The 57,671-nt window shown below is 74.2% G+C and carries 43 protein-coding genes and 3 pseudogenes (1 of these 46 running past the window's edge); 26 read left to right on the top strand and 20 right to left on the bottom strand.

Annotated elements, in window-relative coordinates:
- Together ACFYWQ_RS26475 and ACFYWQ_RS26470 are read right to left on the bottom strand one after the other, a co-directional pair.
- On the bottom strand, positions 1 to 1,546 hold the 5' portion of the coding sequence (locus ACFYWQ_RS26475) for an AAA family ATPase (RefSeq protein ID WP_389519506.1). 320 nt of this gene lie to the left of the window's left edge; only the first 1,546 of its 1,866 coding nucleotides appear in the window; the start codon lies at positions 1,544 to 1,546; the stop codon falls past the left edge of the window.
- Positions 1,547 to 2,037: 491 nt separating this feature from the next.
- Positions 2,038 to 2,610 (bottom strand): uridine kinase, encoded by a 573-nt coding sequence (locus tag ACFYWQ_RS26470; RefSeq protein WP_389520065.1) that lies wholly within the window; start codon positions 2,608 to 2,610, stop codon positions 2,038 to 2,040.
- 440 nt (positions 2,611 to 3,050) lie between these two features.
- On the opposite strand from ACFYWQ_RS26470, the gene ACFYWQ_RS26465 reads away from it, so the two are divergent.
- From ACFYWQ_RS26465 to ACFYWQ_RS26450, 4 genes are all read left to right on the top strand, one after another.
- Entirely contained in the window at positions 3,051 to 4,568 is a 1,518-nt protein-coding gene (locus tag ACFYWQ_RS26465; protein ID WP_389519504.1) for a peptidase C39 family protein, read from the top strand.
- A gap of 118 nt (positions 4,569 to 4,686) precedes the next feature.
- The gene (locus ACFYWQ_RS26460; protein ID WP_389519502.1) at positions 4,687 to 4,827 is read left to right on the top strand and encodes an SCO1431 family membrane protein; all 141 of its coding nucleotides are present in this window, start codon (positions 4,687 to 4,689) and stop codon (positions 4,825 to 4,827) included.
- A gap of 95 nt (positions 4,828 to 4,922) precedes the next feature.
- Positions 4,923 to 5,582, top strand: a complete 660-nt coding sequence (locus tag ACFYWQ_RS26455) for a TetR/AcrR family transcriptional regulator (protein WP_389519500.1) — start codon at positions 4,923 to 4,925, stop codon at positions 5,580 to 5,582.
- Between the two features lie 313 nt (positions 5,583 to 5,895).
- Positions 5,896 to 7,068 carry an acyl-CoA dehydrogenase family protein gene (locus ACFYWQ_RS26450; RefSeq protein WP_389519498.1) on the top strand — a complete coding sequence of 391 codons (1,173 nt, stop codon included), beginning with the start codon at positions 5,896 to 5,898 and terminating at the stop codon, positions 7,066 to 7,068.
- 472 nt (positions 7,069 to 7,540) lie between these two features.
- Here ACFYWQ_RS26450 and ACFYWQ_RS26445 read toward each other — a convergent pair whose 3' ends face one another.
- Positions 7,541 to 7,999, bottom strand: coding sequence for a hypothetical protein (locus tag ACFYWQ_RS26445; protein WP_389519496.1), 459 nt, complete (start codon positions 7,997 to 7,999; stop codon positions 7,541 to 7,543).
- Between the two features lie 264 nt (positions 8,000 to 8,263).
- On the opposite strand from ACFYWQ_RS26445, the gene ACFYWQ_RS26440 reads away from it, so the two are divergent.
- The 4 genes and pseudogenes from ACFYWQ_RS26440 to fxsA all read left to right on the top strand — a co-directional run bounded on the left by ACFYWQ_RS26440 (position 8,264) and on the right by fxsA (position 12,673).
- A complete protein-coding gene (locus ACFYWQ_RS26440; protein WP_385067172.1) occupies positions 8,264 to 8,704 on the top strand; it encodes an Lrp/AsnC family transcriptional regulator in 441 nt (146 codons plus the stop codon).
- Between the two features lie 46 nt (positions 8,705 to 8,750).
- Positions 8,751 to 10,364: an amidohydrolase gene (locus ACFYWQ_RS26435; RefSeq protein WP_389519494.1), complete on the top strand. Its 1,614-nt coding sequence runs from the start codon at positions 8,751 to 8,753 to the stop codon at positions 10,362 to 10,364.
- A 583-nt stretch (positions 10,365 to 10,947) separates the two neighbouring features.
- Positions 10,948 to 11,725 (top strand): annotated as a pseudogene (locus ACFYWQ_RS26430) (polyprenol monophosphomannose synthase); the annotation flags it as partial.
- 378 nt (positions 11,726 to 12,103) lie between these two features.
- Entirely contained in the window at positions 12,104 to 12,673 is a 570-nt protein-coding gene (gene fxsA / locus ACFYWQ_RS26425; RefSeq protein ID WP_389519492.1) for an FxsA family membrane protein, read from the top strand.
- Positions 12,674 to 12,892: 219 nt separating this feature from the next.
- On the opposite strand, the gene ACFYWQ_RS26420 is transcribed toward fxsA, so the two are convergent.
- From ACFYWQ_RS26420 to ACFYWQ_RS26405, 4 genes are all read right to left on the bottom strand, one after another.
- Positions 12,893 to 13,267, bottom strand: a complete 375-nt coding sequence (locus ACFYWQ_RS26420) for an RNA polymerase-binding protein RbpA (protein ID WP_010357981.1) — start codon at positions 13,265 to 13,267, stop codon at positions 12,893 to 12,895.
- A gap of 278 nt (positions 13,268 to 13,545) precedes the next feature.
- Positions 13,546 to 14,889 (bottom strand): MFS transporter, encoded by a 1,344-nt coding sequence (locus tag ACFYWQ_RS26415; protein WP_389519490.1) that lies wholly within the window; start codon positions 14,887 to 14,889, stop codon positions 13,546 to 13,548.
- A 64-nt stretch (positions 14,890 to 14,953) separates the two neighbouring features.
- The gene (locus ACFYWQ_RS26410; RefSeq protein WP_389519488.1) at positions 14,954 to 15,721 is read right to left on the bottom strand and encodes a glycerophosphodiester phosphodiesterase; all 768 of its coding nucleotides are present in this window, start codon (positions 15,719 to 15,721) and stop codon (positions 14,954 to 14,956) included.
- A complete protein-coding gene (locus ACFYWQ_RS26405) occupies positions 15,718 to 16,380 on the bottom strand; it encodes a YitT family protein (protein ID WP_389519486.1) in 663 nt (220 codons plus the stop codon). The genes ACFYWQ_RS26410 and ACFYWQ_RS26405 overlap by 4 nt, the downstream gene beginning before the upstream one ends.
- Positions 16,381 to 16,478: 98 nt before the next feature.
- Here ACFYWQ_RS26405 and ACFYWQ_RS26400 point away from each other — a divergent pair, with 98 nt between their 5' ends.
- On the top strand, positions 16,479 to 17,996 hold the full coding sequence (locus ACFYWQ_RS26400; RefSeq protein WP_389519484.1) for a PLP-dependent aminotransferase family protein: 1,518 nt from the start codon (positions 16,479 to 16,481) through the stop codon (positions 17,994 to 17,996).
- Between the two features lie 105 nt (positions 17,997 to 18,101).
- On the opposite strand, the gene ACFYWQ_RS26395 is transcribed toward ACFYWQ_RS26400, so the two are convergent.
- Positions 18,102 to 19,670 (bottom strand): hypothetical protein, encoded by a 1,569-nt coding sequence (locus ACFYWQ_RS26395; RefSeq protein ID WP_389519482.1) that lies wholly within the window; start codon positions 19,668 to 19,670, stop codon positions 18,102 to 18,104.
- A gap of 92 nt (positions 19,671 to 19,762) precedes the next feature.
- Positions 19,763 to 19,957: a hypothetical protein gene (locus ACFYWQ_RS26390; protein WP_385067198.1), complete on the bottom strand. Its 195-nt coding sequence runs from the start codon at positions 19,955 to 19,957 to the stop codon at positions 19,763 to 19,765.
- Between the two features lie 262 nt (positions 19,958 to 20,219).
- Here ACFYWQ_RS26390 and ACFYWQ_RS26385 point away from each other — a divergent pair, with 262 nt between their 5' ends.
- The 5 genes and pseudogenes from ACFYWQ_RS26385 to ACFYWQ_RS26365 all read left to right on the top strand — a co-directional run bounded on the left by ACFYWQ_RS26385 (position 20,220) and on the right by ACFYWQ_RS26365 (position 26,065).
- On the top strand, positions 20,220 to 20,612 hold the full coding sequence (locus tag ACFYWQ_RS26385) for an ankyrin repeat domain-containing protein (protein WP_389519480.1): 393 nt from the start codon (positions 20,220 to 20,222) through the stop codon (positions 20,610 to 20,612).
- A gap of 334 nt (positions 20,613 to 20,946) precedes the next feature.
- On the top strand, positions 20,947 to 22,368 hold the full coding sequence (locus tag ACFYWQ_RS26380) for a HEAT repeat domain-containing protein (protein ID WP_389519478.1): 1,422 nt from the start codon (positions 20,947 to 20,949) through the stop codon (positions 22,366 to 22,368).
- Positions 22,369 to 22,536: 168 nt separating this feature from the next.
- A complete protein-coding gene (locus ACFYWQ_RS26375) occupies positions 22,537 to 23,664 on the top strand; it encodes a glycosyltransferase family 4 protein (RefSeq protein WP_389519476.1) in 1,128 nt (375 codons plus the stop codon).
- Positions 23,661 to 24,806 (top strand): annotated as a pseudogene (locus tag ACFYWQ_RS26370) (glycosyltransferase); the annotation flags it as partial. The gene ACFYWQ_RS26375 and the pseudogene ACFYWQ_RS26370, both read left to right, overlap by 4 nt.
- Before the next feature lie 380 nt (positions 24,807 to 25,186).
- On the top strand, positions 25,187 to 26,065 hold the full coding sequence (locus tag ACFYWQ_RS26365) for an SGNH/GDSL hydrolase family protein (RefSeq protein WP_389519474.1): 879 nt from the start codon (positions 25,187 to 25,189) through the stop codon (positions 26,063 to 26,065).
- 196 nt (positions 26,066 to 26,261) lie between these two features.
- On the opposite strand, the gene ACFYWQ_RS26360 is transcribed toward ACFYWQ_RS26365, so the two are convergent.
- From ACFYWQ_RS26360 to ACFYWQ_RS26340, 5 genes are read right to left on the bottom strand one after another with little or no spacing between them, the layout of a single operon-like run.
- A complete protein-coding gene (locus ACFYWQ_RS26360) occupies positions 26,262 to 27,131 on the bottom strand; it encodes a biotin-dependent carboxyltransferase family protein (protein WP_389519472.1) in 870 nt (289 codons plus the stop codon).
- Positions 27,128 to 27,790: an allophanate hydrolase subunit 1 gene (locus ACFYWQ_RS26355; RefSeq protein WP_389519470.1), complete on the bottom strand. Its 663-nt coding sequence runs from the start codon at positions 27,788 to 27,790 to the stop codon at positions 27,128 to 27,130. Before ACFYWQ_RS26355 ends, ACFYWQ_RS26360 begins: the two co-directional genes overlap by 4 nt.
- Positions 27,787 to 28,545, bottom strand: a complete 759-nt coding sequence (locus ACFYWQ_RS26350; RefSeq protein WP_389519468.1) for a LamB/YcsF family protein — start codon at positions 28,543 to 28,545, stop codon at positions 27,787 to 27,789. The genes ACFYWQ_RS26355 and ACFYWQ_RS26350 overlap by 4 nt, the downstream gene beginning before the upstream one ends.
- Before the next feature lie 18 nt (positions 28,546 to 28,563).
- Entirely contained in the window at positions 28,564 to 29,394 is an 831-nt protein-coding gene (locus ACFYWQ_RS26345) for a putative hydro-lyase (protein WP_389519466.1), read from the bottom strand.
- Entirely contained in the window at positions 29,391 to 30,707 is a 1,317-nt protein-coding gene (locus tag ACFYWQ_RS26340) for an MFS transporter (RefSeq protein ID WP_389519464.1), read from the bottom strand. The genes ACFYWQ_RS26345 and ACFYWQ_RS26340 overlap by 4 nt, the downstream gene beginning before the upstream one ends.
- Positions 30,708 to 30,943: 236 nt before the next feature.
- Between ACFYWQ_RS26340 and ACFYWQ_RS26335 the strand changes: the two genes are divergently transcribed.
- The 5 genes from ACFYWQ_RS26335 (at position 30,944) to ACFYWQ_RS26315 (ending at position 38,998) form a co-directional block, all read left to right on the top strand.
- Positions 30,944 to 31,651, top strand: a complete 708-nt coding sequence (locus ACFYWQ_RS26335) for a GntR family transcriptional regulator (RefSeq protein ID WP_389519462.1) — start codon at positions 30,944 to 30,946, stop codon at positions 31,649 to 31,651.
- Positions 31,652 to 31,778: 127 nt separating this feature from the next.
- The gene (locus tag ACFYWQ_RS26330; RefSeq protein WP_389519460.1) at positions 31,779 to 33,305 is read left to right on the top strand and encodes a hypothetical protein; all 1,527 of its coding nucleotides are present in this window, start codon (positions 31,779 to 31,781) and stop codon (positions 33,303 to 33,305) included.
- Positions 33,305 to 33,454, top strand: coding sequence for a hypothetical protein (locus tag ACFYWQ_RS26325; protein ID WP_389519458.1), 150 nt, complete (start codon positions 33,305 to 33,307; stop codon positions 33,452 to 33,454). The genes ACFYWQ_RS26330 and ACFYWQ_RS26325 overlap by 1 nt, the downstream gene beginning before the upstream one ends.
- Positions 33,451 to 34,329 (top strand): hypothetical protein, encoded by an 879-nt coding sequence (locus ACFYWQ_RS26320; RefSeq protein WP_389519456.1) that lies wholly within the window; start codon positions 33,451 to 33,453, stop codon positions 34,327 to 34,329. Before ACFYWQ_RS26325 ends, ACFYWQ_RS26320 begins: the two co-directional genes overlap by 4 nt.
- Before the next feature lie 46 nt (positions 34,330 to 34,375).
- Positions 34,376 to 38,998 (top strand): hypothetical protein, encoded by a 4,623-nt coding sequence (locus ACFYWQ_RS26315; RefSeq protein ID WP_389519454.1) that lies wholly within the window; start codon positions 34,376 to 34,378, stop codon positions 38,996 to 38,998.
- A 147-nt stretch (positions 38,999 to 39,145) separates the two neighbouring features.
- Here the strand turns inward: ACFYWQ_RS26315 and ACFYWQ_RS26310 are convergent, their stop codons facing one another.
- Positions 39,146 to 39,766, bottom strand: a complete 621-nt coding sequence (locus tag ACFYWQ_RS26310) for a hypothetical protein (protein ID WP_389519452.1) — start codon at positions 39,764 to 39,766, stop codon at positions 39,146 to 39,148.
- A gap of 451 nt (positions 39,767 to 40,217) precedes the next feature.
- Here ACFYWQ_RS26310 and ACFYWQ_RS26305 point away from each other — a divergent pair, with 451 nt between their 5' ends.
- The 4 genes from ACFYWQ_RS26305 to ACFYWQ_RS26290 all read left to right on the top strand — a co-directional run bounded on the left by ACFYWQ_RS26305 (position 40,218) and on the right by ACFYWQ_RS26290 (position 44,969).
- The gene (locus ACFYWQ_RS26305; protein WP_389519450.1) at positions 40,218 to 43,367 is read left to right on the top strand and encodes a nitrate- and nitrite sensing domain-containing protein; all 3,150 of its coding nucleotides are present in this window, start codon (positions 40,218 to 40,220) and stop codon (positions 43,365 to 43,367) included.
- Positions 43,364 to 43,798: a roadblock/LC7 domain-containing protein gene (locus tag ACFYWQ_RS26300; RefSeq protein WP_389519448.1), complete on the top strand. Its 435-nt coding sequence runs from the start codon at positions 43,364 to 43,366 to the stop codon at positions 43,796 to 43,798. Before ACFYWQ_RS26305 ends, ACFYWQ_RS26300 begins: the two co-directional genes overlap by 4 nt.
- A gap of 9 nt (positions 43,799 to 43,807) precedes the next feature.
- Positions 43,808 to 44,203, top strand: coding sequence for a DUF742 domain-containing protein (locus tag ACFYWQ_RS26295; RefSeq protein ID WP_385067247.1), 396 nt, complete (start codon positions 43,808 to 43,810; stop codon positions 44,201 to 44,203).
- A 160-nt stretch (positions 44,204 to 44,363) separates the two neighbouring features.
- Entirely contained in the window at positions 44,364 to 44,969 is a 606-nt protein-coding gene (locus ACFYWQ_RS26290) for an ATP/GTP-binding protein (protein ID WP_389519446.1), read from the top strand.
- 120 nt (positions 44,970 to 45,089) lie between these two features.
- Here ACFYWQ_RS26290 and ACFYWQ_RS26285 read toward each other — a convergent pair.
- A pseudogene (locus tag ACFYWQ_RS26285) lies at positions 45,090 to 46,251 on the bottom strand (FGGY family carbohydrate kinase).
- 511 nt (positions 46,252 to 46,762) lie between these two features.
- Positions 46,763 to 48,529, bottom strand: a complete 1,767-nt coding sequence (locus ACFYWQ_RS26280) for an EAL domain-containing protein (protein ID WP_389519444.1) — start codon at positions 48,527 to 48,529, stop codon at positions 46,763 to 46,765.
- Between the two features lie 253 nt (positions 48,530 to 48,782).
- On the opposite strand from ACFYWQ_RS26280, the gene ACFYWQ_RS26275 reads away from it, so the two are divergent.
- Positions 48,783 to 49,319, top strand: a complete 537-nt coding sequence (locus ACFYWQ_RS26275; protein ID WP_389519442.1) for an NUDIX domain-containing protein — start codon at positions 48,783 to 48,785, stop codon at positions 49,317 to 49,319.
- Here ACFYWQ_RS26275 and ACFYWQ_RS26270 read toward each other — a convergent pair.
- Complete coding sequence (locus tag ACFYWQ_RS26270) at positions 49,310 to 51,685, bottom strand: glycoside hydrolase family 31 protein (RefSeq protein WP_389519440.1); 2,376 nt, start codon at positions 51,683 to 51,685, stop codon at positions 49,310 to 49,312. The genes ACFYWQ_RS26275 and ACFYWQ_RS26270 overlap by 10 nt on opposite strands.
- A 213-nt stretch (positions 51,686 to 51,898) precedes the next feature.
- Between ACFYWQ_RS26270 and ACFYWQ_RS26265 the strand changes: the two genes are divergently transcribed.
- Both ACFYWQ_RS26265 and ACFYWQ_RS26260 read left to right on the top strand, forming a co-directional pair.
- The gene (locus ACFYWQ_RS26265) at positions 51,899 to 53,866 is read left to right on the top strand and encodes an acetoacetate--CoA ligase (protein WP_389519438.1); all 1,968 of its coding nucleotides are present in this window, start codon (positions 51,899 to 51,901) and stop codon (positions 53,864 to 53,866) included.
- A 210-nt stretch (positions 53,867 to 54,076) separates the two neighbouring features.
- The gene (locus ACFYWQ_RS26260) at positions 54,077 to 54,979 is read left to right on the top strand and encodes a hypothetical protein (protein WP_389519436.1); all 903 of its coding nucleotides are present in this window, start codon (positions 54,077 to 54,079) and stop codon (positions 54,977 to 54,979) included.
- 72 nt (positions 54,980 to 55,051) lie between these two features.
- Here the strand turns inward: ACFYWQ_RS26260 and ptsP are convergent, their stop codons facing one another.
- A complete protein-coding gene (ptsP, locus tag ACFYWQ_RS26255; protein ID WP_389519434.1) occupies positions 55,052 to 56,722 on the bottom strand; it encodes a phosphoenolpyruvate--protein phosphotransferase in 1,671 nt (556 codons plus the stop codon).
- Positions 56,723 to 56,801: 79 nt separating this feature from the next.
- Complete coding sequence (locus ACFYWQ_RS26250) at positions 56,802 to 57,251, bottom strand: PTS glucose transporter subunit IIA (protein WP_389519432.1); 450 nt, start codon at positions 57,249 to 57,251, stop codon at positions 56,802 to 56,804.
- Positions 57,252 to 57,671: the final 420 nt, after the last annotated feature.

Here is a 57,671-nt window from a genome sequence, read left to right as displayed (position 1 = left end):
ACGGGAAGTCGACACGGGACGTGAAGCGGGACGACAGCCCGGGGTTCGCGGCGAGCAGACGGTCCATGCCCTCCGGATAGCCGGCCAGGATCACCACCAGGTGGTCCCGGTTGTCTTCGGCCCGCTTCAGCAGCACCTGGAGTGCCTCGTCGCCGTACGCGTCGCCCTTGCCGTAGCCGGAGTTGGACAGGGAGTACGCCTCGTCGACGAAGAGGACACCGCCCAGCGCGGAGTCGATCAGCTCATTGGCCTTGACCGCCGTCTGGCCGAGGTACTCGCCGACCAGATCGGCCCGCTGGGCCTCCACGAGGTGGTCGCCGCCGAGGAGGCCGAGGGCGTAGAAGACGCGGCCCAGGATACGGGCCACCGTGGTCTTGCCGGTGCCGGAGGGGCCGGAGAAGACGAAATGGCGCTTGGGCGGCTGGACCGGGAGGCCCTGCCCGGCTCTCAGCCGGGCCATGTTCAACTGCGCCGACAACGCCTTGACCTGGCGCTTGACCGGCTCCAGGCCCACCATGCGCTCCAGTTCGGCGAGTGCCTCCTCCAGGAGGACGGGGTCGGTGGGCCCGGCGGGCAGCACCGAGGGCACCAGCGTCCGCTCGCGCACCGCCGGGCCGGTCACCGAGGGGAGGGGGCCGACCGGCGGCAGGTCGCCGGGTTCGGTGAGCTTCAGGTCCCGTCCTTCGGTGCCGAAGAGCGGGTCGAGGACGTCGGGCCCGTCACCGGTGTCCTGGCCGGCACCGGTGAGGGTGATCGGGGCGAGGTCGCCCGGATCGTCGTAGCCGTCGCCCTCGGCGATCGCGGCGAGCCGGGCCGCGGTGTCCATGAAGGCCGGGTCGACGCGGTGGACGGCGCGGTACAGGGGGAGGGCGGCGGCCGAGCGGCCGGTGCCCTCGTGGGCGCGGGCCAGCCAGTAGCGCAGTTCCTTGCGCTGCGGCTGCTCGCTGCGGCAGCGCATCAGCGCCGTCGACAGCAACGGCTCGGCCTGCCCGTACATCTCCAGCCGGACCCGGGCCATGCCGCCGAACAGGCCGGCCTCGATGCCGAGCAGCGGGTCGTCGGCCAGCGGGTCGGTGTGCCGGACCAACTGCTCCCAGTCCTTGACCAGGTAGGCGCGGCAGGCGTGCAGGAAGCGGACCTGCTGGTCGGTGTCGACGGGCGGGAGCCCGGCGAGCGCCCGGTCCAGTTCGGGCACGTGCCGGCCGTCCAGCCAGTGCGAGGCGTGCGCGAGCAGCAGGTCGCGGGGGCTTTCGAGTACCGGTTGCACCCACCAGCCCAGCCAATACCAGGAGTTGAGGGTGCGTCGGTGCCGGGTGCGCTGTTCGCCGAAGCGGTCGCGATGCCGGAACATCCTCAGCAGCGCGGTCGTCGTGTCGACGCGCAGCGCGTGCAGCCCGAGCCAGCCGTCGGCCATGCCGGGATCGATCCGCACCGCGGTGCGGAACTCCTCCTCCGCCTGTGGATACGCGCCCATCGTGTAGGCGTCCACGCCTCGCAGCCAGGCGAGGTCGGCCGGGGCCTCGGGGCCCCGCGTGCCGAAGTCCATCACGTCCCCCACAAACCGTGCCCCCGTCGGTATGCCGCCGGGCCGTCGCCCACCGGCCGCCTTGGTCGAACCGCTGTGCCGCGGACCGGAGTTGCAAGGTGCGCGCAGCAGCTGTCCGTAGGTCGCACCGAGGGCATCGTACCTGCGGGGGTGTCGCCCGCCGAAGGGTGCCGCACAGGACGTTTGGCGTGGTGGGGGCAGAAGGGGCGCAACTGGAGGCGGTGACCCTGGGTGAGCGAACGGCGCCGCGCGGCGGTCGTCCGGGGCGGAGGGCGCCGGACGAGGGCAGAACGAAGCCCCCGATCACGGGGGAACAACCGGGGGCTTCGCGTCCTGGGGCGGCTTGGATTGCCGCACATTGAGAACGTAAGTCCTGTACGGGCCGCCGGTCAAGCAGGGTCGGAGCACTTGGCGAAGTTCGCACGCACGCCCCCTTCACAGGTTCACCACATCGCGGGCGGTCCCTCACCGTGTGTGACGGTGTGGTGCGCTCAGCGCGTTCCCACGGGCCCCGGCAGCATCTCGTACCCCTCGTTCACCTGCCGCACCACCGTGTCGGCGTACGGTCTCGACGGGTCTTCGGCGAAATGACGTTCCTCGGCCCGGACCCATCCGTCCCAGAAGTCCCGCTGTTCCTCCCCGTCCCGTGAACGCCCCCGCGCCCAGGCCTCCTCGCGGGGCAGCTCCATCCACAGCAGGTGCGCCAGGTGCGGCCGCAGGGCGCGGCGGCCCGCGCCGACGCCCTCGACCAGGACCACCGGGGCGGCCGGGAGCGGGCGCGGCGGGCCGAAGCGGCGGGCGTGCCAGTCGTAGGGGGCGTAGCGGGCCGTCGCGCCGGTGCGGAGGGGGGTGATCACCTGGGTCAGCAGACGTCCGGTCCAGGAGAAGGGTTCGTCGTGGCTCGCGATGTCGTCCAGATGGAGAACGGGCGCGTCGCCCAGCGCCTCCGCCAGGCGTCCGGCGAACGTGGACTTCCCCGAACCGGCGTGCCCGTCGACGCCGATCAGACGGACCGGGCCGCAGGACGGGGGCAGCCGGCGGAGCCGGGAGGCGAGCTGGTGGATGGCGGGTCCTGGTGATTCGGGGCGTGCCCCGGGCGGGCTCGGGCGGTGCCGCCCGGGGCCGCGCGCGGGGTGCGGGTCTGCGGCGGGCCAGTCTAGTGCGGTACGGAGGCCGCCCGGCCGCCGTCGTGCCGGGGGCGTACGCCGTGTGCCGTGAGGGGGTGGGTCCAGAGGTGCCGATGCGACGCCGGCGCCGTCAGCGGTGTCGGGCGTGGGCCGCCGGTACGGCGTCCGCCCGGGTGCCGTCGATGGTCCGGACCCGTGTCGCCGGGCGTGGCACGGGCGTCGGTGCTGGCCGGCCCGGCCGCCTGCGGCCATAGTGGGCGCACGCCGTGCACCCGCACGCCCGCACACCGCACACCGGACCCGACCTGATCCGACCTGATCCGATCTGATCCGATCTGATCCGACCCGACCCGCCAGACCCTGGGAGTCGTTCGCCCATGAGCCAAGCCGAACAGCCGTCCTGCGGAGCGGAGCAGCGCTCCGGCGGAATCGACCAGTGTCCCGCGGCGTCCGACCGGCCCACCCGCAGGACCGTCCTCGCCGCCGCGGTCGCCGCGGCCGTCGCGGGGGGCTCGGCCCCGGCGGCCGCCGACACCGTCGGCACCACGGGCCCCGACACGGCCGGCGCCACGGGACCCGAGACAGTCGGCGCCACGGGCTCCGGCACGGTCGGCACCGCCGGCCCCGAGACGGCCGGCGCCGCGGGCGCCGGAGCGGCCGTCGGCCGGCCCGTCGACCACCGTTCCTGGACGACCCTCGCCGACTGGAGCTCCGGAACCGCCCGGGGCACCCGGACGGTCGCGGGGACGCGGCCCGGCGTCGCGATCGGCACCCCCGCCGGCACCGCCGACTACACCGACCCGCACACCGGCACCACCGCCGCCTGGGAGTACGCGACCTGGACCTCCCCGGTCCACCGGCTCACCGTCCCCGCGACCGAGGCGATCGTCTCCTGGAACGCGAGCACCCCGGGCGGCACCTGGCTCCAGGCCGAACTGCGGGCCACCTACTCCGACGGCACGGACACCCCCTGGTACGTCATGGGGCGGTGGGCGTCCGGCGACCAGGACATCCGGCGGACCTCCGTCGACGGCCAGAGCGACGGCAGGAGCACCGTCTGGACGGACACGCTGGCCGTCGACGACGCCTCCACCGGCCTGCGCCTCACCTCGTACCGCCTCCGGCTGACCCTCTACCGCAGGCCCGGTACGAAGCTGACCCCGACCGTGTGGCGGCTGGGGGCGATGGGCTCCGACGTCCCCGACCGCTTCACCGTCCCGGCCTCCGTGCCCGGCGCGGCCGGGGAGCTGAGCGTGCCGCGGTACTCCCAGGAGATCCACACGGGCCAGTACCCCGAGTACGACAACGGCGGCGAGGCCTGGTGCAGCCCCACCTCGTCCCAGATGATCATCGAGTACTGGGGCGGCCGCCTCACCCCGGAGCAGCTCGCCTGGGTCGACCCCGCGTACGCCGACCCGCAGGTGTGCCACGCCGCCCGGAACACGTACGACCACCAGTACGCGGGCTGCGGCAACTGGCCGTTCAACGCGGCCTACGCGGCCACCTTCGAGGGCCTCCAGGGTGTGGTGACCCGGCTCACCTCCCTCACCGATCTGGAGACGCTGATCGCCGCCGGCATCCCGGCCATGACCTCCCAGTCCTTCCTGAAGGGGGAGCTGACGGGCGCCGGGTACGGCACCTCCGGCCATCTGATGACCGTCGTCGGGTTCACCGCGGAGGGGGACGTGATCGCCAACGACCCGGCCTCGCCGAGCAACGCGGCGGTGCGGCGCGTCTACCGGCGCCGCGAGTTCGAGAACATCTGGCTGCGGACCAAGCGGTACAACGCGAGCGGCACGGTCGTCTCCGGCACCGGAGGCGTCTGCTACCTCTACTTCCCGGCGCGTCCGACCGCGGGCCAGCGCACGGCGCTCGCTGCGGTGGGGGTGCACTGAACCGGGCACACGGCGGGAACGCGCTCCCGCCGTGTGAGCAAGCTCTCGACCGCAAAAGCCCTGACCGGTGGCAAGGTGGACAGTCCGGATCCTGTACGCCCGACCTCAGCGAGACACCATGACCGCACACGCAGCCACCGCCTCCCGTACCCGCACCGGCGGCCCCGGGGACGACGGGCCGAAGATCCTCGAACACGTCATGGGATGGGTCCTCGTCGCCGTCGTGGCCATGTTCGTGACCCAGCTCGGACTGCTCTGACGCCGGTGTCCGCGATCTCCGGCGCTGTGATCTGACCCACCGTTCGACCTGACATACTGACGTCGTCCCGCCGACCGTTGAGACCAGGGTCGACCTTGAACATCAGTCACCAGCGTGCCGGTGCCCGTCCCCAGGCGCGCGGCACCGAGCGCTCACTGGCGCGCCGCGCCGAACTCATCGCCATCGGGCGGAAGTTGTTCGCCGACACGTCCTACGACGCGCTCTCGATGGACGACATCGCCCGGCAGGCGCACGTCGCCAAGGGGCTGATCTACTACTACTTCCGGTCCAAGCGCGGCTACTACATGGCGATCATCCAGGACTCCGTCGCGGACCTGGTCTCCTTCGCCGCGAGCGGCCTGGAGCTGCCCCAGGTGGACCGGGTGCACCGCACCGTCGACGGCTATCTGCGCTTCGCCGAGCACCACCAGGCCGCCTACCGCACGATCGTCAGCGGCGGTGTCGGCTTCGACACCGAGGTGCACGCCATCCGGGACGGGGTGCGCGAGGCGATCGTGGCGACCATCGCCGAGGGCGCGTACGGCCGCAGCGACATCCCGCCGCTGCCCCGGATGGGCCTGCTCTCCTGGGTGTGCAGCGTGGAGGGCGCCACCCTCGACTGGATCGACCGCCCCGAGCTCTCCCGCGAGGTCATGGGCGACCTCCTGGTGAAGACCCTGGGCGGCGCCCTGCGCGCCGTCGAGGAACTGGACCCCGCGTTCCCGGCGCCGGAACCGGCGCGCCGGGACTCCTGACCCGCCCCCGGGGCGGAGGCTCGTGGTCCTCCGCCCCGAGTGCCCTCGCGGGTCCGGCCGGCCGATGGCCCTGATCAGCTCACCGCCCGCCGTGTCGCGTGCGCCGATTGGCATGGACGCGAAAACGCGGTGCCCGTGAGCCTATGAGGACTAGACCACTCCGGTCAATGGTACGGACCGATCTCGCCGCCTTCCGGCCGTGCGGGCGGCCGGCTCGGCGGGCATACTCGCAGCGCCCGGCCTCCGCCGGCCGCCGTCGCCCGTGCGGCGCGGGGCGGAGGTACCGGGAGGGTCCAGGGAGGAGAGTGCCGCCATGACCGACCGCTCCCCGCCGCCGGTGGACCGCCTCCTGCCCACGGAGGAGGCCCGCGACCTGCTCGCCCTCGTCCGGGACATCGCCGCCCGCGAGATCGCCCCGACGGCCGCGGCGGAGGAGGCCGCCGGGCACTTCCCGCGCCCGCTGTTCACCCTCCTGTCGGAGACGGGACTCCTGGGCCTGCCGTACGACCCCGCGTACGGTGGCGGCGGCCAGCCCTACGAGGTCTACCTCCAGGCCGTGGAGGAACTGGCCGCGGCCCGGCTCACCGTAGGGCTCGGCGTCAGCGTCCACACCCTGGCCGCCTTTCCGGTCGCCGCCCACGGCACCGAGGCCCAGCGGGCCGCGCACCTGCCCGGGATGCTCGGCGGCGGGCGGCTCGGCGCCTACTGCCTGTCCGAGCCGTCCTCCGGTTCGGACGCGGCCTCGCTGCGGACCAGGGCGGTGCGCGACGGCGACGAGTGGCGGATCACCGGTACCAAGGCCTGGGTCACCCACGGCGGCGTCGCGGACTTCTACACCGTCCTGGCGCGTACCGGCGGCGCGGGCCCGCGGGGGATCACCGCCTTCCTGGTCCCCGGTGACGCCGAGGGCCTGACCGCCGCGCCGCCGGAGCGGAAGATGGGGCTGCGGGGCTCGCCCACCGCCCAGCTCCACTTCGACGGCGTACGGGTCCCCGACGCGCGCCGCGTCGGCGACGAGGGGCAGGGCTTCGCGATCGCCCTGGCCGCGCTGGACTCCGGGCGGCTCGGCATCGCGGCCTGCGCGGTCGGGGTCGCCCGGGCCGCCCTCGACGAGGCGGTCGTGTACGCGGGGCGGCGGCGGCAGTTCGGGCGGCCGATCGCCGACTTCCAGGGACTGCGCTTCCTGCTCGCCGACATGGCGACCCGGGTCGAGGCCGGCCGGGCCCTGTACCTGGCGGCGGCGCGGCTGCGGGACGCCGGCCGGCCGTTCGCGCCGCAGGCGGCCATGGCCAAGCTGCACTGCACCGACGCCGCGATGCAGGTCACCCTCGACGCCGTCCAGGTCCTCGGCGGCTACGGCTACACCGCGGACTTCCCCGTCGAGCGCTACCTGCGTGAGGCCAAGGTTCTGCAGATCGTCGAGGGCACGAACCAGATCCAGCGCATGGTCATCGCCCGTCACCTAGTGGGTCCGCAGACCCGCTGAACTGGCCCGGACGCACCAGCGGGGCCGCCAGACGCGCCCACTCCGGGTCGTGCCGGCCCGGCAGGGTACGGCCCCGGTCGGCCCAGGCGCGCATCACGGCACGGTAGATCGGCGGGTCCGGCGGAACCGATTCTGCGGGCGCCGGGACGTAGAGCTGGCGGTGACGCCCGGGCGCTGTCGAGTAGGTGAGGACCATACCGGGGCAACGCGCGGGCGCGCGTCCGGGTCACCGGCCCGGTCGATCGGGCGTGAGTTCGGAGGGTGCCCCGGGCTCCGTCGCGGCGCAGCGGGGCCGACGGGGGCATCGGTCCGTCGGTCCTCCCGCCGGTCGGCGCGGTGCCTCGGCGCGGGCGCCGTGGGAGCCGGTGCGGACACAGCGGTCCTGCACCACGGCATCCTCAGGTCATGGCAGCCCAGGGCCACGGTGCAGGGCAGTCGACGAAGGCGGGCCGGCTCCGGCCGGGCGGGACGCTCAGGCGGCGTGGCGGCGCGTCGTCGGCACGCGCATCGGGCGCGAGCCCGGGCCGCCGACGTGGGAGAAGGGCTGCATGCGCCAGTCCAGGCCCTGCGGGAGCGTCAGCAGCAGGGCGGTGTCCTGCTCCTGGGGCTCGAAGGACTCGTCCGCGGGGCGCGCCTCGGACGCCGTGCGGCCGGTGCCGGCGCAGACCGTGAGCCCGAACGGGTTCCACGGCGAGGCGCACAGCGCGTGCTCCGGCAGGATCTCCTCGTCCGCCAGCAGCGCGATGGGCTGCGCGCAGTCCGGGCAGATCACCCGGTACATCTCGAAGGTGTCGTACGCGTCGAACTCCTCGTCCCCGTCGGCGAGTTCGGCGTCGAAGCCGTCGGGTTCGACGCCCTCCGGCTCGAGTTCGACGACGACGGGCTGGAACCGCTTGGGCGCGGTACGACCAGGGCGCTTAAGACTCTGCATGGGATTCTCCCCCTCGGGCTGGGCCGTGAAGGCGCTGCGGCCTCGACCACAGCAAGCACTTCCCAGACCGTCTCGGGGGTAATCACGGGAACATCACGAAGCCCGGGCGGGGCTTGTGGTGTTCGTCACATGCCGCGCGCAGGTGCCGGTGCGAACCGGTCCGCCGGGTCCGCCCGCACCTGACCTTCGGTCACATCACGAACCCGTATGACCTGGGCTGCATAGGTATACGGGGAGATCGCGTGCCCTGTAAGTTCTTGCGCCATGGAGGAGCTGGACCGACAAATCGTGCAGCTGCTCGTCAAGGACGGGCGGATGAGTTACACCGATCTGGGCAAGGCCACGGGCCTGTCCACCTCGGCCGTGCACCAGCGGGTGCGCCGGCTCGAACAGCGCGGCGTCATCCGCGGATACGCGGCCGTCGTCGACTCCGAGGCCGTCGGGCTGCCCCTGACCGCGTTCATCTCGGTGAAACCCTTCGACCCCAGCGCCCCCGACGACATCGCCGACCGTCTCTCCGGGGTGCCGGAGATCGAGGCCTGCCACAGCGTGGCCGGCGACGAGAACTACATCCTGAAGGTGCGCGTGGCCACCCCGCACGAACTGGAGGAGCTGCTGGGCCGGCTCCGGGCGCTCGCGGGCGTCTCGACGCGGACGACGGTCGTCCTGTCCACCCCGTACGAGGCCCGGCCGCCGAGGATCTGAGGGGTCCGCGTGCCGGGCGGCCCGGGCGGGGCGCGACACTGTGTCCATGAGTGAGCGCACCCCCGAGCCGAAGACCGTCCTGCTCCGCCGAGGAGAGGTCCACAGCCCCGCCGACCCGTTCGCGACCGCGATGGTCGTCGAGCGCGGCCAGGTCGCCTGGGTCGGTTCCGAGGGTGCGGCGGACGCCTTCGCCGACGGCGTCGACGAGGTGGTCGACCTGGACGGCGCCCTGGTCACCCCCGCGTTCACCGACGCCCACGTCCACACCACCGCCACCGGCCTCGCCCTGACCGGCCTGGACCTGTCGGCCGCGCCCTCCCTGGAGGCGGCCCTCGCCCGGGTACGGGACTTCGCCGCGGCCCACCCGCAGGACAAGGTGCTGCTCGGCCACGGCTGGGACGCCTCCCGCTGGCCCGGCGGCCGCCCGCCGACGCGCACGGAACTGGACGAGGCCGCGGGCGGCCGTCCCCTCTACCTCTCCCGGATCGACGTCCACTCCGCGGTCGTCACCACGGCCCTGCTGGACCTGACCCCGGACCTCGGCCGAACGGACCTTCCGCCGGACCGCCCGCTCACCGCCGACGACCACCACGCCGTACGCGCCGCGGCGTTCGCGGCCGTGACGGCCCGGCAGCGCACCGACGCCCAGCGCGCCGCCCTCGCCCACGCCGTATCCCTCGGCATCGGCTCGGTCCACGAGTGCGCGGGCCCCGACATCTCCTCCGAGGACGACTTCACCGGACTGCTGCGGCTCGCCGGCGAGGAGCCGGGCCCGCGGGTCGTCGGCTACTGGGCCGAGCGGGACGTGCACAAGGCCCGCGAACTCGGCGCCGTCGGCGCGGCCGGCGACCTCTTCGTCGACGGCGCCCTCGGCTCCCACACCGCCTGTCTGCACACCCCGTACGCCGACGCGGCCCACACCGGCCGCGCCTACCTGAGCGCCCCCGAGATCGCCGCACACGTCGTGGCCTGCACCGAGGCCGGCCTCCAGGCGGGCTTCCACGCCATCGGCGACGCCGCCGTCTCCGCCGTCGTGGAGGGCGTGCGCGCCGCCGCCGACACGCTCGGCCCGGCCCGGGTCCGGGCCGCCCGGCACCGGGTCGAGCACGCCGAGATGCTCACCCCGGAGACGATCGCCGGCTTCGCCGAACTCGGTCTGACGGCCTCCGTCCAGCCCGCCTTCGACGCCCTGTGGGGCGGCGAGGACGGCATGTACGCCCGGCGCCTGGGCGCCGACCGGGCCCGCACGCTGAACCCGTTCGCCGCCCTGCTGCGCGTCGGTGTCCCCCTGGCCTTCGGCTCCGACAGCCCGGTCACGCCCCTCGACCCGTGGGGCACGGTCCGCGCCGCCGCCTTCCACCGCACGCCCGAGCACCGCGTCTCCGTGCGCGCCGCCTTCACCGCCCACACCCGCGGGGGCTGGCGGGCGGTCGGACGCGACGACGCGGGCGTGCTGGTGCCGGGCGCGCCGGCGGACTACGCGGTGTGGCGCACGGAGGAACTGGTCGTGCAGGCCCCGGACGACCGGGTGGCCCGCTGGTCCACCGATCCCCGCTCCGGAACGCCCGGCCTGCCCGACCTGACCCCGGGCTCCGACCTGCCTGTCTGCCTGCGCACGGTGGTCGGAGGGCGGACGGTCCACGTACGGCCGGGGGAGTGATCCCCCGGGACGGTGGGCGGAGGATCACCCGTCCGCCCGCCCTCCGGTGATCTTGCCGCTGACCAGCGCATTGACCGAAGACCCGCAGGTCGAACGGCTGTTGACAGGCGACGGCGGGGGGCCGATAGGTTCGGCGAGTCCACCACCGGACGCCCCGCCGGGGAACGTCCGCTCACTCGCCGGGGCGCCGCTGGGTCAGGGACGGTCCGCCGCACCGGCGTACCGCCACTGGGAGCCAGGCTCAGCGCCCGCGTCGTGGCGAGGGACCGTTCCGGCCGGTAGGGGAGGTGTGACCCGGATGGGGCCCGGGCGCTCAGTAGACAACGGCTTTCGGTCGACCCGCAGCCAGCGGGTCCCAGGTCGGCCCGAAGAGCGCCGGGCCCCCATCCGCAGCACCCCGGACCACCCCCGTCCGCACTGCACCGGGCCACCCGCCTCCGCAGTAGCCTCGTACATACAAGCCCAAAAGCGCGTACATACCCCGCTTTTCTGAAAACGACACCACCATACGAACGTCCCGTCACGTCGGCGCAGGCGGCGGCCACTATGGTGGTCCCCTGCGTACGGACACGAAGGGGCAGCAGTGAACGACGGCGACGCGACCCGCGCGGCACAGGACCGTGGGAGGCAGTTCGGTCCGCTCGGCAAGGCCTTGGTGATCATCCCGACCTACAACGAGGCCGAGAACATCAAGACCATCGTCGGCCGGGTGCGCGAGGCTGTCCCCGAGGCCCACGTCCTCGTGGCCGACGACAACAGCCCCGACGGCACCGGCAAGCTCGCCGACGAGCTGGCCGCCGCCGACGAGCAGGTCCGGGTGCTGCACCGCAAGGGCAAGGAAGGGCTCGGCGCCGCCTACCTCGCGGGTTTCCGCTGGGGCCTGGAGCACGGCTACGGCGTCCTGATCGAGATGGACGCCGACGGCTCGCACCAGCCCGAGGAACTGCCCCGTCTGCTGACCGCCCTCAAGGGCGCCGACCTCGTCCTGGGCTCCCGCTGGGTGCCGGGCGGCCGCGTCGTGAACTGGCCCAGGTCCCGCGAGATCATCTCCCGCGGCGGCAGCCTCTACTCACGCCTGGCCCTGGATCTGCCCCTGCGGGACATCACCGGCGGGTACCGCGCCTTCCGCCGCGAGACCCTCGAGGGCCTCGGACTCGACGAGGTCGCCTCCCAGGGCTACTGCTTCCAGGTCGACCTCGCCCGCCGCGCGGTCAAGGCCGGCTTCCACGTGGTCGAGGTGCCCATCACCTTCGTCGAGCGGGAACTCGGTGACTCCAAGATGAGCCGCGACATCCTCGTCGAGGCTCTGTGGCGGGTCACGGCATGGGGCGTGGGGGAGCGGGTCGGCAAGATCGCGGGCAAGGGGGAGCGGCAGGAGCAGCCGGCACCGTCCGACGCTCCGCCGTCCGACGGTGCGTCGTCCGACGGTGCGTCGTCGGCCGGCTCGGCTTCCGCGGGTGCGGCTCCCGTCGGCTCGGCTTCCGGGGGTACGGCATCCGGGGCCCCGGCATCCGATGCCTCGGCGTCCGATGCCTCGGCGTCTGGGACATCGGTGTCCGGGAGTGAGGCCTCCGGGGAACCGGTGTCCGAGGAGCCGGCTTCCGGGGGCTCGGCCTCCGACCGTCCGGCTGCCGCCGCGCCCGCTCCGGAGTCCGCGTCGCCGTCGTCGCCCGAGTCGCACAGGAACGACTGATCGTCCTCTTATGCTCCGCTGAGCCGGGCCCAGGCACACTGGGTGCATGACGACTGGCGCTTCGACCCCCTTCCACCCGGCCCGGCCCCGACGCTCCCGCCTGCGGACGGCACTGCCGCTGGGCGTGGCCGCGTGGCTGGTGCTGGAGATCTGGCTGCTCACCGTGGTCGCGGGCGCGGCCGGCGGAGTCACGGTCTTCCTGCTGCTGGTCGCCGGGCTCGTCCTCGGCTCGGTGGTCATCAAGCGGGCCGGCCGCCGCGCCTTCCAGAACCTCAACGAGGCGCTCCAGCGCGGCACGCCCCCGTCCCGGGGCGGTGGCAACGGCCTGATGATGCTCGGCGGTCTGCTGCTGATACTCCCGGGTCTGATCTCCGACGCCCTCGGCCTGCTCCTGCTGCTCCCGCCGGTCCAGAAGGCCGTCGGGCGCTCGGCGGAGCGCGTGGTGGACCGCAAGCTCCGGGAGGCCGGCCCCGGCTCCCTGGGCGATGTCTTCCAGCAGGCCCGGATGCGTCGGCCCGACGGGAAGGTGGTCCAGGGCGAGGTGATCAGGGACGACGAGCGCGGGAGCGACGCAGGCGACGCGGGCGCGGGTCCGCGTCCGCCGCTGACACGCTGACCGCCGGGCGATCGCCGACATGTGATCGCCGCCAGGTGGCGCGTACGGCTCCGGACGGGCCGGCCCCGCACGGGGCGCCGGCCCGTCCGGAGCCGTACGCGTTGCACGACTGAGCGCATACGCCCGGACACACCACGACCGCGGGCGCCGTACGTCTCTCACGTACGGCGCCCGCGGTCATGTCACGTGCGCTGGTGGTCTGGTCCCAGCCCCGCGGGACTACGCCGACTTACGGCTGTCGCGGGGATGGACCGCGAGGTTCATCGCCCCCGACCGCAGAACGGCCAGCCGCTCCTCGAGGACCTCTTCGAGTTCCTCGCGGGTCCGCCGCTCCATCAGCATGTCCCAGTGCGTACGCGCGGGCTTGGCCTTCTTCTCCTCAGGGCCGTCGCCGTCCACGAGGAGTGCCTGGGCCCCGCAGACCTTGCACTCCCACTCCGGCGGGATCTCCGCCTCGACCGAGAAGGGCATCTCGAAGCGATGCCCCTTCTCGCATGCGTACTCCACGGCCTGGCGCGGGGCCAGGTCGATGCCGCGGTCCGTCTCGTAGCTGGTCACCACGAGGCGCGTGCCGCGAAGAGCTCGCTCACTCATGAATCGTGCCTCCCGGGCTTGTCGCCCACAGGACAGGTGTCGCTGTCGTCGTCATCCGGTCAACGTCCGGTCGGCGGTAAAGATTCCCGTTCCGAGTCCCGTCCCGGGTCATGCGTCGCCGTCGTAGCCGCAGCCTTGTCAACCAGTGCAGTACCCACCGGCGCCCGGTTTGTCACATCTGAAAGGAGATGTCACCCAGCGTTTCGGCATCTTTGACGCGCAGTAACGGTACGCCTGGCAGGCCAAACGCGTACACTACCGCCCTTTCGCCCGGAGTGCTAAATCCTTTCCGGTACAGGGTTCCCCGCGTCCCCGATCGCCCGTCGCACCGGGACCCGCGCGAGCAGCGCGAACCCGAGGACGAAGAAGATCACCAACGAGATGATCGCGTCACGGTAGCTCCCGGTCAGCTGGTAGGTGAGCCCGAACAGCAGCGGCCCCAGCCAGCTCATCCCGCGGTCGCTCACCTCGTACGCGGAGAAGTACTCGGCCTCCTTGCCGGGCGGTACGAGATGGGAGAACAGGGAGCGGGACAGCGCCTGGCTGCCGCCCAGCACCAGGCCGATCGCCGCCGCCAGCAGGAAGAAGCCCACCGGCACGCCGGCCGGCAGGAAGTATCCGGCGCCCAGCGTGAGCGTCCACGCCACCAGCGAGCCGAGGATCGTGCGCTTCGCGCCGTACCGGCGGGCCAGGCGGCCCATCGCCAGGGCGCCCACGACGGCCAGCACCTGCACCAGCAGGACGGCGCCGATGAGGGTGGACTGGCCGAGGCCGAGCTCCTCGGAGCCGTAGATCGAGGCCTGGGAGATCACCGTCTGGATGCCGTCGTTGTAGACGAGGTAGGCGAGGAGGAACGCGAGGGTGAGGGGGTGGCGGCGCATGTCGCGGACGGTCGCCGCGAGCTGCCGCAGGCCGGGGGCGGTCGCCTCGCGGGCGGCCGCCGGCCGGTCGCGCAGTCTGCGCAGCGGGACGAGGGCGAAGCCGCCCCACCACAGGCCGGCCGAGGCCAGGCAGACGCGGACGGCCGCCGACTCGGAGATGCCCAGGGCGTCGTGGCCGAGGTACAGCCCCAGGTTCACCACCAGGACCAGTGAGCCCGCCGCGTACCCGAACGCCCAGCCGCGCGAGGAGACCGCGTCGCGTTCCTCGGGCGGGGCGATCTGGGGCAGATAGGAGTTGTAGAGCATCATCGCCACGGACTGGGCCGCGTTCGCGACGACCAGTAGCGCGCCGCCCAGCAGATAGCGGTCGCCGGAGAGGAAGAACATGCCCGTCGTGGCCGCGGCGCCCACGTACGCGGCGGCCCCCAGCAGGGGCTTCTTGCGGCCCGTGCGGTCGGCCGCCGCGCCCACCAGCGGCATCACCAGCACGGCCACGATCACCGACAGGGACACCGAGTACGCGAAGAACGAGCCCGCGCGGACCGGTATGCCCAGCGGGTGCACGTACCCGCCGGCGTCCGCCGCCTCCTCCGCGACCCCGGTCAGATACGGTCCGAGGAACACGGTGAGCACACTCGTCGAGTAGACGGAGCAGGCCCAGTCGTAGAAGTACCAGCCGCGCTGTTCGCGCCGCCGCCCCGCGGCGTCGTCGGCCGCCGTCCGCACGGTGTCGGTGTCCACCGGTGCCCTCGCTTCCCCGCTGAGAGTGGCCGCGCGAGGGACGCGGACCGCGGTACGGCCGGGGTCAGACCCAGACGCCCCGGTCCTCCATGACCTTGCGCAGTGTGTCGATGTGATCGGTCATGATGCCATCGACTCCCAGGTCAAGGAGCCGGTGCATCCGATCGGCTTCGTTGATCGTCCACACGTGCACCTGGAGCCCGCGCGCGTGGGCGGCGCGCACGAAGCGGCGGTCGACGACCTGGATGCCCGACTGCGTCTCGGGCACCTGCGCGGCCACCGCCGACCGGCGCAGCGCGGCGGGCACCCCCCAGGACCGCAGCCGCAGGTTGAGCACGCCCCGGGTGCCGTACGACGTCGCGAGGCGTGGACCGGCCAGCCGCTGGGCGCGCAGCACCCGGGCCTCGGAGAAGGAGCCGACGCACACCCGGTCCCACGCGCCCGCCCGCCCGATCAGGTTGAGCAGGGGATGGAGGGCCGACTCGGCCTTGACGTCCACGTTCCAGCGGACCTCGGGGAAGGTCTCCAGGAGCTCCTCGAAGAGCGGGACCGGTTCCCTGCCGCCCACGCGCGCGTGCCGGACGTCCGCCCAGGGCAGATCGGCGATCCGGCCCGCGCCGTCGGTCACCCGGTCCAGCGTCGCGTCGTGGAAGGCGACGAGCCGGCCGTCGCGCGTGGCGTGCACATCGGTCTCGATGTAGCGGTAGCCCGTCGCGACCGCCTGCCGGAACTGCGCCGCGGTGTTCTCCAGACCGTCCGCGGCCCCGCCGCGGTGCGCGAACGGGATCGGCCCGGGATGGTCGAGGTAGGGATGGCGTACGAGGGTGCTCACGGACGAAGTATCGCCCTGCGGGATGACCCGGTGGCAACGACCGCGCTGCCGGCGGATGCCGGGGGAACGGCGAACACCCGCAGGAAGAGCTGGGCGAGCGGGCCGATCGACACCGCGTACAGCAGCGTGCCGACGCCGACGGTGCCGCCGAGGGCGACGCCGGTCACCACGACCGCCGCTTCGACGGCCGTGCGCATCAGACGGATCGAACGGCCGGTGCGACGGTGCAGACCGGTCATCAGCCCGTCCCGCGGCCCCGGCCCGAAGCGGGCCGCGATGTAGAGGCCGGTGGCCACGCCGTTGAGGACGATGCCGGCCGCCAGGAGCGCCGCGCCGGCGCTCAGGCCGTGCGCCTCGGGGACGAGCGCGAGCGTGCCGTCCATGGCGAGGCCCACCACGAAGACGTTGGAGACGGTGCCGAGGCCCGGGCGCTGGCGCAGCGGGATCCACAGCAGCAGCACCACGGCGCCCACCACGATCGACACGGCCCCGATCGACAGACCGGTCAGCTCGGCCAGCCCCTGGTGCAGCACGTTCCAGGGTTCCAGGCCCAGGCCGGCCCGGACGAGGAGGGCGGAACTGGCGCCGTAGAGCGCCAGACCGACGTACAGCTGGAGCAGTCGGCGGATGAGGCCGCCCTGCGACGGTGGCACGGACAACGGGTCCCCCTGTGGTGGTGGTGGACTGACTCATGACACTCTGTGGCGTGGAAGGAAGAGTCATCCATGGCCAATTCGGGGAAGGTGGACTGATCACCATGGCGCAGTGGACCTCGGCGGTGGGGGCCGCGCAGCTCGCGCGGCTGCTCATGTCCCAGCAGGACCGTCCGGCGGGCCCCGGTACGCGCCGCCCGCCCGCCTACCGCGCGCTCGCCGACGGCATCCGCCTGCTGGTGCTGGAGGGGCGCGTCCCCGTCGCCGCCCGGCTGCCCGCCGAGCGGGAACTGGCGCTGGCGCTGTCGGTGAGCCGTACGACCGTCGCCGCCGCCTACGAGGCGCTGCGCGCGGAGGGCTTCCTGGAGTCCCGGCGCGGAGCCGGCAGCTGGACGGCCGTCCCGGCCGGGAACCCGCTGCCCGCGCGCGGCCTCGAACCCCTGCCGCCCGAGGCCCTCGGCTCGATGATCGACCTGGGCTGCGCGGCCCTGCCGGCGCCCGAGCCCTGGCTCACCCGCGCCGTACAGGGCGCGCTGGAGGAGCTGCCGCCGTACGCGCACACGCACGGCGACTACCCGGCGGGCCTGCCCGCCCTGCGGGCGATGATCGCCGAGCGCTACACCGCGCGCGGGATCCCCACGATGCCCGAGCAGATCATGGTGACGACCGGGGCGATGGGCGCGATCGACGCCATCTGCCATCTGTTCGCCGGGCGCGGTGAGCGCATCGCCGTCGAGTCGCCGTCCTACGCCAACATCCTCCAGCTCATGCGGGAGGCGGGCGCCCGGCTGGTGCCCGTCGCCATGGCCGAGGGGCTCGCCGGGTGGGACCTGGACCGCTGGCGCCAGGTGCTGCGCGAGGCCGCGCCGCGGATGGCCTACGTCGTCGCCGACTTCCACAACCCGACCGGCGCGCTCGCCGACGAGGAGCAGCGCCGCCGGCTGGTCGAGGCGGCCCGGTCGGCGGGGACCGTGCTCGTCGCCGACGAGACGATGAGCGAGCTGTGGCTCGACGCGGACGCCGAGGACGCCGAGGGCGCGGGGATGCCGCGGCCGGTGTGCGGCTTCGACCCGGCCGGCTCGACGGTGATCACCGTCGGGTCGGCGAGCAAGGCCTTCTGGGCCGGGATGCGCATCGGATGGGTCCGGGCGGCTCCGGACGTCATCCGCAGCCTGGTCGCGGCACGCGCCTACGCCGACCTGGGCACGCCGGTGCTGGAACAGCTGGCGGTGAACTGGCTCTTCAGCACGGGCGGCTGGGAGCAGGCCGTGGAGCTGCGGCGCCGCCAGGCCCGCGGCAACCGGGACGCGCTGATCGCCGCGGTGCGCCGGGAACTGCCCGACTGGGAGTTCGCGGTGCCCAGGGGAGGGCTGACGCTGTGGGTGCGCGCCGGGGGCCTGTCGGGGTCCCGGCTCGCCGAGGCGGGGGAGCGCGTGGGGGTACGGGTGCCCTCCGGACCGCGCTTCGGCGTCGACGGCGCCTTCGAGGGGTACGTGCGGCTGCCGTTCACCGTGGGGGGCGCGGTCGCTGAGGAGGCGGCGGCACGGCTGGCCGCGGCGGCACGGATCGTGGAGAGCGGGGGGACCCTGGGGACGGAGGGCCCGCGCACGTTCGTCGCGTAGCCGGCGACTGACCGACCGGGCGTCGGCCTGTGTTCCAGCTGTGGAGCCGCGTCGGTCGACTGCCCCGGCTCCGGGGCTTCGGCCGCTGCCGGGTGTTTCCCTTCCTTACGAGCCCTCGGCGGCCATGGCCTCGGCCGGGACCGGCAGGGTCTCGCCGTCCGCCGGGGTCGAACGGGGCGGCAGCAGGTCCAGCACCGCCTGGCGGTGCGCGTCGCTGGTCGCGTCGTCGTACGGGTCCGGCGTCGCCGGCACCTGGAGGCGGTGCACCGGTCCGGTGCCCAGCCGGGCGTAGCCGCGGCCCGGCGGGACGTGGTCGACGGGGGTGGTGTGCGGGCGGGCGCCCAGGACCGACTCCACGAGGGCGGCCGACGCCGGCCCGAGGACGACCCGCGCGCGCGTGTGCTGCCGTACGGCGTCGCCGAGGGCCTCCAGGCCGTCCAGTTGTTCGGCCACGACCACCGTGACATGGGCCGCGCGGCCGTGCCGGAGAGGGACCTCCAGGAAGGCCCGTGGATCCTTGCGGCCCTCCGCCTCGGCGAGGTGCGTGAACGCCGTGGGACGGTCGAGGAGGAGCCACAGGGGGCGCTTGGTGTCGTCCGGTGGCGGGTTTCCCTCCTGGCGGGCGCTGTTCGCGGCGACGAGCCGGCGTTCGGTCTCCTGCGCCGCCCACTCGAGGCCGGCCAGCACCCCGGCCAGCCCGACCTCGACGCCCAGGACGCCGTCCCGGCCGGTCAGACAGGCGTACTCACCGGTCCCGCCGCCGTCGACGACGAGGACGTCGCCGTACCGGAGGGCCTGGAGGGCGATGGAGCGGAGCAGGGTGGAGGTGCCGCTGCCGGGCTGGCCGGTCACCAGCAGGTGCGGCTCGGTGGAGCGGAGGCCGGTGCGCCAGACGACCGGCGGGACGTCACGGAGTTCCCCGCCGAAGCCGAGGGGGAGCGTGCGCGGGACCTGGGAGGGGTCGGTGAAGCCCAGGACGGTCTCGCCCGGCGCCGTCACGAAGCGCTGGGCGGCGATGTCGGTGGGGAGCGGGTGGAGGACCGTCACGGTGAGCGCGTTGCCCTCCTCGTCCCAGTGGAAGTGGTACTCGCGGCCCCGGCCGGACTTGGCCGCCAGCAGGTGCTCGATCCGGGCGCGCTCCTCGGCCTCGCCGTCCGGGAAGTACGCCGGGTAGGCGACCTCGAGGTGGCTGACACGGCCCGAGCCGTCGAACTCGTACGACGGGAAGGCCTTCTCCCACTCGCCGCCGTGGACGTAGAGGGGAGAAGGGTCCTCCTCCGTCGAGAAGTACGGGACCAGAGCCTCGTACAGCGCCTGGAGTCGCTGGGTCTGCGACTCGTCAGGGCCTTCGGGAGCCGGTGGGGTGCGGTCCCGGCCCTGCCAGGCCGCCGCCGCCATCAGCGTGACGACGGCGAGCAGCGGGCCGTACGGCACCAGGGCCACGACCAGGATCACCGAGGCCGCCAGGCACAGCAGCGGCCCGCGCTTGTCCCTCGGGGTCTCGGCCCACCTGCGCCGCCCGGCAGAGGCCAGCCGGCGCAGACCGCGGGAGACCGTGATCAGCGGATGGAGGACGTCGGTGGCGCTGTCGGCCGCCGTCCGGGCCAGCTCCCGGCTCCGGGCGATCTGCGCGCTGCCAGTGCTCAGGATGCGGGGGAGGGGGCGCCGGGCCACTGCGGTCTCCTGGTGGTGCGTACGGATGGTGGGGGTGCCCCCCGGGACGGAGCTTGTCGGAGTCCTGGGGGAGGACGGCCGGACGGGCGGCGTCAGAACTTGATGCCGCCGAGCAGGCTCGCCAGGCTCTCGCCGCCCGCCTTGATGCTCGGCGCGATGGCCGTACTGGCCAGGTAGAAGCCGAACAGGGCGCAGACCAGGGCGTGCGACGCCTTGAGCCCGTCCTTGCGGGAGAAGAGGAAGACGATGATGCCGAGCAGGACCACGCCTGAGATGGACAGGATCATGTGAGTTCTCCTGGTTCGCGGGGACAGTCACCATGAGTACTTCCAGGATCACAGGATGTATCCATACGATTAAAGGTGCAAATGGGTGAAAACCGGCTGTTTTCCCCCTGATGGCGGAACCCTCGAAGGGCCCTCTGAGCAGGCGGGTTGCGTCGAACGGGTCCGGTGGTGATCTTTGCCTTCGACGGGTCCCGTCATGTGCCCGCCGAGCCAGTACCCTGGCGATTCACCTGAACGGCTGCAACGAGAGGCGGTCCGGCCGATGAGCGAAGCCCCCGACCCCGAGGTCGTGGAGCTGGCGACCAAGATCTTCGATCTGGCTCGCCGGGGACAGACCGAGGCACTCGTGGCGTACGTCGACGCGGGCGTTCCGGCCAACCTCACCAACGACCGCGGCGACACCCTCGTGATGCTCGCCGCCTACCACGGCCACGCCGGCGCGGTGCGGGCGCTGCTGGCCCGCGGCGCCGACGCCGACCGCATCAACGACCGAGGCCAGACGCCGCTCGCCGGGGCTGCCTTCAAGGGTGAGACGGAGGTCGTCAAGGCCCTCCTGGAGGCCGGCGCCGACCCGGCGGCCGGCACCCCCTCGGCCGTCGACACGGCCCGGATGTTCGCGCGCACGGAGCTGCTCGAACTGTTCGGCGCCCAGTGACGCCGGCGCTCCCGAGCAGCCCTGAACAGCCAGGACAAAGGTTTTGAGCAGGTAAAACGACGACCACGGGGGAGGCGGTACAAGGCCGCCGGAAATTTCGGTCGCGGCAGGTTGAGCTGCCGGGTCATCATGACGACGTGATTCACGGACGCGATGGCCGGGCAGGTGTTGCCGCACCGCGCGGGCCGTGATGCGGCCCGCATGGGCCACCGACGAGAGGCAGAGGAAGATGGCTTACAGCAAGCAGGAAACGGCGGGCGCCCCGACGTGTTGTCACGCGGCCAGGTAATGCACGTCCCCGGTTGCGTCGACGCTTGATGTGAGGCTGTTTCCCATGTTCGATCCGGTCATAGCGCCCAGCGGTACGCTGCTCGGCCTGCTCCAGCGGGGCCGCGGCGACGGCACACTGCACGCGCTCACCGCTCCCCGCCCCGAGGCGCTCGCGGCACTGAACCACTGTGTGCTGCGCGACCCCCGCCACGACTGGCAGGTGGAGAACCGCTCCCTGTACTACGCCCGCCTCTACCTCGACCTCGGCGGCGACCTGGGCGAGATCGAGGCGCACCTCTTCGACGTCGAGGACGCCTTCGACACCGACGAGTCCCGCACCGGCCTCGCCCTGGCCGTCCTGGGCCACCTCGCCTCCTACGGCAGGCGGGACGCCCTCGGACTGCTCCGCAGGTACGCGGCCTCGGGGTCCAACTGGGCCTGGGCCCTGGACGAGCTCGCTCTGCGCGACGACGACGCCGGCCTGCGCGCCCTGGCCGCGCCCGTGCTCGCCCGGTTCGGCACCGATGCCGAGGGCGAGGCCGAGCTGGCCACCGCCGTCCGGGACGCCTTCGAGCCCCGGCCCTGGCGGCTGTGGGCCGAGGATCCCCGTGAGTACGTCTCCACGCGCGTGCGTGCCGCCCAGGAAGCCGGCTGCTTCGACCGCTGGCAGCGGCAGATGAGCCCCCCTGGCCCCCGCCCCGGCTGGAGCGTGCAGGCCGTCTTCGAATGGGCCCAGCAGGGCGTCGAACGCGGCGCCGCGCTCCATGTGCCCGCCGCCCGCTGCCTCACCGCCGTGGCCGGGCCCGACGACCGGCCCGAGATCGTGCGGGCGGCCCGGGACGGCTCCGAGGGGGCCCGGTGCACCGCCCTGCGCTACCTCGCCGACAGCGAGGATCCCGACGCGCTGGGCCTGGTCGAGGCTGCCGTGGCCACCGGCTCGGCGGTCGTCGTGGAGGCAGCCGTCGACGCCTTCGAACGCATGCGCGGTGCCGCCGCCGTCGACCGGGCACGGGGCTGGGCGCACCGGCCCGACGCCCTGGGCGCCGCCGCGGGCCGCGTGCTGGCCTGCCGGGGCGGCACCCGCGACAGCGACCTCGTCCTCGCCGCCCTGCGCGAGGCCGTCCGCGGCGAGGGCTGCGACGCGCCCACCCTGTGGACCCTCGTCGACGGCGCCGGACGCCTCGGCATCGTCTGCGCGGCCCCCGTCCTGCGCCATATCTACCGCGAGACGGCGTCCTCCCATCTCCGCGGGCGCTGCGCCCGCGCCCTCGCCGCCACCGACCCCTCCTTCGCCACCGGCTTCGCCGTCGAGTGCCTGTGGGACTGCGAGGAGACCACCCGCGAGATCGCCGCCCGGCACGCCGAGACCGGTGACGCCCGGGTCGTCGAACGGCTGCGCCGGCTCGCCTCCGACCCGGCCGAGGAGGCGGAGGTCCAGACGGCCGTCCGCAGCCGGATCGGACCGGACGCGACGTCTGCCATGTGAACCCGGGCCGAGCCATGCCCGCCGGGTGAACACGGGGTGACCTCCCGGACGGGCGGGCATGGACACCTCCCGACCTGCGAGGGCGCGCAGCGCAACGCTCACGGGACGTTTGTCGTTCGGACAGATCCACTTTGACGCGGCCACGTCCAGCGCGGCGACAACACCGGTATGCGTGTCGTCATCGTGACCGAATCCTTTCCCCCCGATGTGAACGGCGTGGCCCACTGCGCGCTCCAGACCGCCCGGCACCTCGCAGACCGCGGTCACCTCCCGCTCGTCGTCGCGCCGGCCACCGCGGCCGGCAGCGGGACCGACGCCCAGGCGCCGTGCCCCGTCGTCCGTGTGCCCTCCCTCCCGCTCCCGGGCTACCCCCAGGTCCGCGTCGCCCTCCCCAGCCGACGCGTCGCCGCCGCCATCGCCGACCACCGCGCCGACCTGGTCCACCTGGCCAGCCCCTTCGTCCTCGGCGTCCGCGGCATGGCGGCCGCCTCCCGGCTCGGCATCCCGGCCGTCGCCGTCTACCAGACCGACCTGGCCGGATACGCCCGCACCTACATGGGCGCCGGGGAGGCCGCGGCCTGGCGGCGCATCCGGTCCGTCCACGCCGCCGCCGACCTCACGCTCGCCCCCTCCAGCGCGGCCCTGCGCGACCTGGAGACGCACGGCGTGCCCCGGGTCAGACTGTGGGCGCGGGGCGTGGACACGGCCCGCTTCCGCCCCGCGCACCGTGACGAGGCGCTGCGCCGGGAACTCGCCCCGAACGGCGAGGTGATCGTCGGCTACGTCGGGCGGCTCGCACCCGAGAAGCAGGTCGAACTGCTGTCCGGGGTGTGCGGCCTGGACGGCGTACGGGTCGTGGTCGTGGGTGACGGCCCCAGCGGGCCCGGGCTCGCCGAGGCCCTGCCCGGCGCGGTCTTCCTGGGGCGGCGCACCGGCGACGACCTCGCCCGCGTCTTCGCCTCGCTGGACGTCTTCGCCCACACCGGTCCCTTCGAGACGTTCTGCCAGACCGTCCAGGAGGCCATGGCCAGCGGCGTGCCGGTGGTCGCCCCCGCCGCGGGCGGACCGCTGGACCTGGTCGACCACGGGCGCACCGGCCTGCTCGTCCCGCCGCGCGACGCCGCCGCCGTGCGCGACGCGGTGCGCGCCCTCGCCGCCGACCCCGCGCGGCGGGCCGCCTACGGGGCGGCCGGCCGGGCCACGGTGGAGGGCCGCACCTGGGCCGCCGTCGGCGACCAGCTGATCGGCCACTACACGGACGTGCTCGCCGCGCGCCGGCCGGTGGTGGCGGCATGAGCGGAGGAACGCACGGGCCGCTGCGGATCGTCCGGCTCGCCAACTTCGTCGCGCCCGCGTCGGGCGGGCTGCGCACGGCGCTGCGCGAACTCGGCAGGGGCTACCGCGCCGCCGGACACGAACCGGTCCTGATCGTGCCGGGCGAACGGGAGGACGACCGGGAGACCGAGCAGGGCCGGGTGATCACCCTCCCCGGACCGCTGCTGCCCGGCACCGGCGGCTACCGGGTCCTCACCGGCAAGCGGTGCGTCGCCCGGCTGCTGGAGGACCTCGCGCCCGACCGCCTGGAGGTCTCCGACCGCACGACGCTGCGCTGGACCGGCAAGTGGGCGCGCCGCGCGCGCGTGCCCGCCGTGATGGTCTCCCACGAGACCGCGGACGGCGTGCTGCGCACCTGGGGCGTGCCGCAGGAGACGGCGCGCCGGGCCGCCGACGCGCTCAACCTCCGCACCGCGCACACCTACGCGCGCGTGGTGTGCACCACGGAGTTCGCCGAGCGGGAGTTCGTGCGGATCGGCGCCCGCAACGTGGTGCGCGCACCGCTCGGCGTCGACCTGGTCGAACGGCACCCCGCGCTGCGCGATCTCCGGCTGCGGGGGCGCTACGCGCGCGCGGACGAGGCGTTCCTGGTCACGTGCACCCGGCTGTCCGTCGAGAAGCGGCCCGGTACCGCGCTGGACGCCTTGGAGGCCCTGGTACGGCGCGGCCGGCGCGCGGTGCTGGTCGTCGCCGGGGACGGGCCGCTGCGGGGCCGGCTCGAGAGCCGGGCGCGGGAACGCGGACTGCCCGTCGTCTTCCTCGGGCACGTCTCCGACCGGGGCGCGCTGGGTGCCCTCCAGGCGTCCGCGGACGTGTGCCTGGCACCGGGGCCCGCGGAGACCTTCGGGCTCGCCGCGCTGGAGGCCATGGCCTGCGGGACACCCGTGGTCGTGAGCGCCTCGTCCGCGCTGCCCGAGGTGATCGGCGCCGCGGGCGCCGTCGCGGCGGACGACGGGGAGGCGTTCGCGGACGCGGTGGAGACGCTCCTGGCGAAGCCCGTGGCGGAGCGCGGGGAGGCCGCACGCGCGCGTGCGGAGTGCTTCGGGTGGGGGACCGCGGTACGCGCGTTCCTCGCGGCGCACGACGCGACCGTGCTCCCGGGCGCGGTCCTGGACGGGGAGACGCGGGGCATCCGCTCCGGTGGGGGTGCGGGGGAGTCGCCGTCCCGTTCCGACGGGAGTGGCGGGGTGGTGGTTCCGGGCCGGCTCCCGGTGGGGGCGGTGCCGGTGCTTTCTCCGGTGGTGGAGGGGGCGGTGCCGGTGCTTTCTCCGGTGGTGGAGGGGGCGGTGCCGGTGCTTTCTCCGGTGGTGGAGGGGACGGTGCCGGTGCTTTCTCCGGCGGATGAGGGGGTGGTGCCGACGTTTTCCCCGGTGGCCGAGGGGGCGGTGTCGACGTTTTCCCCGGCGGGTGAGGGGGCGGCGGCCGCCCGGTCCGGCGGGCGTGACACGCCGGTCGCGGCCCGGTCCGTGTCAGGGGGGCTGGGATGAGAGCCGTCCGCTTCGTGGCTCTCGGGGACTCGCTCACCGAGGGCGTCGGCGACCCCGTGGGCGGGCGGTGGCGCGGCTGGGCCGCGCTGCTCGCCGGCGGACTGGCCGACCGGGCCGGGGAACCCGTCACGTTCACCAACCTCGCCGTCAGCGGAGCCCAGACGCGGGACGTCCTGGAACGGCAGCTCCCGTCCGGGCTCGCGCTCCGGCCCGACATGGCCTCGGTCCTGATCGGCGTCAACGACACCCTGCGCTGCACCTTCGACATCCACGCCGTCGCCGCCCGCCTCGACACGGTGTACCGCTCCTTCACCGAGCAGGGCGCGGTCCTGCTCACCGCGTGCCTGCCCGACCCGGGCGCCATGCTGGGGCTTCCGGGGGCCCTCGCCCGCCCGCTCGCCCGACGGCAGCGCGCGGTCAACGCCGTCGTCCACGCGCTCTCCGACCGCTACGGGGCCGTCCATCTGCACGCCTCCGAGGGCGCGTGGCTGACGGACCGCGCGATGTGGAGCGCGGACCGGCTGCACCCCGGCGAGCGCGGCCACCGGCAACTGGCGGTGCGGTTCCATGCGCTGCTGGCCGGGGCCGGCCTCGCGAGCGGGACCGCGCCCTCGCCCGAGCCGGAGTTCCCGCCGCCCACACGGTCGGCCGGACTGCGGTGGCTGGCGACCGCCGGCACCGGCTGGGTGGCCCGGCGCTGCACCGACCTGCTGCCCCAGCTGCTGGCACTGGCGGCGGACGAGATACGGCACCGCGCGCGCGGGACGAGCGCCCGGCTCGACCTGCGGGCCGCCGCCGCGGTGTCGGCGGCGCTGGCCGCGCTGTCCGTCGTGGAACGACAGCCGGACACCGCCCGGGCCCCCGCCTCCGCCTGACCGGATGGCGGAGCCGTCGGAGGCGGGCCAGCCGGGGACGGGCCGCCGACGGCCGCCAATGGTGCCGTGCGACGGCCGCCAGTGGTGTCGTACGTCGGCCGCCAGTGGTGTCGTACGTCGGCCTCAGCGGCGGCGAGAGGCGGTGGCCTCAGCGGCGGCGAGAAGCGGTGGCCTCAGCGGCGGTGTGCCGCGGTTGTCAGCGGCGCCGTACGGCGGTGAAGCGGACCGGCGTCCCCGGGACCGCTTGCGCGGCGGACGCGAGGTCGGCCGGACGCACGACCCCGATCACCGGGTAGCCGCCGGTGGTCGGGTGGTCGGCGAGGAAGACGACCGGCCTGCCGTCCGGGGGGACCTGGACCGCGCCCAGCACCATGCCCTCGCTGGGGAGCTCGCCCGGACGGACCCGTTCCAGGGCGGGGCCTTCCGTGCGCAGACCGATGCGGTTGCTCGCGGCCGACACCCGGTACGCACGCGTGGTGAACACGCGGACCGCCTCCGGCGTGAACCAGTCGTCCCGCGGGCCCAGCGTCACCCGCAGCACGAGTTCCGCCGGGGGCGCCGGCTGCGGGGCGGTGTCCACGCGCGCGGGCGGGGCGTGAACCCGCCCCAGGGGCAGGACCGTGCCGTCCGTGAGGGGCGGCGGACCGAGACCGGACAGCAGGTCCGTGGACCGGCTGCCGAGGACGGGCTCGACGGCGACGCCGCCGGACACGGCCACATAGCTGCGCAGCCCCCGGACCGCCGGCCCGACGTCCAGCAGCGCGCCGCCGGGCAGCCGTACGGGCGCGCCCCAGGCGGCCGGCCGGCCGTCGACGGTGACCGCGCACGGCGCGCCGCCGACGGCCACGGTGACCGCCGACCGGGGGCGCAGGGTACAGCCGTTGACCGTCGTCTCCAGGACGGCGGCCTCGGGCGGGTTGCCGACCAGCCGGTTGACGAGCGCCGCGGCGGGCCCGTCCAGGGCGCCGGAGCGGGGCACGCCGAGGTGGGCATGGCCGGGCCGGCCCCGGTCCTGCACGGTGGTCAGGGCACCCGCACGGACGACGGAGAGCGCACGGTCGCTCATGACGCGCCCCTCCCGGAGGCCGAGCCCTCCCGGGCGCTCCCGCCCTCCCCCGAGACCGGTACGAAGCGCACGCGCGTGCCCGGCGTCAGCAGCGCGGCCGGTACGCGCGTGTGGTCCCACAGCACCGCGTCCGTCGTGCCGATCAGCTGCCAGCCGCCGGGTGACGAGCGCGGGTAGACACCGGTGTACGGGCCCGCCAGCGCGACGGATCCGCGCGGGACGGCCGTGCGCGGGGTGGCCCGCCGCGGGACGTCGTAGCGCCCCGGCAGGCCCGTGAGGTAGCCGAACCCGGGCGCGAAACCGCAGAACGCGACCCGGAACTCCGTACCCGCGTGGATGCGGGCCACCTCCCGCTCCGGCACGCCCCAGTGCGCGGCGACGTCCGCGAGGTCGGGGCCGTCGTAGCGCACCGGCAGCTCGACCACCTCGCCGGCCGGCGGGGGAGCGGGCGGGACGGCGGCGGAAGCGAGCTCGCCGGCCCGGCGGACCGGATCGTCCAGGCCGTCGAGGAGGACCGTACGGGCGGCGGGGACGATCTCGCGGACGGTCAGCGAGCCCTCCGCGCGGCGCCGCAGCAGCTCCGCGTGGAGGGCCTGGGCCTCCACGTCCGAGTCCACCTCGACGAGCAGGGCGTCCTCGCCGACGGGCAGTGCCCTCATGCGAAGGCCTCCACCCGGACGCCCGACTGCTCCAGACACCGGCGGACCCGGCGGGCCAGCTCCACCGCGCCGGGGGTGTCGCCGTGCAGGCACAGCGAACGCGCGCGTACCGCGACACGCGCTCCCGAGCGGGAGGTGACCAGCCCCGAGCGGGCCAGACCCACCGACCGTTCGACGACGGCGTCCGGATCGGTGATCACGGCCCCGTCCTGCGCGCGCGGGACGAGCGTGCCCTCGTCGGTGTACGCGCGGTCCGCGAACGCCTCCGTGACGGCCGGCAGACCCGCCTCGGCGGCCAGCGCCAGCACGCGCGAGCCGGGCAGCCCGAGCACCGGCAGCGTGGCGTCGGCGAGGAGCACGCCGTCGACCACGGCGCCGGCCTGCTCCTCGTCGCGCACGATCCGGTTGTAGAGCGCGCCGTGCGGCTTGACGTACGCCACGCGCGCCCCCGCCGCCCGCGCGAAGACCTGGAGGGCACCGATCTGGTACGCCACCTCGGCGGCCAGTTCGGCGGACGGCACGTCCATGGCGCGCCGCCCGAACCCGGCCAGGTCCCGGTAGGAGACCTGGGCGCCGATCGTCACGCCCCGCTCGGCCGCCAGCTCGCACACCCGCCGCATGGTGGCCGCGTCCCCGGCGTGGAAGCCGCAGGCCACGTTGGCGCTGGTGACGACGGACAGGAGCTGCTCGTCGTCGGTCAGCCGCCAGCGGCCGAAGCCCTCGCCGAGGTCGGCGTTCAGATCGATCGCGGTCATGGTTCCAGTCTCTCCTGATCAGGCCACGCGGTACTGCTCGTCGCGGGCGTCGGTGATGAACATCTGCCCCGGCGCGTGGGTGAGGGCGAACGGCGGCCGTGAGGCCGTCACCGCCGCCTGCGGGGTCACACCGCAGGCCCAGAACACCGGGATGTCGTCCGGGCCGGCGTCCACCGGGTCGCCGAAGTCCGGACGGCCGAGGTCCTCGATGCCCAGCCCCGACGGGTCGCCGCAGTGCACGGGGCCGCCGTGCACCGCCGGGAGCAGACTGCTCTCCCGGATCGCCGCCGCCAGGTGCTCGGGCGGCACCGGGCGCATGGACACCACCATCGGCCCGTGCAGCCGCCCCGCCGGACGGCACTGGCGGCTCGTCACGTACATGGGCACGTTGCGCCCCTGCTCGACGTGGCGGATCGGGACGCCCGCCCCGGCCAGCGCCCACTCGAAGGTGAAGCTGCACCCGAGCAGGAACGTCACCAGGTCCTCGCGCCAGTACGCGCGCACGTCCGTCGGCTCGTCCACCAGCTCGCCGTCCCGCCACACGCGGTAGCGCGGCAGGTCGGTGCGCAGGTCGGCGCCCCCGGCCAGCACGGTCGTCCAGGAGCCGGCGTCGGTGACGTCGAGGACCGGGCAGGGCTTGGGGTTGCGCTGGCAGAACAGGAGCATGTCGTACGCCCAGTCCGCGGGCACCGAGATCAGGTTGGCCTGGGTGTGGCCCGCCGCGATCCCGGCCGTGGGCCCCGTCAGCCCGTCCCGGAAGCGGGACCGGGCGACGGCCGGGCTCCACGCGCGCGCGTGCTCGTCGACGACGGCCACGGGGCTGTCCTCCGTGCGGGCCGGACGGTTCACTCCAGCTCCTTCCCGCGCGTCTCCGGCAGCCCCAGCAGCGCCAGGGCCGCGAGGCCGTAGCCGACCGCGCCGAAGACCAGCGCACCGCCCACGCCCCAGCTGTCGGCCAGGAAACCGACCGTGGTGGGGAAGACGGCGCCGACGGCGCGCCCGGTGTTGTACGTGAATCCCTGTCCCGTGCCGCGCACCGCCGTCGGGTACAGCTCGCTCAGGAAGGACCCGAAGCCGCTGAAGATCGCCGACATGCAGAACCCGAGCGGGAAGCCGAGGACGAGGAGCAGGGTGTCGGCGCCGCCCGGGATGTTCGCGTACGCCAGGATGCAGACCGCCGACAGCAGGGCGAAGAGCCAGATGTTGCGGCGCCGGCCCAGCCTGTCCGTGAGGTGGCCGCCCGTCAGGTAGCCCAGGAAGGCGCCCGAGATGAGGAACGTCAGGTAGCCGCCGGTGTTGACCACCGACAGGCCGCGCTCGGTCTTGAGGTACGTCGGCACCCAGGTGGCCAGGGTGTAGTAGCCGCCCTGGACGCCGGTGGAGAGCAGGCCCGCGAAGACCGTCGTGCGCAGCAGGGAGCCGCGGAAGATCGCCGGGAAGGAGCCCTTCTCGCCGCTGTGCTCGCGCGCCGCGACGGCCGCCGGCGCGTCCTGCACCCGGCGCCGCATCCACACCACGAGCAGGGCGGGCAGGGCACCGGTCCAGAACATCACGCGCCAGGCCACGTCGTCGCGGAACACCGAGAAGACCAGCGTGTACACGACCGCCGCGAGCCCCCAGCCGACGGCCCACGAGCTCTGGACCGCGCCCAGGGTGCGCCCCCGGTGCCGGGCGCTCGCGTACTCGGCGACCAGGATCGCGCCGACGGCCCACTCGCCGCCGAAGCCGAGGCCCTGCAGGGCGCGGAAGACCAGCAGCGTCCCGTAGGTCGGCGCGAAGCCGCAGGCGACCGTGAAGACGGCGTAGGTGATCACCGTGATCATCAGGGCCCTGACCCGGCCGATCCGGTCGGCCAGCACGCCGGCGAGGGCGCCGCCGATCGCGGAGGCGGCCAGCGTGACCGTGGTGAACAGGCCGCTCTGGCCGCTGTCCAGGCCGAAGTACGCCGCCAGCGCGACCATGCTCAGCGGCAGCGTGAAGTAGTCGTAGGAGTCGAGCGCGTAGCCGCCGAACGCGCCCGCGAAGGCGCGGCGGCCGCGCGGGCCGAGGGCGCGCAGCCAGTCCAGTGCGCCGTTCTCGTCGGCGGGGCCGGCGGCCGGGGAGCGGGTGGTGGTGGCGGTGGCGGTGGACGGGGCCCGCGATGGCGGAGGGGTCGTGCTCATGGAGGCACCTCACTGAGGGATGACGGAGGGTGCTGGGACTGAGCTGTGCCGTGCGGTGGTGGTGCCGGCAGTGCCGTGCGGTGGTGGTGCTGAGCAGTGCCGCGCGGTGGTGGTGCCGGGCCGTGCGGCGATCGTGCGGAGGTGAAGCGTGCTGTGCGCAGCACGGTAGAGGATCGTTGAACGATCCTTCAATACCCCTGTTGTTTCGTCCCTTCGTCTGCGATTGAATTCCGGGCATGGCAGAGCAGCTGACGGGACTGGCCGACGACCGCGCCCTCCTGGGCCGCACCAGCACGGCCGAGCGCGTCTCGGACATCCTCAGGAGCCGCATCGCCGAGGGCTACTTCCCGCCGGGGACACGGCTGTCGGAGGACAGCATCGGCGGAGCCCTCGGCGTCTCCCGCAACACACTGCGCGAGGCGTTCCGGCTGCTCACGCATGAGCGCCTGCTCGTCCACGAACTCAACCGGGGCGTCTTCGTCAGGGTCCTGACCGTCGAGGACGTCGAGGACATCTACCGCACCCGCGCGCTCGTCGAGTGCGCCGTCGTGCGCGGGCTGGGCGAGCCGCCGTACGCGCTCGACGGCCTCGCCGACGCCGTGGCGGAGGGGCAGCGGGCGGTCCGCGAAGATGACTGGAAAGCGCTGGGTACCGCCAACATCCACTTCCACCGGGAACTCGTCGCCCTGGCGGGCAGCGAACGCACCGACGAGCTGATGCGCAGCGTCTTCGCCGAGCTGCGCCTCGCCTTCCACGTCGTGGACGACCCGCGTCGGCTGCACGAGCCGTACCTCGCGCGCAACCGGCAGATCCACCAGGCGCTGCGGGCCGGGAACCGCGCGGAGGCCGAGACACTGCTCTCGGTGTACCTGGAGGACTCCCTCGAACGCGTGGTCGAGGTGTACCGGCGACGGGTCGGCGACGACACGGCGGAGACCGACTGACCGACGCCCTGCCCCCGCGCACCGGCAGTCGCGCCGACCCGGCGCCGGGCGGCGCCGGGCGGCGCCGGGCGGTGCCGATCGGTGCCCGTTTGGGACGGTGTCAGACCGAGGACCTAGTCTGTGCACCGTGACTTCGCCTGCATCGACGGAACGCGTTCCGCCCCAGCTCAGCGCGGGGCCGCGCCCCGCCACGGGCCCGGCCGCCGACGAGGGGCTGGCGCGGCGGCTGCGCGCGCTCGCCTGCACCGCCCCGATCCACGACCTCGACGCACGCAAGGCCAACCTCGCCGGCGAGTACTCGGTGTACGGCATGGCGGAGATCGCCCTCGCCGCCATCGACCTGGTCACCCTCAACATGGACTTCGACACCGGCGCCGACCACGACCAGATAGTGGCCCGCCTCGTCCCCCGCATCGCCGCGCAGGCCCCCCAGCGGCCCGCCGAGGAGCACGAGCGCGTGGCCCGCTGGGTCCTGGAGAACCTCGTCAACGTCGGCAGCGTCGACCGGGGCTTCCGCGCCGTGTACGGCACGTTCGGGCCGGACGGCACCTATGTGCGCCGCGACTACGACTTCAAGCTCCTCGAAGAGGTCCCCGGCTACGGCGGCGCCGTCTACCTCCGCACCACGGACGAGGCCGTCAACGTCCTCGTCGGCGCCCTGGACACCGATGTCACCAGCGCGCAGATCGCCGCCGAGGTCAAGCTGGAGGTCCTCATCCGCCGGGGCCGCCTGGCCGACGCCCAGCTCGCCGCCGAACAGGCCCGCTACCGCACCGTGCAGTACGCGGAGACGCTGCGCCGCGCCCTGGAGGCGACCCGGCGCAACGTCCGCGCGGTGGACTGGCTCAACGCCGTCCCCGACATGATCGCCGAGGCGCTGGACCACGTGGCCGACCGCTACCGCCACGAGAACGCCATCCTCACCAACATCCGCAAGGCCCGCGACGAGTCCGAGGACCCCGAGCACAAGCGGCGCGCCGCCGAGCTGGTCGACATCGTCAAGGACTGCATCCGCAGGCACACACAGTTGCAGTCCCGGCTGCTGGAGGCCGGCCCCCTCTTCCGGGCCGAGCAGGACCGTCAGGCCTTCGCCACCCCGTTGACGACCTCGGGGATCGACCTGTACGGCCACCTCGTCGCGCCCGTGCTCCCGCTGCCGCTGGAGCAGGCGGCCCGGGTCACCGACGCGTTCTTCGCCCGCGGCACCGGGCTGCGCACGCCGGTGTCCGTACGGGTCGGCGACCTCGTCGACCTGCTGCTGACCCCGCCGGTGGAGCGGGAGCACCTCGGGGCGGAGATGCCCGAGCCCGATCTGATCGCGACACCGGACGACAGCCGCTTCAGCGAGGAACAGCTCGCCGCGGCGAAGATACTGCTGGACCTGCCCGCCGACGCCCCCCGCAGGCTGTCGGGGCTGCTGGCGCAAGCCCGCCGGTCCGACCCCGAACTGCCCTACCTGGTCGCCCTGCTGGCGGTCCACGCGGCCAGCCCCCCGGTGGGCACCGCGTACCGGCAGGGCGAGGAGAAGCTGCTGTTCGCCGTGGACGACGGGACGGAGCTGGACGACCCGGAGTTCGGCGGAGCCGACCTCATCGTCGGGACCGCGCTGCTGGACGCCGCGGGGATGGCGGCGGACCGGACGGAGGCAGCGTGATGCGCCACCGCGGCCTCCGTCCGGCCCCGGCGGACCGCGCCCCCGCGACCGAGCGGCACGTCCTCCGGCCCCCCACCCCCGAGTCGACGCGAGCCACCGAGGCGACCGTCCCCGCCCCCGCCGACGAGAACGAGGAGTTGTGTCCGTGACCGAGCACGTCGACCGGAGCGAACCGGAGGCCCCCGCCCCGTCGGCGCACGCCGCCGTCACCCCCGCCGACGCGGCCGACGCGGCCCGGCTCGTCGCCTTCGGACTCCAGCCCAAGCTCCAGCCGGCGCGGGACCAGGAGTACGCGGAACTGCTGCGGCGCCACCGCGAGGACCCCGCGTTCGCCCGCCTCGCCGACGCCGTCGCCGCCGGGCTCGGCCTGATCGTGCTGGAGGTGTCCCCCCGCGCGGGCATGGCCGTCACCGCCGCCGAGGACTCGGTGTTCGCCGTACGCATGGGCGACTACGCACGTCGCACCTCCGCCGACGGCGGAGACCGCTTCCTGCACGGACTCGCGCACCTCGCCGTCGCCGCGATGGCGTTCCCGCGCCCCGAGGACCTGGCCGACGACGGCTACATCGGCCGGGTCAGCGTCAACGGCGTCGACGCCTTCGTACGACAGGCCTGCCGCCGGCTGGAGGAACGGGCCGAGGCACAGGGCGAGAACACCGACCCGGCCAGCGACGCGCCCGGCCTGGAGGCCGCCTGGCGGATCTGGGCCCGGCGCAGCGCCACCGGCGCCACCAAGGACGCGCGCAGACTCGCCGGTTCGACGACCGGCATCGTCGGCAAGGCCGTCGCGTTCCTCACCGACTCCGGCTTCCTCCAGCGCACCGGCGACGACCACGGCGGCACCTACCGGACCACCGCCCGCTACCAGCTCCAGGTCCGCGACATGGCCGGCGCCGCCGCCCTCGCCGAGCTGCTGGAGCTGGGCGTCGTCCCCGTCACCGACGGCAGCCCCACCCTGCTGCCTGCCGAGGACACCGACGACCTGGACCTGGTGGCCGACGCCGGGCTGCCGTTCCACTCCTGAGCCCCACCGCCCTCCCCGATCTGCCGAAGATTTACGAGAGTCCGCCATGTACGAGCTGTCCCGGGTCCGCCTCTACTCCATCGGGCCCGCCGGTGCGCGCTACGCCGACACCGTGCTTGACCTGAGGGGCGTGGGCGACGTCGTGCCCGACCCCGCCCCCACCCAGGCGGAGTTCTTCGAGGAGGAGCCCGTCGGCCCGCCGCGCCGCCCGGCGCCCGCCGGCGTGCTCTTCCTGGAGAACGGCGGCGGCAAGTCCGTCCTGCTCAAGCTGATTTTCTCGGTGATGCTGCCGGGCCACCGCAACACCCTCGGCGGCGCCAGCTCCGGCGTGCTGCGCAAGTTCCTGCTCGCCGACGACTGCGGGCACGTCGCGCTGGAGTGGCAGCACGTCCTGACCGGTGAGTGCGTCGTCGTCGGCAAGGTGAGCGAATGGCGCGGGCGCCAGGTGTCCAACGACCCGCGGAAGTTCGCGGAGGCCTGGTACTCGTTCCGGCCCGGCCCCGGACTGACCCTGGACAACCTGCCCGTCGCCGAGTCCACCGCCGTACGGCCGCCCGTCGAGGGGCAGTCGGGGGCGCAGGGGCGGCGCCGCACCATGAAGGGGTTCCGGGACGCGCTCACCGACGCGGGCAAGGCGTACCCGCATCTGGAGGTGCACTGGGAGGAGATCCACGACCGGTGGATCGAGCACCTCGGCGACCTCGGCCTCGACCCCGAACTCTTCCGCTACCAGCGGGAGATGAACGCCGACGAGGGCGAGGCCGCCGGCCTCTTCGCCGTCAAGAAGGACTCCGACTTCACCGACCTGCTGCTGCGCGCGGTGACCGACACCCGGGACACCGACGGACTCGCCGACCTCGTCGGCGGCTTCGGCAACAAGCTGGGCCGGCGCGCCGAACTCATCGCCGAACGGGACTTCACCGCCGGATCGGTGGACCTCCTCGGGCGGATCGTGGACGCCGCCGACGCACGGGCACGCGCGCGTGACATCCACGCCGGCGCCGAGCGGCGCACCCGCACCCTGGCCCGACGGCTGTCCGCGCGGGGCGTACGGGAACGGGCCCGGGCCGCGGACCTCGCCCAGCGCGTCACCGCCGCCGCCTACGCCGTCACCCACGCGGAGAGCGCACGCGAACGCAGCGCGCTGATCGCCGCCGAACTCGCCTTCCGGCACGCCTCCCTGGCCCTCGCCGCCGCCGAGAAGTCCGCCGCCGTCCAGAAGCGGGAACTCGCCGACGCGCGCACCCTGCACTCCGCCTGGCAGGCCGCCGAGGCCGTGCTCCGCCACCGCGCCGCCGCCGACCGCGTCGCCCGGGTGTCCGCCGCGATCCAGGAGGCCGAGCGGGACGCCGCCCCGGCCCTCGCCGCCCGCGCCAAGGCCGCCGTCGACCTCGTCCGGGCCCTGCACGCGGCCGCCGGCAGCGCCGAGGCCCTCGCCAACGAGGAGGAGGAGCGCTCCGCCGCCCTCCAGGAAGCCGGCGAGTCCGCCCACCGCGACTCCACCTCCGCCGCCACCGAGGCACAGCGCGCCCGCAGCGAGGCCGGACATCTGCGCCAGCGCCTCACCGAGGTCGAGCAGGAGACCGCCGAGGCGGTACGCGCCGGCTGGCTCGACGACAGCGCGCCCGACGCCGACCCCGCCCGCGCCGCCCTCGCCGCCAGCGACGCCGAGAAGACCGCCGTCGCCGCCTGGGACACCGCCCGTGAGGCGGCCCGCCGGGCCGGCGAGCACGCGCGCGAGGCGGCCTCCGCCGAGTCCCGCGCCGAGCTGACCGCGGCCCGCGCCGCCGACGCGGCGACCGCCGCGCACCGCTCGTACGAGGCCGAACGGCGGACCGCCGAGGCGCTGGCCCGCGAGGAACGGCTGACGGAGCTGCTCGGCCTGACCGGCGGCACCCCCCGCCGGATCATCCCGCAGCCCCGCCAGGACCGCGAGACGGACGAGACCGCCCTGACCCCCGAGGAACTGGACCGCAACGCCGACGACCTGCGCACCCTCCTCGACGACACCGTCTCCTCCGCCGAACGGCAGCTCTTCGCGCTGCGCACCGCCGCCGACGACGACTCCCGCATCCTCGGCGCGCTCGGCGACGGCGGCCTGCTGCCGCCCGGCCCGGACGTGCTAGCCACCGTCGAGTTCCTCGGCGAGCACGGCATCCCCGCACTGTCCGGCTGGCGCTACCTCGCCCAGGCCGTCGACCCCGCCGACCACGCGCGCGTGCTCGCCGCCCGCCCCGAACTCGTCGACGGCGTGATCATCACCGACCCCGACTCGCACACCCGCGCGCGTGCGGCGCTCGGCGACGCCGCCCTGCTGCCCCGGTCCGCCGTCGCCGTCGGCACGGCCGCCGCCCTCCTCGCCCCGACGCCGGCGCCCGGCACCGACACCGGCGACGTGTTCCTCGTACCGCCGAACCCGGCCATGCACGACGAGCACGCCGCCGACGAGGAGCGGCAGGCGCTGCGCGCGCGGGCCACGGAGCGCGACGAGGAGATCCGACGGCTCGCGGCCCGGCTCGGCAAGGACCGCGAACTGGCGGCGCGGCTCGCCTCCTGGCGCACGGGCTGCCCCGCGGGCCGGCTGGCCGAACTGGCGCAGGCCGCCCGCGAGGCACGTTCCTTCGCCGAGGAGTCCGAGGCCGAACTCGCCGAGGCACGCACCGTGCGCGCGGAGGCCGACGAGGCCGCCGCCGAGGCCGCGCGGATGCGCGACGAGCGGCAGGAAGCCGCGCAGAAGGCCCGGCGCGCCGCCGACGCCCTCGCCGGACTCGCCTTCCGGCTGCGCGAACGCGCCGGCTGGCAGGCCAAGCTGCGGGAACTGGCCGACGAGGCCGCCGAATCCGAAGCACGCGCACAGGTCTGCCTGGAGCGGGCCCGCGCCGCCGACGAGGACCGCCGCGCCGCCCAGCGCGCCGCCGACGACGCCCGCCGCACCGCGCGTGCGCTGCGCGCCGAGCGCTCCGAGATCGCCGGCGCCCCCGACGACGTACCGGACGACGTACCGGACGGCGGCGCGCAGGCTCCCCTGCCCGCGCTCCGCGAGGCCTACCGGGCCGCCTCCCAGGTGTACGAGAAGGTCGGCGTCGGCGCCGACCTGAGGGCCGAGCAGGCGCGGGCGGAGAGCGACGAGAGCGCGGCCCGCGCCGAGCTGGACCGGCTCAGCAACAAGGTCCGCACCCGCGCCGAACAGCTCCTCCAGTCACCCGACGGCTCCGACGGGCCGTCCCGGCAGGCCGCCGCCGCCCGCGCCGAGGAACTGGTGCAGCTGCTGGAGACCCGCATGTCCAGCGCCAGCGAGCAGCTCGGCCGGCTGCGCGGCGAGGCGGAGCGGCACGCGCCCGAGGACGGCGAGGCCCACACCGAACTCCCCGAGGACCTCGTCCCGCGCGACGCCGAGCACGCACAGGCGCTGCTGCGCACCGCCACGGGCGAACTCGCCTCCCGCACCGACGCGTTGGGCCATGCCCGCGAGGCACACGCCGAACTCCTCGACGCCCACCGGGCCGCCGAGGACGCGGCCGGCGGCTTCGACGAGATCGCCGCCATGCTCCGGGACCTGCTGCGCGAGCACACCCCCGAGGAGGAGCAGGAGCAGCCGGAGACCTACCCCGGCACCCTGGAGGAGGCCCGGCAGTCCGCCGCCGAGGCCCGCCGCTCGCTACGGGGCTGCGCCGCCGATCTGTCCGCCGCCGAAACCTCCGTCCGAGAGGCGAGCGACGTCCTCGTCCGGCACGCCAACTCCACCCGCTACGAACAGGTCCGCACCCCCGCCCGGCAGCAGATCCGCGAGCTGCCCGCCTCCGCGCTGCCCGAGCACGCCCAGAAGTGGGCGGACGCCTTCGCGCCCCGGCTCCGGGTCCTCACCGACGAACTGGAGCAGCTGGAGCGCAACCGCGACTCGATCGTGGACCGGCTGCGCGGACTCGTGGAGTCGGCGCTCGCCACCCTGCGGTCCGCCCAGCGGCTGTCCCGCCTGCCCGAGGGGCTCGGCGAGTGGTCCGGCCAGGAGTTCCTGCGCATCCGCTTCGACGAACCCGACCAGGCGACCCTCACCGAGCGGCTCGGCGAGGTCATCGACGAGGCCACCCGCGCGGCCGTCAAGAAGAACTCCGACCTGCGGCGCGACGGCATGTCGCTGCTGCTGCGGGGCGTGGCGGCCGCGCTCCAACCCCGGGGCGTCGCCGTCGAGATCCTCAAACCGGACGCCGTGCTGCGCGCCGAGCGGGTGCCCGTCGGGCAGATGGGCGACGTGTTCTCCGGCGGCCAGCTGCTCACCGCCGCCATCGCCCTGTACTGCACGATGGCGGCCCTGCGCTCCAACGACCGGGGCCGGGACAAGCACCGCCACGCCGGAACGCTGTTCCTCGACAACCCCATCGGCCGCGCCAACGCGACCTATCTGCTGGAACTCCAGCGGGCGGTCTCGGACGCCCTCGGCGTCCAGCTCCTCTACACCACCGGCCTGTTCGACACCACGGCGCTCGCGGAGTTCCCCCTGGTGATCCGGCTGCGCAACGACGCCGACCTCAGGGCCGGTCTGAAGTACATCAGCGTGGAGGAGCACCTGCGTCCGGGACTGCCGCAGCAGCCCCAGGCGGGGGAGGCGGTGCACAGCGAGATCACGGCGACGAGGATGTACAAGCGCCCGGCGCCCAGCAGCACCTCCTGAGCGAGGCGAGGCCGCGCCGGGTCCTGCCGGACTCCGCCGGATCCCGCGCCCGGCACGCTCCTCGCGTCCCCCCGGCGGGGTGACGACGCTCCGGCGGCCACGGTGCCCGGCAGGGCCCTGGCACCGTGGCCGCCCGGCGGCCTCCGCTCAGGAGTGCGACAACTGCCCGGCGCCGCCGCCCCGCCGGCGTATCCGCTCCTGCGTCCGCTCGACGGCCCGCGCCTGCCGACGGGCGCGGCGCCGCTCGCGCCGCAGCGCCCGTGCGGTGCTGCTCGGGGCCGACACGACGCCGTGCCGCTGGCTCCACACCTGGCGGGTCACCCAGACGTCCAGCGCGGCCCACGTGGCCACCACCGTGCTGACCACGCTGCTGATCACCATGGGGAACGCCAGCCAGGACCCGGCCAGGGTGCACAGGAAGGCGACCATCGCCTGAAGCAGCGTCACCGCGATGACGAGCACCGCGCGCACGGCCGCGGTGCGCACCGGATCGGGAAGCCGGCGCCGCCGCGCTGGCTCCTCCACCCACAGCGGCCGCGGGGCCGCCCGCTCCTCCTCCGTGCCGCGCGCGGCCCCGCCGGCCCGCCCGGCGCCTTGGCGCGCGCCGTCGGACCCCGCGGTCACCGCCGCGTCCCACCCGTCCGCCGCCCCGCGTCCGGTCGCCGGGATGCCGTGATCCCGCGCCCCGGGCGCCTCGGCCTCCCGCAGCGCCGTACCGGGCGCCGCCCCGCCGTCCTCGGGCGCCCCGCGCCGCTCCGCCGTGCCCATCAACGTGTCACTCCCCACCGCCGGCAGACCGCTTGCCCCGGTTCGAAGAACCGGCTCCCCAGTGGCTGCCCGGCTTGCCTTCTTTTACGCCGCCCAGGTGCGGCATGCGGCTCCTGTGGCCGATTCCGCCCCCAATTCCCAATGGATAGGACGCACGACCCACCTCGAAGATTCCCCGATTTCGAAAAGTTCTGGCCAACTCGCCCACGACATCGTTCCGGTACGGCACCTTCCGCAGACGCCGCCCCGGGGAGGCAATCTCCCGCAATGACGGGACAACTCCCCCCGTACCGCTGTGGATCCGGACCACCTGCTTCCGGACGGCGCTGTAAGTTAACTTTGCGTCGGTAGTAGGCTCGCGCCGTTCGTTGACGCACAGATGTGCCCCCGGCCGGTGGGGGTCGGAGCTGGATGTACCCCCGGCCTGTGGGGGTTCGAGCTGGGGGAGGCCATGCGCTTTCGCGGGAAGTCGATCCGCCGGAAGATCGTGGCGCTGCTTCTCGTGCCGCTGGTGTCCCTGATGGCGATCTGGGGCTTCGCCACGGTACTCACGGGCCGCGAGGCGAACCGCCTGTTCACCGTGTCGCACCTCTTCGAGAAGCTCGGCTACCCGATGGAGGACACCGTCCGGGTCGTCCAGCAGGAACGCCGCCAGACCCTGGTCCACCTCGCCGACCCCCGCGCCTCCGACGCGCTCGCCGCGCTGGACCGCACGCGCACCGCCACCGACGAGGCGCTCGCGGAGATCCGCAGGAACGGCAGCGACCCCGACGTGCGCGACGAACTGGACGACGACGACCGCGAGGCCCTGACCGCGGTGCTCGACGCCTTCGACGGCATCGACTCGCTGCGCCGCAGCGTCGAGGACGGCACCGTGTCCCGCGCGCAGGCCCTGGACCTGTACAACAGGCTGATCGCCCCCTGCTACTCCCTGCTGGCCAGGCTGGACGTCGTCGACAGCGTCGAGATGGACAAGCAGTACCGCGCCCTCGTCGGCGTCGCCCGGGCCCGCGAACTGCTCTCCCAGGAGGACGCCCTGCTGGGCTCCGCCCTGGTCGTGGGCCGCCTCACCCGCAACGAGATACGCGCCGTCTCCGACCTCGAGGCACAGCGCGACGTCGTCTACGACATCGGCCTCTCCCAACTGCCCGCCGCGGAGCGCGAACGCTACGAGAGCTTCTGGAAGAACGCCACCACCGCGCCCGTCCGCACGGCGGAACAGGCCGTCGTCGCCACCACGCCCGGCGACATGCCCCGCGGTGTCACGGCACGGACCTGGGACACCGCGGCCGCCAACGTCCTCGACGAACTGGGCACCCTCGACGAGCAGGCGCACGACCGCTACCAGGACCGCGTCCGCCCGGTCGCGGTCGAGGTCATCGTCAAGGCGGTCGTCGCCGGCGTCCTCGGACTGGTGGCCCTGCTGGTCTCCCTCGTCCTGTCCGTCCGCATCGGCCGCGGCCTCATCCGCGACCTGCGCCAGCTCCGGCTGGAGGCCCACGAGGCGTCCGGCGTCCGGCTGCCCAGCGTGATGCGCCGGCTCTCCGCGGGCGAGCAGGTCGACGTCGAGACCGAGGTCCCGCGCCTGGAGTACGACAGGAACGAGATCGGCGAGGTCGGCCAGGCACTCAACACCCTTCAGCGCGCCGCCGTCGAGGCCGCCGTGAAACAGGCCGAACTGCGCGCCGGCGTGTCCGAGGTCTTCGTCAACCTCGCCCGCCGCAGCCAGGTCCTGCTGCACAAGCAGCTCACCCTGCTGGACACCATGGAGCGCCGCACCGAGGACACCGAGGAGCTCGCCGACCTCTTCCGGCTCGACCACCTCACCACCCGGATGCGCCGCCACGCCGAGGGCCTGGTGATCCTCTCCGGCGCCGCGCCCTCGCGGCAGTGGCGCAAGCCCATCCAGCTGATGGACATCGTGCGCGCCGCGGTCGCCGAGGTCGAGGACTACGAACGCATCGAGGTCCGCCGCCTGCCGCGCGTCGCCGTCACCGGACCGGCCGTCGCCGACCTCACCCACCTCGTGGCCGAACTCCTGGAGAACGCCACGGTGTTCTCCCCGCCGCACACCGCCGTCCACGTCCTGGGCGAGCGCGTCGCCAACGGCTTCACCCTGGAGATCCACGACCGTGGTCTCGGCATGGCGCCCGAAGCGCTCCTCGAGGCCAATCTCCGGCTCGCGGAGACCCCGGAGTTCGAGCTGTCCGACACCGACCGGCTCGGCCTGTTCGTGGTCAGCCGGCTCGCCCAGCGGCAGAACGTCCGCGTCTCCCTCCAGCCCTCCCCCTACGGGGGCACGACCGCCGTCATCTTCATCCCCGACGCCCTGCTCACCGACGACATACCCGACACGAACGGCATCGGCTTCCGCCTCGACCGCCCCCGGCCCCCCAAGGAGGGCGAGCCCGCGCAGAACCGCCGCTCCGCCCTGTCCGCCACCCCGGTGCAGCTGCCCGGAGTGCCGGCCGCGCTGCTGGACGGCCCGGTCGAGCTGGAGGCGCCCGTCGACCTGGACGCCCTCGGCGACTTCCCCGCTCCTCTGGAGGACGACGACGACCGAGGCGGACTGTTCCGCCCGCGCCGCTCCCTCCCCCGTACGCAGGACGAGCCGGCCGGCCCGGCCGCCGAACCGCACGGCCGGCTGTCCGACGCCCGTGACGCGGCGGACCGGACCGCTGCCGGCGAACCGGCCGCCCCCGTACCCCTGCCGAGCCGCCGGACGCCCAAACTGGTCAGCTCCCACGGCCGCCCGGTGACCGAGCAGCGCTCCCGCCGCGCGGAGACGGCCGAGAACCCGCCGTCGCGGCCGGGGCCGCGCCGGGCACCGGACGACGACACCCCGGCGCCCCTGCCGTCGCGCCGACGCGGCGCCACGGCCCACATACCCCGGAGCACGGACCCGTCCGAGCGCCCCGTCCGCGGCACGGACCAGCGGCCCCCGTCCCACGACCGCGGCCGCGACCAGCCGCCCCAGTCGCCGCAGTCGTCACAGTCGTCCCAGTCGTCAGCCTGGGGCGTCGACCGGCCGTCGCAGTCGTCCCAGTCGTCAGCCTGGGGCGTCGACCGGCCGTCGCAGTCGTCACAGCCGTCACAGCCGTCCGCCCGGGGTGTCGAACAGCCTTCGCCGCCACGCGCGCGCGGTGCCGTCGAGCCGGCCCGGCCGTCCGCCCGGCGCACCGACGAGCGGTCCCAGCCGCCCGCCCTTCCGCAGCGGACCCGGCAGGCCGCGGTGCCGACGAACGGCCCGGCCGACCCGCCCGGGCACCCGGGCACCCCGCACCGCAGCCCCGCGGACGCCGCACCGGGCGGTCCCGCGACCACCGCACCGGGCCCCGCCGCGGACACCCGACCCGGCGCCCCGACCGGGGCGCTGCCCCGGCGCGTACGGCAGGCGAACCTGGCCCCGCAGCTGCGGCAGGGCCCGGCGCCGCGCGCCGGGAACCGCACCGACCCCGCGGACCGGGACGCCGACGAAGTACGCAGCCGCATGGCTTCGCTCCAGCGCGGCTGGCAGCGCGGCCGCGCGGAGAACGCCGCGGGCGAAGACGCCCACAGCGGCACAGCACCACAACGAACCACAGAGGGGGACGGTCGATGACCGCACCGAAGGCGACCGGCCAGAGCACGACCAGCAACGGCGAGCTGAACTGGCTTCTCGACGAACTCGTCGACCGCGTCGCCAGCATCCGCAAGGCCGTCGTGCTCTCCGGCGACGGCCTGCCGACCGGAGCGTCCAAGGACCTCACCCGGGAGGACAGCGAGCACCTGGCCGCCGTCGCCTCCGGATTCCACAGCCTCGCCAAGGGCGTCGGCCGCCACTTCGACGCCGGGAGCGTCCGGCAGACCGTCGTCGAACTCGACGAGGCCTTCCTGTTCGTCACCGCCGCCGGCGACGGCAGCTGCCTCGCCGTCCTCGCGGACGCCGACTCGGACGTCGGACTCGTGGCGTACGAGATGACGCTCCTCGTGAAGCGGGTCGGCGTACACCTGGGCACGGCGCCGCGCACCGATCTGCCCGCGGGCGGGTAGTGGGATGGCATGAGCACAGACGGTCAGGGAAGAAGCCACTGGTTCGACGACGAAGCCGGACCGGTCGTCCGTCCGTACGCCATGACACGCGGCCGCACCACCAGCGCGGTCCAGCACCGTCTCGACCTGATCGCGGTGGTCGTCGCCGAACCCCACGCGGACGACCCCGACGAGGACCCCTCGCTCTCCCCGGAACACGTCGACATCGTCGGCCTGTGCCGGGAGGAGCCGCAGTCGGTCGCCGAACTCGCCGCCGGACTCGACCTGCCCATCGGCGTGGTCCGGGTCCTCGTCGGGGACCTCGTGGACGCGGAGTTCGTCCACGTGAACCGGCCCGTCCCGCCGGCCGAGCTGCCGGACGAGAGCATCCTGCGCGACGTGATCAACGGCCTCAGGGCGTTGTGAGCAGCGCGGAGACGGGGGTGAGGACGTGACCCGGCGACCACTGCGGGGCACGCGGCGTCCGGGCCGCGCGCCCCGGCCCGCCGGGCCGTCCGCACCCCCGACGGCGGGGGCCACGGCCCACCGCCGCCCTAGACCCCCCATCAAGCAGGAGAAGTGATCGATGATCTTCGGGCGTTCTGAGCGCGGCAAGCCCCCGGTCGAGCCCGTCACGCTCAAGATCCTGGTGGCCGGCGGCTTCGGCGTGGGCAAGACGACCCTCGTCGGCGCCGTCAGCGAGATCAGGCCGCTGCGCACCGAGGAGTACCTCACCGAGGCCGGACGTCCGGTCGACGACCTCACGGGCGTCGAGCGCAAGCACACCACCACCGTCGCCATGGACTTCGGGCGCATCACCCTGCGCGAGGGCCTGGTGCTGTACCTGTTCGGCACGCCCGGCCAGGAACGGTTCTGGTTCATGTGGGACGAGCTGTCCGAGGGCGCGCTGGGCGCCGTCGTGCTCGCGGACACGCGCCGACTGGAGGACTGCTTCGCCGCGGTCGACTACTTCGAGCGACGTTCCATCCCCTTCCTCGTCGGCGTGAACTGCTTCGAGGGCGCGCCCCGTTACCCGGTCGAGGAGGTACGCCGGGCGCTCGACCTCGACGACGGTGTACCGGTCGTCCCGTGCGACGCGCGCGACCGCGGCTCCGTCAAGGACATCCTCGTCGGCGTCGTCCAGCACGCCATGGAGTACGCGGGCGACCGCCGCCGGGCCGTCACCACCTGAGACGCACCCGAGACGCACCCGGGACGCGGGCACGGCCCGTACCCCCGCCGACAGGGGTACGAGCCGTGGCTCGGGGGGCGGCCCGCCCGGCGCCTTTACCCTGGGGCGCTTGCGACGGCCCTAGGGCGCTTCCCACGGAGATCCGTCAGAAGCTCCCTGGCCCCCGCCCTCCTGTACCCAGCCGAAGCTCTTCTCCACGGCCCGGCGCCAGTTGCCGTACTCACGGTCCCGTACCGACGCCCGCATCGGCGGCGTCCACTCGGCGTCCCGCCGCCAGCGCGCCTTCAGCTCGTCGAGGTCGTTCCACACCCCGGTGGCCAGACCGGCCGCGTAGGCCGCGCCCAGGCAGCTCGTCTCCGGGACCCGCGGCCGGGTCACTGGGACGCCGAGCACATCCGCCTGGTGCTGCATGAGCAGGCTGCTCTTCGTCATGCCGCCCTCCACCTTCAGGGCCGTGATCCGCACCCCGGAGTCCCGGTGCATGGCGTCCACGACCTCCCGCGTCTGCTAGCTCACGGCCTCCAGCACCTGCTGGTCGCCGGTGTTCAGCAGCAGGGAACTCCCCGTCCCGTACGTGTTCTTCGCCGTCCCCGCGTCGTAGCAGGCCTGCCCGAACAGCGCCGCCCGCTGGTCGCCCAGGGCCGAGGCGACCGGCACGCCGGGCAGCGGGGTGAAGGGTCTCCAGATCCCTCAGCAGGGTGCGTCCGGCGTTGGTCACGTCGGTCACGTGCCGGCCGCCGTCGAGGCCGCCGGTGAGGTTCCGGACGAGCCGGGAGTCGATGGTGCCGAAGGCGATCTCGCCGCGCCGGGCACGGTTCCTGAGCCCGGGCACGCTGTCGAGCAGCCAGGCCGCCTTGGGTCCGGAGAAGCAACCGGCCGACGGCAGCCCGGTCCGCTCGCGGAAGCGGTCCTGCCCGTCGGCGCCGCCGAGTTCCTCGCAGAGCGCGGCGGTCCTGGTGTCCTGCCACACGATCGGGTTGTGGAGGGGCTTGCCCGTGGCGCGGTCCCACAGCACGGTCGTCCCGCGCTGGTTGGTGATGCCGAGCGCGCTGATCCGCTCCGCCCGCAGCCCGGCCCGGGCGATCGCCCCGGCGACGACCGCCCGCACCTCGGACCAGATCTCGGCGGCGTCGTGCTCCACCCAGCCGGACTTCGGGGAGATCCGGCGGTGTTCGCGCCGGTCCAGCGCGACGATCGCGCCGCTCCGGTCGAAGACGATGCAGCGGGTCGCGGTGGTGCCCTGATGGATCGCGGCGACGTACTTCTGTCCGTTGTCCGTCATGGCCACCCCTTGGGCCGGGTTCGGAAGGCTGCGTCGTACGTCGCGGAGGAGGCCCGCGAGCGCTCCGCCGATCAGCGGACAGACCCATCGCGTGCCCCACGCGCACGTGCCGACGGCGATCCCGAAGATGAGGAGGACGTCCCCGTCGCTCATGGCGGCTCCTAGGCCGGGCCCGGGGCGAACGACTCCGGTGCGCCGGCGTGCAGGTGCGGTTCCCGTCGCTGCTCCGGCCAGGGCAGGGAGGTCCCGCGCCCCGCCCGGCGTCCATGACGAGCGTGTGCCGTCGTAGCCGATTCGCCCCTGGAAGAGCGCGTCCCGGCAGGGGAGCCCCTGGGGGTACGGTGCCAGGTAAGCCGTGAATGTACGGCGATGTCGGCTGACACCGGGAAGTTTTCACCGGCGCTCAGGGACCGTCAAGGAGGGTGACGGCCACGACTGGCGAGAGCCGGGCGGACCGAGGAGCGGCGCCGCGCTCACCCCGGGGGAGAGCCGCCCGCGTCCCCGGCCCGGCTCACCCGGGCCCCTCTCGTCCCCGGCCCGGCTCCACTCCCACCGCGCCCGGCCCGGAAGCGCCTACCGCCCCCGGTCCAGCGGCGCTCGATGTGCCTGGTCCGGTGCTGCTCACCGCGCCCGGCCCGGCAGCGCCCACCGCCCCCGGCCCGGCGACCGCCCCCGGCGGCGCCCCCCTCCGCACCTCGTGCCCCGGCGCCCCCGCGCGCCCCAGCACCCAGCTGGCCCCGCGCAACGCCTTCGCGGCCTTCTTCAGCGGTGCCAGGCAGGCCGCCGCACGGCGATGGTCCGGCACACTGCCCGGCGGGCACACCACCGTCGCCAGCGACAGCGTCACCGGACGCCCGCCCGCCGACCACGGCGCGTCGAGCACCGCGGCGGCCAGCGGATCCAGGTCCTCCGGACCGGCCAGCACCAGGAAGTCGTCCCCGCCGATGTGCCCCACGCGCGTGCTGCCGGACGCCGCGGCCTGCAACGCCCGTCCCACCGAGCGGATCAGCTCGTTCCCGGCGGCGAACCCGGCGCCGTCGTTGACCTGCTTGAAGCGGTCGACGTCCAGCCAGCTCAGCGCGAGGGCCCGCCCCTCCGCGATCCACCGGTCCGCCTCCACGGTGATCGCGTCCGAACCGGGCAGCCGCGTCAGCGGGTTGAGCCCCGCCGCCTCCTCCACCCGCGTCTCGGACAGCGCCCGCACCAGGTCCGCGAGGCGCACGACACCCACGCACCGCCCGTGGCGGTCGACGACCGCCACATCGTCGGAGGTGCGGTCCCGGCCGCCGACGGCGACGACGTCCAGCACCTCCCACGCCGTCGCGTCGATACCCACCGTCCGCGGCGGATCACCGAGTTTGGCCGCGGGCCGGTCGGCGTACAGGGCGTGTCCGTAACGCCCCGACATCGACAGCAGGAAGCGCGAGCGGTGCACCGACCGCAGCGGCACCCCCGCCCGGTCCACCAGCAGCACCCCGGAGACGTCCGGCGACCCGGTCAGCAGCGCCCGCACCTGCCCGGCGGAGGCGGCCGCGGGCAGCAGCGCGGCCGGCCGGACGAACTCCCGCACCGACGGCCCCGACCGGGGCGCCGACACCGTTCCCGAGGTGCGCGGCGGCACGTACACGTCCGCCGCGGGCAGCCGGGCCGGCGGCGCGAACAGCTCACCCTGGGCGAGCTGCGCACCGGCCGACCGGGCCGCCGCACACTGCCGTTCCGTCTCCACGCCCTCGACCGCCAGCAGCGCTCCCAGCTCGTCGCACAGGGTCCGCATCGCCCGTACCGCCGCCGGCCGCGCCAGCAGGCACGCGTCGAGCTTCACCAGGTCCGGCGCGATGTCCGTGAGCAGCCGCAGCGGCACGTCCCCGTCCCCGACACCGTCCGCGCTGATCCGGAAACCCTGCTCCCGCAACGCCGCCAGCGCCTCCAGCAACGCGCGCTGCGGCACGTGCGTGTACGGCGGGACGACGTCGACCGTCACCTCCCACGGCAGCCGCCCCGCCTGGCGCACGGCGTCGTGGAGCGGGGTGAGACCGCCCAGATCGGCGAGGGTGCCGGCGAACACGTTCACCTGAAGGGGGAGCAGGGTCTCCCGGCGCGCGGCGGCCCGTACCGCCGACACGGCCAGCCGGCCGTCGAGTTCGGCGTCCCGCCGGGCCTCCGCCAGGATGTCGCCGGTCTCCGGGCGGGCGAGCACCTCCAGCCCCGCCACACCTCCGGTGACCAGATTGACCACCGGCTGAAAGGCGAAGCGGAGAGTATCCGTCCAGGAGTGCACGGGAGCATGATGGCGCCCCCGACGTGCGCCCAGGCGCAGTTCATGAGACGTTCACGCAGGATTCCCGAACGATCACAGCGCGTGAAAAGCGCAGCTCGAACGCCTGTCCGTGCGCCCGCGAGCCCGACGATCACCGCGACGAAGAGGCCCGGCCCCTCACCGGCGCGACGGACACCGGCAGCGGCCGTCCGCCGATCAGCATCCACGGAACCGGCCGCACACCGCCCTCATGTGATCGGATACAGTCCGCCGCGTGTCCGAGAACCCACACTCCACCCCCAACTCCCCGGCCGGCTCCCACTGTTCGAGCTGCGGAGCGCCCTACGGGGAGGGCGTCACCGGCTGGCCCCGCTCCTGCCCGGCCTGCGCCGCCGTGGCGTACCGCAACCCGCTCCCGGTCGCCGTCGCGCTCCAGCCCGTGTACGACAGCCAGGGCACCTCCCTGGTCGTCATCACCCGCGCCATCCCCCCGGCGCGCGGGGGCATCGCCCTGCCCGGCGGGTTCATCGACGACCGCGAGGACTGGCGGAAGGCCGTCGTCCGCGAACTCCGCGAGGAGACGGGCATCGAAGCCGAGAGCCGGGAGGTGCGCCTCGCCGACGCCATGAGCTCCCCCGACGGCCACCTCCTGATCTTCGGTCTCCTGCCGGAACGCCCCGCGGACCGACTGCCCGCCTCCGCGGCCACGGACGAGACCGAAGGCCGGCACCTCCTGCGCGGGCCGGAAGAGCTGGCCTTCCCGCTGCACACCCTCGCCGCACGCGCCTTCTTCGAGGGCCGCTACGTCTGAGGCGCCCCACCGAGCCCGCGTACGCGCACCGGGTGGGGCGGCACGCCCCCGCCGGCCTCACCCTCCCGCTCGACGACGACCTTCCCGCCCGCCCAGCGGACGACGTACCGCTCGACCTCGGCATCGTCCCGGCCGTCACCGGCGTCCCGCACCACCAGACCGCCCCCCGTCCGCCCCCGGGCGGGCGCCCACACCTCCAGCTCCAGCCCGCCGTCCGCCCCGCGCACCGGCAGGACGGCACCCGCGCGCGCGAGCACCGGAACACGTTCCGGCGGGGCATCCACCAGCACCTGCCCCGGACCCTCGTACGCCGTCCCCGTCGCCGTGTCGTACCAGAGACCCCGCGGCAACCGCACCGCCCGCCGGCCCGCCCCCGGTTCCAGCACCGGCGCCACCAGCAGACAGTCACCCAGCAGGAAGGCGTCCTCGCAGTCCCGCAGCGCCCGCTCCTCGGGCGCCGCCCACCACAGCGGACGCACATAGGGAGCCCCCGTACGCCGGGCGAGATGCGCCAACGTCACGAAGTACGGCAGCAGCCGCCGGCGTTCGAGCAGCGCCACGCGCGCGTGCTCCAGCACGTCGGCGCCGTACTCCCACGGCTCCCCGCACCCCGCGCGCGGACCGGCGTGCGTACGGAACAGCGGCAGATAGGCGCCCAGCTGCAACCACCGCAGGTACAGCTCCGCGGACGGACGGCCGTCACGACTTCCCACACCCGCCCCCGAGTACGGCACCCCGCACAGTCCGAGGCCCAGCACCAGCGACAGGGACGCCCGCAGCCCCGGCCAGCCCGTGGCGACGTCGCCGGACCAGGTGCCGCCGTAGCGTTGCAGGCCGGCCCAGCCGGAGCGCGACAGCACGAAGGGCCGCTCCTCGGGGAGCCGCCCGCGCATCCCCTCGTAACCGGCCCGGGCCATGCACAGCCCGTAGACGTTGTGCGCCTCGCGGTGGTCGCCGCCGCGCCCCTCCAGCGAGTGCCGGGCCGACCGGGGGAGCGTCGGCTCCCCGAAGGCGGTGAACGACGTCGGCTCGTCCAGGCCGTGCCGGAACCCCGCGAACCCCTGCTCGATCCGCTCCGCGCAACGGTCTCCCCACCATGCGCGCACGCGCGCGTCCGTGAAGTCCGGGTACACCGACTCGCCCGGCCCCACCACCCCGTGGACGACCCGCCCGGAGGCGTCCCGCACGAACGCGCCCTCGGCGATCCCGCTGTCGTACACGGCGTCGCCCGGCGTGGCCGGCACCGCCGCGTCGACGACCGACACCAGACGGATCCCGTCCCGCCGCAGTTCCTCGGCGAGCACCGGCAGCTTGGGAAAGCGCTCCTGGTCGACGGTGAACGCCCGGCGGCCGTCGAGGTGGCCGATGTCCAGATGGACCGCGTCCAGCGGCAGACCGTGCTCGTGGTAGCCCGCGACGACCTGCCGCAGCTCCTGCTCGCCCCCGGAACCCGACCGCGCGTGATGGTGGCCCAGCGCCCACGCGGGCGGCAGCGCCGGCGCCCCGGTGAGCGAGGCCCAGACGAACAGCACGCGCGCGGGCGTGCCGACCACGACCCAGCAGCGCAGGGGCCCGCCGTCCATCCGCAGCTGTGACGTCCCGGCCCGGTCGTGCCCCGAGCCGGCCCCCTCCTCGCCCTCCCGCAGGGTCACCGTCCCGTCCCAGGAGGTGTCGTGGAACACCAGATGCGTGCCCGCGTCGGCCACCACCAGCTGCACCGGCATCGTCAGATGCAGCGGGTCGTCCCGGCGGCCCACCGCACGCCCGGGGTCGGTGTTCCACAGCCGGTACGCGCCGTCCCGCAGCCGCGGCCCGGACGTCCGCCCGCCGAGCCCGAAGAACCGCGCGTCGGCCGCCACCTCCGACCGCTGCATCCAGCGGCCCGGACCGCCCTCCTGCGGCTCCCACCAGCGCGGCGGCAGATCACGCCGCAGCGTGACCCCTCCCGGCGTCCGCACCTCGATCGCACCGTGCCGTGAGATCACGACCGTCACCCGCTCGGCGACGACCCGCCAGCCGCCGTCCTTGTCGGGCTCCAGCACCGCCCGGGGATCCGCCTCGGGACACCGCCCCGCCAGCGCGTACGACGGCTCGGGACCGGACCCGTCCCAGCCCCAGAACACGGCCCCGTTCATGGCCACGCGGACGCGCAGCTCCGAGCGGCCGAACCGGACCGTCCCGCCGCCGGGCCCCGGCTCCACCTCCCGCACCTGCCCGGGCACCCGGGCCCGCTCGGCCCCGCGGGCCGGCAGCCCCGCGGCGTCGGCGCGCCGACGCCGCCAGGCGGCCCGCACGGTGCGCAACCCCTGGGCAGCCCCTGCGGAACCGACCGTCTTCATCGAACGCACCAGGTCACGACCGTCCATAGTGCTCACCCTGCCATCTGCCGGGCCACGCGCGCGTGTCGTTCAACTTCCGTTCACCCGTGCCCAGACCACATCTTCACCACTTGAACTGTGTGGCGCCCGCCCTGGTGCGGATATCACTCCCATGGCATCGTCCGTGTCAGCCGCGTCACGCGCACACCCCAGCACGTGCGCGGGTGACGCACACGACGCGCACAGCCCGGGAGCCGCCCCATGTCGACCGTGAACCCCGAGCCGCTCTGGCGGCCCGATCCACAGCGCATCGCCGACGCCCAGGTGACCAGGTTCCAGGCCTGGGCGGCCGAACGCCACGGAGCCCCGTCGGACGGCGGCTACCCGGCACTGCACCGCTGGTCCGTCGACGAACTGGAGACGTTCTGGAAGGCGGTCACGGAGTGGTTCGACGTCCGCTTCTCCACGCCCTACGCGCGCGTGCTGGCCGACCGCTCCATGCCCGGCGCCCGGTGGTTCCCCGGAGCGACCCTGAACTACGCCGAGCACGCCCTGCGCGCGAGCGCCACCCGAGCGGACGAACCGGCCCTCCTCCACGTCGACGAGACCCATGAACCCCGCCCGGTGACCTGGTCCGAGCTGCGCCGCCAGGTCGGCTCGCTCGCCGCCGAGCTCCGCCGCCTCGGCGTCCGCCCCGGAGACCGCGTCAGCGGCTACCTCCCGAACATCCCGGAGGCCGCCGTCGCCCTCCTCGCGACGGCGGCCGTGGGCGGCGTCTGGACCTCCTGCGCCCCCGACTTCGGCGCGCGCAGCGTCCTCGACCGCTTCCAGCAGGTCGAACCCGTCGTCCTGTTCACCGTGGACGGCTACCGCTACGGCGGCAAGGAGCACGACCGCCGCGACACCGTGGCCGAACTGCGCCGCGAGCTGCCCACCCTCCGCGCGGTGGTCCACATCCCCCTCCTGGGCACCGAGGCACCCGAGGGAGCCCTGCCATGGGCGGCCCTGACGGCCGCCGACGAGGACCCCGTCTTCGAACAGGTCCCCTTCGAGCACCCGTTGTGGGTGCTCTACTCCTCGGGCACGACCGGCCTGCCCAAGGCCATCGTCCAGTCCCAGGGCGGCATCCTGGTCGAACACCTCAAGCAGCTCGGCCTGCACTGCGACCTCGGCCCCGGGGACCGCTTCTTCTGGTACACCTCGACCGGCTGGATGATGTGGAACTTCCTCGTCTCCGGTCTCCTCACCGGCACCACGGTCGTCCTCTACGACGGCAGCCCCGGCCACCCCGACACCGCGGCCCAGTGGCGCGTCGTCGAACGCACGGGCGCCACCCTCTACGGCACCTCGGCGGCGTACGTCATGGCCTGCCGCAAGGCCGGCGTCCACCCCGCCCGGGACTTCGACCTGTCCGGCGTGCGGTGCGTCGCGACCACGGGCTCCCCGCTCCCGCCCGACGGGTTCCGCTGGCTGCACGACGAGGTCCGCGACGACCTGTGGATCGCCTCCGTCAGCGGCGGCACGGACGTCTGCTCCTGCTTCGCCGGAGCCGTCCCGACCCTCCCGGTGTACACCGGCGAGCTCCAGGCGGCCGGCCTCGGCACCGACCTGCGGTCCTGGGACCCGGACGGCCGCCCCGTCATCGACGAGGTCGGTGAACTGGTCGTCACCAACCCCATGCCGTCCATGCCGGTCCACTTCTGGAACGACCCCGACGGCCGCCGCTACCACGACAGCTACTTCGACACCTATCCCGGCGTCTGGCGCCACGGCGACTGGATCACCCTCACCTCACGCGGCTCCGTCGTCATCCACGGCCGCTCCGACTCCACGCTCAACCGCCAGGGCGTCCGCATGGGCTCCGCCGACATCTACGAAGCCGTCGAACGACTCCCCGAGATCAAGGAGTCCCTGGTCATCGGCATCGAGCAGCCCGACGGCGGCTACTGGATGCCCCTCTTCGTCCACTTGGCGCCGGGAGCCGTCCTCGACGACGCCCTGCTGAACCGCGTCAAACGGACCATCCGCGAGCAGCTCTCCCCCCGCCACGTCCCCGACGAGATCATCGAGGTGCCCGGAGTCCCGCACACCCTCACCGGAAAACGCATCGAGGTCCCCGTCAAGCGCCTGCTCCAGGGCACCCCCCTGGAGCAGGCGGTCAACGCCGGCTCGATCGACGACCTCGACCTGCTGCACTTCTACGAGGACCTGGCCCGCAAGCGGGCCTGACCCGCACCACAGCCGTTCACCCGCCGTAGGTGCCTCGGACCGGCAGCCACGCCCGCCGAGTCCGAGCACCTGCCCCACACGGCGACACCACCGCTATGACCTGGGCATTCCGCCGACGTCCGGTCGGACGGACGGCCGACCCAGGGCCCGCTGTCAGTGCCTTCGATTACTGTGAGTGAGCATTGATCGACCGTGCACACAGGGGGAACCATGGCACACACCGACCACCGGACCATGCGACGCGTCCTGCGCCGCGAGATCGCCGGCACCATCGGCCTACTCACCGACGAACACGACTTCCGTGCCATGCGGCGCTACCGCAGCTTCACCTTCAACGACCACGCCACCTACCTCCGGCAGGTCGAGGACCTCCTCAGGATCCGCGCCCTCCAGGGCATCCACACCACGGTGGCCCTCTTCGACCCGCAGGAGTACGCCGAGTTCTGCTCGACCAAAGGCCTCGACCCCGACGTCCCGGCCCACCGCACCCGCTTCACCGCCGAACTGGCGACGACCGGCCCCACCCTCCCCTACGAGGGCCAGCCCCTCGCCGAACTCGTGCCCGCCCTCGTCGACGAAGCCGTCCGGCAGGCGACCTGGGAGTACGCGGCCACCCTCCTGGCCCGCCTCGGCCCGTGCGCGAGCTGCGGCGAAGACCTCGGCCGCGCCGCGTTCACCGACGCCTCCGACCTCGTCGCCCGCATCCTCGACACCGCGCCACCGGGCGACCGGCACCTCGTCTGCAGCGTCACGGGCACACCCGAAACCCTCGTCGCCGTCCTCCACGCCGACCGGGCGGCGGACGGCACCACACCCCTCGACGAGGCAGAGGCCCTCGAGTTCACCACCGTCCTGGCCCTCGGACTCGCCACCCGCAGCCCCGGCGGCCTGGTCATGCGCACCAGCGCCCCGGGCACACCGGACCGGGTCTACGGATGGCGACTGCGCGGCGAAGGCCTCGAGCCGCTGACCGCAGGCGAGGTCTTCGACGCCTATTGCACCGACGTCGAGTCCGGAGACCTCATCTCGCCCGAGTCCGGCGTCGACTACTGCGCACCGCCCGACCTCGGCCGGCGGGACGGGGAAGGACCGGTGCCGAACCACCACCACTGACCCACGACGAGGGGCGCTCCCCCTTAAGGAGGAGCGCCCCTCGCTCACCAGCCGTATGCCGCGCCGGTCCGCCTACTCACCGGACAGGACGGCCTGCGCCGCGGTCCGCGCCTCCTCGGCGCTGTCGGCCGCCCGCGCGGCCGCGGCGGCCCGCTCGCACTGAGCCAACGTGTACTTCGCGAGCGTCGCCCGCACATAAGGAATCGACGCAGCCCCCATCGACAGAGAGGTCACGCCCAGACCGGTCAGCACACACGCGAGCAGCGGGTCCGACGCGGCCTCGCCGCAGACACCACAGCTCTTGCCCTCGGCCCCGGCCGCCTCGGCGGACAGCGCGACCAGGTCGAGCAGCGCGGGCTGCCAGGGATCCTGAAGACGCGACACCGCACCCACCTGGCGGTCGGCGGCGAAGGTGTACTGCGCGAGGTCGTTCGTCCCCAGCGACAGGAACTCCACCTCCTGGAGGAGGGAACGGGCCCGCAGCGCGGCCGACGGAATCTCGACCATCGCACCGATCTTCGCCTGCAGCCCCGCCGCCCGGCACGCGTCGGCGAACGCCTTGGCGTCGGCGCGGTCCGCCACCATCGGGGCCATCACCTCGAGGTGGACGGGCAACCCTTCGACGGCCCGGGCCAGCGCCGTCAGCTGGGTCCGCAGGATCTCGGGGTGGTCCAGCAGCGTCCGCAGCCCCCGCACGCCCAGCGCCGGGTTCGGCTCGTCCGCCGGGGTCAGGAAGTCCAGCGGCTTGTCCGCCCCCGCGTCCAGCACCCGTACGACGACCCGGCCCTCCGGGAACGCCTCGAGCACCTGCCGGTACGCCTCGACCTGCTTCTCCTCCGACGGCGCGTTCTTGCTGTCGTCGAGGAAGAGGAACTCGGTCCGGAACAGACCGACTCCCTCCGCGCCCGCCTCCACGGCGGCCGGCACGTCGGCCGGCCCGCCGACGTTCGCCAGCAACGGGACCTTGTGACCGTCGGCGGTGACGCCCGGCCCGGTGGAGGCGGCGAGCGCGGCCCTGCGCTGCGCGGCGGCGGACTCGAGCTGCGCCTTCTTCTCGTCGCTCGGGTTCACGAAGATCTCGCCGGTGCTGCCGTCGACGGCGATCAGCGTCCCCTCGGAGAGCTCACCCGCACCGGGCAGCGCGACGACCGCCGGCACGCCCAGGGCACGGGCCAGGATCGCGCTGTGGCTGGTCGGCCCACCCTCCTCGGTGACGAAACCGAGCACCAGCGTCGGGTCCAGCAACGCGGTGTCGGCCGGCGCCAGATCCCGGGCGACGAGCACGTACGGCTCGTCACTGTCCGGGACACCCGGCATCGGGACGCCCAGCAGACGGGCGACGATACGGTTCCGCACGTCGTCGAGGTCGGCCACTCGTCCGGCCAGGTACTCCCCGGCCGCCGCCAGCAGTTCCCGGTAGGCGGCGAAGGCGTCGTACACGGCACGCTCGGCCGTGCTGCCCACGGCGATCCTCCGGTCCACGTCCGCCATCAGCTCAGGATCCTGAGCCATCATGGCCTGGGCCTCTAGCACCGCCTGTGCCTCGCCGCCGGCCAGATTGCCGCGCGCGATCAGGTCCGCCGCCACGGCTTCGACGGCCTGGCGGGCCCGTCCCTGCTCGCGCTCCGCCTCCTCGGCGGGGATCTGCTTGGCGGGCGGTTCGAGAACCGCCGTTCCCATGTGCCGAACCTCGCCGATCGCCACCCCGTGGCTCACGCCGACGCCTCGCAGCGTTGTCTCCATCTCACCGTCTCCGATAGTGCGGCGGGTCCCGCCGCCGTGGTGGTTGTCCCTGTGTGCCGTCAGGACGACGGCTGCGGCGTCAGTGCCAGGAGAAGAGAACGTCGCCCGTCTTGAGGTCGCCGTCCTCACGGAGCTCGACCAGGGCGTCGGCGGTGGCCTCCAGCGCCACGACCGGGCACACGGCCGACTTGCCGGCCTCTTCCACCGCGGCCGGGTTCCAGCGCACGATGCCCTGTCCACGCGTCACGGTGTCGCCCTTGTTGACGAGGAGCTCGAATCCTTCGCCGTTGAGCTGCACGGTGTCGATGCCGAGATGCGTGAGCACCCCGTGCCCTTCGGCGTCCACCACGACGAAGGCGTGCGGGTGGAGGGAGACGATGACCCCGTCCACGGGTGCGACGGCCTCGGAAGGCTCGCGCACGGGATCGATCGCGGTCCCCGGGCCGACCATGGCCCCGGAGAAGACCGGATCCGGCACGGCGGCCAGTCCGATGGCGCGTCCTGCCAGCGGGGACGTCACGGTGGTCATGGGAAGCCTCCCAGGGGTGGAGATGTATGTGGGCCGTCACTCTTGGTCCCGGACCGTGCCCTGTGCAGCAGGGTATGTCACATGAAGTACGGGTTCCGCTCAGGTGATCACGGTCGTGGTCTAGACCACCACTCTAATGGATTTGCAAGTGTTGCGCGCCCCCCTGTACAGTCGTACTCCTGCTTGAGGGTGAGCGACGCGATCAAGCGCGCTTAACCGAGCAGCATCCAACTTGTCAGATCCTCATCTCTGGGTCGACTTCTGCATGTCCGCAGGAGGGTGGTCAGAGAGTCGGAGAAACCCTGATAGAGTCGGAAACGCAAGGCCGAAGGGAAAAGCCCGGAGGAAAGCCTGAGAGAGTCTCTCGGGTGAGTACAAAGGAAGCGTCCGTTCCTTGAGAACTCAACAGCGTGCCAAAAA

Source organism: Streptomyces sp. NPDC003247, assembly GCF_042888135.1.
Classification (GTDB): domain Bacteria; phylum Actinomycetota; class Actinomycetes; order Streptomycetales; family Streptomycetaceae; genus Streptomyces.
This window is presented reverse-complemented; position numbering and strand designations above follow the sequence as displayed.

Bases quoted from the DNA above. Each gene is read 5' to 3' on its own strand.
- ACFYWQ_RS26465 (WP_389519504.1), top strand. From the start codon at position 3,051: ATGAGCCAAGCCGAACAGCCGTCCTGCGGAGCGGAGCAGCGCTCCGGC.
- ACFYWQ_RS26460 (WP_389519502.1), top strand. From the start codon at position 4,687: ATGACCGCACACGCAGCCACCGCCTCCCGTACCCGCACCGGCGGCCCC.
- ACFYWQ_RS26450 (WP_389519498.1), top strand. From the start codon at position 5,896: ATGACCGACCGCTCCCCGCCGCCGGTGGACCGCCTCCTGCCCACGGAG.
- ACFYWQ_RS26445 (WP_389519496.1), bottom strand. From the start codon at position 7,999: ATGCAGAGTCTTAAGCGCCCTGGTCGTACCGCGCCCAAGCGGTTCCAG.
- ACFYWQ_RS26440 (WP_385067172.1), top strand. From the start codon at position 8,264: ATGGAGGAGCTGGACCGACAAATCGTGCAGCTGCTCGTCAAGGACGGG.
- ACFYWQ_RS26435 (WP_389519494.1), top strand. From the start codon at position 8,751: ATGAGTGAGCGCACCCCCGAGCCGAAGACCGTCCTGCTCCGCCGAGGA.
- fxsA (WP_389519492.1), top strand. From the start codon at position 12,104: ATGACGACTGGCGCTTCGACCCCCTTCCACCCGGCCCGGCCCCGACGC.
- ACFYWQ_RS26420 (WP_010357981.1), bottom strand. From the start codon at position 13,267: ATGAGTGAGCGAGCTCTTCGCGGCACGCGCCTCGTGGTGACCAGCTAC.
- ACFYWQ_RS26400 (WP_389519484.1), top strand. From the start codon at position 16,479: ATGGCGCAGTGGACCTCGGCGGTGGGGGCCGCGCAGCTCGCGCGGCTG.
- ACFYWQ_RS26390 (WP_385067198.1), bottom strand. From the start codon at position 19,957: ATGATCCTGTCCATCTCAGGCGTGGTCCTGCTCGGCATCATCGTCTTC.
- ACFYWQ_RS26385 (WP_389519480.1), top strand. From the start codon at position 20,220: ATGAGCGAAGCCCCCGACCCCGAGGTCGTGGAGCTGGCGACCAAGATC.
- ACFYWQ_RS26380 (WP_389519478.1), top strand. From the start codon at position 20,947: ATGTTCGATCCGGTCATAGCGCCCAGCGGTACGCTGCTCGGCCTGCTC.
- ACFYWQ_RS26375 (WP_389519476.1), top strand. From the start codon at position 22,537: ATGCGTGTCGTCATCGTGACCGAATCCTTTCCCCCCGATGTGAACGGC.
- ACFYWQ_RS26365 (WP_389519474.1), top strand. From the start codon at position 25,187: ATGAGAGCCGTCCGCTTCGTGGCTCTCGGGGACTCGCTCACCGAGGGC.
- ACFYWQ_RS26360 (WP_389519472.1), bottom strand. From the start codon at position 27,131: ATGAGCGACCGTGCGCTCTCCGTCGTCCGTGCGGGTGCCCTGACCACC.
- ACFYWQ_RS26355 (WP_389519470.1), bottom strand. From the start codon at position 27,790: ATGAGGGCACTGCCCGTCGGCGAGGACGCCCTGCTCGTCGAGGTGGAC.
- ACFYWQ_RS26350 (WP_389519468.1), bottom strand. From the start codon at position 28,545: ATGACCGCGATCGATCTGAACGCCGACCTCGGCGAGGGCTTCGGCCGC.
- ACFYWQ_RS26340 (WP_389519464.1), bottom strand. From the start codon at position 30,707: ATGAGCACGACCCCTCCGCCATCGCGGGCCCCGTCCACCGCCACCGCC.
- ACFYWQ_RS26335 (WP_389519462.1), top strand. From the start codon at position 30,944: ATGGCAGAGCAGCTGACGGGACTGGCCGACGACCGCGCCCTCCTGGGC.
- ACFYWQ_RS26325 (WP_389519458.1), top strand. From the start codon at position 33,305: ATGCGCCACCGCGGCCTCCGTCCGGCCCCGGCGGACCGCGCCCCCGCG.
- ACFYWQ_RS26315 (WP_389519454.1), top strand. From the start codon at position 34,376: ATGTACGAGCTGTCCCGGGTCCGCCTCTACTCCATCGGGCCCGCCGGT.
- ACFYWQ_RS26310 (WP_389519452.1), bottom strand. From the start codon at position 39,766: ATGGGCACGGCGGAGCGGCGCGGGGCGCCCGAGGACGGCGGGGCGGCG.
- ACFYWQ_RS26305 (WP_389519450.1), top strand. From the start codon at position 40,218: ATGCGCTTTCGCGGGAAGTCGATCCGCCGGAAGATCGTGGCGCTGCTT.
- ACFYWQ_RS26300 (WP_389519448.1), top strand. From the start codon at position 43,364: ATGACCGCACCGAAGGCGACCGGCCAGAGCACGACCAGCAACGGCGAG.
- ACFYWQ_RS26295 (WP_385067247.1), top strand. From the start codon at position 43,808: ATGAGCACAGACGGTCAGGGAAGAAGCCACTGGTTCGACGACGAAGCC.
- ACFYWQ_RS26290 (WP_389519446.1), top strand. From the start codon at position 44,364: ATGATCTTCGGGCGTTCTGAGCGCGGCAAGCCCCCGGTCGAGCCCGTC.
- ACFYWQ_RS26270 (WP_389519440.1), bottom strand. From the start codon at position 51,685: ATGGACGGTCGTGACCTGGTGCGTTCGATGAAGACGGTCGGTTCCGCA.
- ACFYWQ_RS26265 (WP_389519438.1), top strand. From the start codon at position 51,899: ATGTCGACCGTGAACCCCGAGCCGCTCTGGCGGCCCGATCCACAGCGC.
- ACFYWQ_RS26260 (WP_389519436.1), top strand. From the start codon at position 54,077: ATGGCACACACCGACCACCGGACCATGCGACGCGTCCTGCGCCGCGAG.
- ptsP (WP_389519434.1), bottom strand. From the start codon at position 56,722: ATGGAGACAACGCTGCGAGGCGTCGGCGTGAGCCACGGGGTGGCGATC.
- ACFYWQ_RS26250 (WP_389519432.1), bottom strand. From the start codon at position 57,251: ATGACCACCGTGACGTCCCCGCTGGCAGGACGCGCCATCGGACTGGCC.